Annotated in this window: 49 protein-coding genes and 5 pseudogenes (1 of these 54 only partly in view); 29 read left to right on the plus strand and 25 right to left on the minus strand. The window is 59.8% G+C overall.

Annotated features, from left to right (window positions below):
• Positions 1 to 724 carry the 5' portion of a LacI family DNA-binding transcriptional regulator gene (locus GVL52_RS03165; protein WP_160003903.1) on the minus strand. Its footprint begins 359 nt before the window's first position, so 724 of the gene's 1,083 nt are visible here — the first part of the coding sequence; it begins with the start codon at positions 722 to 724; the stop codon falls past the left edge of the window.
• A 312-nt stretch (positions 725 to 1,036) separates the two neighbouring features.
• On the opposite strand from GVL52_RS03165, the gene GVL52_RS03170 reads away from it, so the two are divergent.
• From GVL52_RS03170 to GVL52_RS03210, 9 genes and pseudogenes are all read left to right on the plus strand, one after another.
• Entirely contained in the window at positions 1,037 to 2,029 is a 993-nt protein-coding gene (locus GVL52_RS03170) for a phosphoglycerate dehydrogenase (RefSeq protein WP_160003904.1), read from the plus strand.
• A 4-nt stretch (positions 2,030 to 2,033) separates the two neighbouring features.
• Positions 2,034 to 2,963, plus strand: a complete 930-nt coding sequence (locus GVL52_RS03175; RefSeq protein WP_160003905.1) for a dihydrodipicolinate synthase family protein — start codon at positions 2,034 to 2,036, stop codon at positions 2,961 to 2,963.
• Between the two features lie 42 nt (positions 2,964 to 3,005).
• Complete coding sequence (locus GVL52_RS03180; protein WP_160003906.1) at positions 3,006 to 3,920, plus strand: SMP-30/gluconolactonase/LRE family protein; 915 nt, start codon at positions 3,006 to 3,008, stop codon at positions 3,918 to 3,920.
• Between the two features lie 42 nt (positions 3,921 to 3,962).
• Positions 3,963 to 5,021: an ABC transporter substrate-binding protein gene (locus tag GVL52_RS03185; RefSeq protein ID WP_160003999.1), complete on the plus strand. Its 1,059-nt coding sequence runs from the start codon at positions 3,963 to 3,965 to the stop codon at positions 5,019 to 5,021.
• A gap of 7 nt (positions 5,022 to 5,028) precedes the next feature.
• Positions 5,029 to 6,495, plus strand: a complete 1,467-nt coding sequence (locus GVL52_RS03190; RefSeq protein ID WP_160003907.1) for a sugar ABC transporter ATP-binding protein — start codon at positions 5,029 to 5,031, stop codon at positions 6,493 to 6,495.
• Positions 6,492 to 7,499 (plus strand): ABC transporter permease, encoded by a 1,008-nt coding sequence (locus GVL52_RS03195; RefSeq protein ID WP_160003908.1) that lies wholly within the window; start codon positions 6,492 to 6,494, stop codon positions 7,497 to 7,499. The genes GVL52_RS03190 and GVL52_RS03195 overlap by 4 nt, the downstream gene beginning before the upstream one ends.
• Positions 7,496 to 8,446, plus strand: coding sequence for an ABC transporter permease (locus GVL52_RS03200; RefSeq protein ID WP_160003909.1), 951 nt, complete (start codon positions 7,496 to 7,498; stop codon positions 8,444 to 8,446). Before GVL52_RS03195 ends, GVL52_RS03200 begins: the two co-directional genes overlap by 4 nt.
• A gap of 146 nt (positions 8,447 to 8,592) precedes the next feature.
• Positions 8,593 to 9,115 (plus strand): annotated as a pseudogene (locus GVL52_RS03205) (pyridoxamine 5'-phosphate oxidase family protein).
• A gap of 18 nt (positions 9,116 to 9,133) precedes the next feature.
• Positions 9,134 to 9,361, plus strand: a pseudogene (locus GVL52_RS03210) (GMC oxidoreductase); the annotation flags it as partial.
• A gap of 32 nt (positions 9,362 to 9,393) precedes the next feature.
• Here GVL52_RS03210 and GVL52_RS03215 read toward each other — a convergent pair.
• A complete protein-coding gene (locus GVL52_RS03215; RefSeq protein ID WP_160003910.1) occupies positions 9,394 to 9,810 on the minus strand; it encodes a MarR family winged helix-turn-helix transcriptional regulator in 417 nt (138 codons plus the stop codon).
• Positions 9,811 to 9,964: 154 nt separating this feature from the next.
• On the opposite strand from GVL52_RS03215, the gene GVL52_RS03220 reads away from it, so the two are divergent.
• The 11 genes from GVL52_RS03220 (at position 9,965) to GVL52_RS03270 (ending at position 22,044) form a co-directional block, all read left to right on the plus strand.
• Entirely contained in the window at positions 9,965 to 11,158 is a 1,194-nt protein-coding gene (locus tag GVL52_RS03220) for a substrate-binding domain-containing protein (protein WP_160003911.1), read from the plus strand.
• A 328-nt stretch (positions 11,159 to 11,486) separates the two neighbouring features.
• Positions 11,487 to 12,665: an ABC transporter substrate-binding protein gene (locus GVL52_RS03225; protein ID WP_306440346.1), complete on the plus strand. Its 1,179-nt coding sequence runs from the start codon at positions 11,487 to 11,489 to the stop codon at positions 12,663 to 12,665.
• A 66-nt stretch (positions 12,666 to 12,731) separates the two neighbouring features.
• Positions 12,732 to 13,598 (plus strand): branched-chain amino acid ABC transporter permease, encoded by an 867-nt coding sequence (locus GVL52_RS03230; RefSeq protein WP_160003913.1) that lies wholly within the window; start codon positions 12,732 to 12,734, stop codon positions 13,596 to 13,598.
• On the plus strand, positions 13,595 to 14,626 hold the full coding sequence (locus GVL52_RS03235; RefSeq protein ID WP_160003914.1) for a branched-chain amino acid ABC transporter permease: 1,032 nt from the start codon (positions 13,595 to 13,597) through the stop codon (positions 14,624 to 14,626). The genes GVL52_RS03230 and GVL52_RS03235 overlap by 4 nt, the downstream gene beginning before the upstream one ends.
• Entirely contained in the window at positions 14,623 to 15,342 is a 720-nt protein-coding gene (locus tag GVL52_RS03240) for an ABC transporter ATP-binding protein (protein WP_160003915.1), read from the plus strand. The genes GVL52_RS03235 and GVL52_RS03240 overlap by 4 nt, the downstream gene beginning before the upstream one ends.
• Positions 15,335 to 16,042, plus strand: coding sequence for an ABC transporter ATP-binding protein (locus GVL52_RS03245; protein ID WP_160003916.1), 708 nt, complete (start codon positions 15,335 to 15,337; stop codon positions 16,040 to 16,042). Before GVL52_RS03240 ends, GVL52_RS03245 begins: the two co-directional genes overlap by 8 nt.
• A 29-nt stretch (positions 16,043 to 16,071) precedes the next feature.
• Complete coding sequence (locus GVL52_RS03250) at positions 16,072 to 16,371, plus strand: putative quinol monooxygenase (protein WP_160003917.1); 300 nt, start codon at positions 16,072 to 16,074, stop codon at positions 16,369 to 16,371.
• Positions 16,372 to 16,394: 23 nt separating this feature from the next.
• Positions 16,395 to 17,894, plus strand: a complete 1,500-nt coding sequence (locus tag GVL52_RS03255; RefSeq protein WP_160003918.1) for an aldehyde dehydrogenase family protein — start codon at positions 16,395 to 16,397, stop codon at positions 17,892 to 17,894.
• Between the two features lie 71 nt (positions 17,895 to 17,965).
• Positions 17,966 to 19,219: a Zn-dependent hydrolase gene (locus GVL52_RS03260; RefSeq protein ID WP_160003919.1), complete on the plus strand. Its 1,254-nt coding sequence runs from the start codon at positions 17,966 to 17,968 to the stop codon at positions 19,217 to 19,219.
• Between the two features lie 63 nt (positions 19,220 to 19,282).
• Positions 19,283 to 20,563 (plus strand): 4-aminobutyrate--2-oxoglutarate transaminase, encoded by a 1,281-nt coding sequence (locus GVL52_RS03265; protein WP_160003920.1) that lies wholly within the window; start codon positions 19,283 to 19,285, stop codon positions 20,561 to 20,563.
• A 2-nt stretch (positions 20,564 to 20,565) separates the two neighbouring features.
• On the plus strand, positions 20,566 to 22,044 hold the full coding sequence (locus tag GVL52_RS03270; protein ID WP_160003921.1) for an NAD-dependent succinate-semialdehyde dehydrogenase: 1,479 nt from the start codon (positions 20,566 to 20,568) through the stop codon (positions 22,042 to 22,044).
• A gap of 139 nt (positions 22,045 to 22,183) precedes the next feature.
• Here the strand turns inward: GVL52_RS03270 and gndA are convergent, their stop codons facing one another.
• The 11 genes from gndA to GVL52_RS03325 all read right to left on the minus strand — a co-directional run bounded on the left by gndA (position 22,184) and on the right by GVL52_RS03325 (position 31,597).
• Positions 22,184 to 23,614: an NADP-dependent phosphogluconate dehydrogenase gene (gndA, locus tag GVL52_RS03275; protein WP_160003922.1), complete on the minus strand. Its 1,431-nt coding sequence runs from the start codon at positions 23,612 to 23,614 to the stop codon at positions 22,184 to 22,186.
• A 31-nt stretch (positions 23,615 to 23,645) separates the two neighbouring features.
• Positions 23,646 to 24,677: an L-idonate 5-dehydrogenase gene (locus GVL52_RS03280; RefSeq protein WP_160003923.1), complete on the minus strand. Its 1,032-nt coding sequence runs from the start codon at positions 24,675 to 24,677 to the stop codon at positions 23,646 to 23,648.
• A gap of 10 nt (positions 24,678 to 24,687) precedes the next feature.
• The gene (locus GVL52_RS03285; RefSeq protein ID WP_160003924.1) at positions 24,688 to 25,629 is read right to left on the minus strand and encodes a 2-hydroxyacid dehydrogenase; all 942 of its coding nucleotides are present in this window, start codon (positions 25,627 to 25,629) and stop codon (positions 24,688 to 24,690) included.
• A 10-nt stretch (positions 25,630 to 25,639) separates the two neighbouring features.
• Positions 25,640 to 26,197 carry a gluconokinase gene (locus tag GVL52_RS03290; protein ID WP_244619079.1) on the minus strand — a complete coding sequence of 186 codons (558 nt, stop codon included), beginning with the start codon at positions 26,195 to 26,197 and terminating at the stop codon, positions 25,640 to 25,642.
• Positions 26,166 to 26,933, minus strand: a complete 768-nt coding sequence (locus GVL52_RS03295; protein WP_160003925.1) for an SDR family oxidoreductase — start codon at positions 26,931 to 26,933, stop codon at positions 26,166 to 26,168. The genes GVL52_RS03290 and GVL52_RS03295 overlap by 32 nt, the downstream gene beginning before the upstream one ends.
• 18 nt (positions 26,934 to 26,951) lie before the next feature.
• Positions 26,952 to 27,626: a 4-carboxy-4-hydroxy-2-oxoadipate aldolase/oxaloacetate decarboxylase gene (locus GVL52_RS03300; RefSeq protein WP_160003926.1), complete on the minus strand. Its 675-nt coding sequence runs from the start codon at positions 27,624 to 27,626 to the stop codon at positions 26,952 to 26,954.
• A gap of 211 nt (positions 27,627 to 27,837) precedes the next feature.
• On the minus strand, positions 27,838 to 28,581 hold the full coding sequence (locus GVL52_RS03305; protein WP_160003927.1) for an amino acid ABC transporter ATP-binding protein: 744 nt from the start codon (positions 28,579 to 28,581) through the stop codon (positions 27,838 to 27,840).
• 22 nt (positions 28,582 to 28,603) lie between these two features.
• Complete coding sequence (locus tag GVL52_RS03310) at positions 28,604 to 29,335, minus strand: amino acid ABC transporter ATP-binding protein (protein WP_160003928.1); 732 nt, start codon at positions 29,333 to 29,335, stop codon at positions 28,604 to 28,606.
• The gene (locus tag GVL52_RS03315) at positions 29,332 to 30,012 is read right to left on the minus strand and encodes an amino acid ABC transporter permease (RefSeq protein ID WP_244619080.1); all 681 of its coding nucleotides are present in this window, start codon (positions 30,010 to 30,012) and stop codon (positions 29,332 to 29,334) included. Before GVL52_RS03315 ends, GVL52_RS03310 begins: the two co-directional genes overlap by 4 nt.
• A 29-nt stretch (positions 30,013 to 30,041) precedes the next feature.
• Entirely contained in the window at positions 30,042 to 30,740 is a 699-nt protein-coding gene (locus GVL52_RS03320) for an amino acid ABC transporter permease (RefSeq protein WP_160003930.1), read from the minus strand.
• A gap of 20 nt (positions 30,741 to 30,760) precedes the next feature.
• Positions 30,761 to 31,597, minus strand: a complete 837-nt coding sequence (locus GVL52_RS03325) for a transporter substrate-binding domain-containing protein (RefSeq protein ID WP_160003931.1) — start codon at positions 31,595 to 31,597, stop codon at positions 30,761 to 30,763.
• A gap of 120 nt (positions 31,598 to 31,717) precedes the next feature.
• Here GVL52_RS03325 and GVL52_RS03330 point away from each other — a divergent pair, with 120 nt between their 5' ends.
• The gene (locus GVL52_RS03330; RefSeq protein ID WP_160003932.1) at positions 31,718 to 32,650 is read left to right on the plus strand and encodes a LysR family transcriptional regulator; all 933 of its coding nucleotides are present in this window, start codon (positions 31,718 to 31,720) and stop codon (positions 32,648 to 32,650) included.
• Between the two features lie 99 nt (positions 32,651 to 32,749).
• Here the strand turns inward: GVL52_RS03330 and GVL52_RS31240 are convergent.
• The 3 genes and pseudogenes from GVL52_RS31240 to GVL52_RS03345 all read right to left on the minus strand — a co-directional run.
• Positions 32,750 to 32,842, minus strand: a pseudogene (locus GVL52_RS31240) (ABC transporter); the annotation flags it as partial.
• Positions 32,843 to 32,990: 148 nt separating this feature from the next.
• Positions 32,991 to 33,346: pseudogene (locus GVL52_RS03340) on the minus strand (ATP-binding protein); the annotation flags it as partial.
• Between the two features lie 47 nt (positions 33,347 to 33,393).
• On the minus strand, positions 33,394 to 34,392 hold the full coding sequence (locus GVL52_RS03345) for an IS5 family transposase (RefSeq protein WP_160003933.1): 999 nt from the start codon (positions 34,390 to 34,392) through the stop codon (positions 33,394 to 33,396).
• Positions 34,393 to 34,431: 39 nt separating this feature from the next.
• Between GVL52_RS03345 and GVL52_RS03350 the strand changes: the two genes are divergently transcribed.
• Positions 34,432 to 35,313, plus strand: coding sequence for an MFS transporter (locus tag GVL52_RS03350; protein WP_160003934.1), 882 nt, complete (start codon positions 34,432 to 34,434; stop codon positions 35,311 to 35,313).
• Positions 35,314 to 35,356: 43 nt separating this feature from the next.
• Here GVL52_RS03350 and GVL52_RS03355 read toward each other — a convergent pair whose 3' ends face one another.
• The 8 genes from GVL52_RS03355 to GVL52_RS03390 all read right to left on the minus strand — a co-directional run bounded on the left by GVL52_RS03355 (position 35,357) and on the right by GVL52_RS03390 (position 44,694).
• A complete protein-coding gene (locus GVL52_RS03355; RefSeq protein WP_160003935.1) occupies positions 35,357 to 35,962 on the minus strand; it encodes an alkylhydroperoxidase domain protein in 606 nt (201 codons plus the stop codon).
• A gap of 12 nt (positions 35,963 to 35,974) precedes the next feature.
• Positions 35,975 to 36,607: a CMD domain protein gene (locus GVL52_RS03360; RefSeq protein ID WP_160003936.1), complete on the minus strand. Its 633-nt coding sequence runs from the start codon at positions 36,605 to 36,607 to the stop codon at positions 35,975 to 35,977.
• A gap of 28 nt (positions 36,608 to 36,635) precedes the next feature.
• Positions 36,636 to 37,685 (minus strand): putative FMN-dependent luciferase-like monooxygenase, encoded by a 1,050-nt coding sequence (locus GVL52_RS03365; protein WP_160003937.1) that lies wholly within the window; start codon positions 37,683 to 37,685, stop codon positions 36,636 to 36,638.
• On the minus strand, positions 37,682 to 39,370 hold the full coding sequence (locus GVL52_RS03370; protein WP_160003938.1) for an ABC transporter ATP-binding protein: 1,689 nt from the start codon (positions 39,368 to 39,370) through the stop codon (positions 37,682 to 37,684). The genes GVL52_RS03365 and GVL52_RS03370 overlap by 4 nt, the downstream gene beginning before the upstream one ends.
• Positions 39,367 to 40,284 (minus strand): ABC transporter permease, encoded by a 918-nt coding sequence (locus GVL52_RS03375; RefSeq protein ID WP_160003939.1) that lies wholly within the window; start codon positions 40,282 to 40,284, stop codon positions 39,367 to 39,369. Before GVL52_RS03375 ends, GVL52_RS03370 begins: the two co-directional genes overlap by 4 nt.
• Entirely contained in the window at positions 40,281 to 41,225 is a 945-nt protein-coding gene (locus GVL52_RS03380; RefSeq protein WP_160003940.1) for an ABC transporter permease, read from the minus strand. The genes GVL52_RS03375 and GVL52_RS03380 overlap by 4 nt, the downstream gene beginning before the upstream one ends.
• 56 nt (positions 41,226 to 41,281) lie before the next feature.
• Positions 41,282 to 42,916, minus strand: a complete 1,635-nt coding sequence (locus GVL52_RS03385) for a TIGR04028 family ABC transporter substrate-binding protein (protein ID WP_160003941.1) — start codon at positions 42,914 to 42,916, stop codon at positions 41,282 to 41,284.
• Between the two features lie 572 nt (positions 42,917 to 43,488).
• Positions 43,489 to 44,694 (minus strand): MFS transporter, encoded by a 1,206-nt coding sequence (locus GVL52_RS03390; protein WP_160003942.1) that lies wholly within the window; start codon positions 44,692 to 44,694, stop codon positions 43,489 to 43,491.
• Between the two features lie 108 nt (positions 44,695 to 44,802).
• On the opposite strand from GVL52_RS03390, the gene GVL52_RS03395 reads away from it, so the two are divergent.
• The 4 genes from GVL52_RS03395 to GVL52_RS03410 all read left to right on the plus strand — a co-directional run bounded on the left by GVL52_RS03395 (position 44,803) and on the right by GVL52_RS03410 (position 48,774).
• Entirely contained in the window at positions 44,803 to 45,741 is a 939-nt protein-coding gene (locus tag GVL52_RS03395; protein ID WP_160003943.1) for an AraC family transcriptional regulator, read from the plus strand.
• Positions 45,742 to 45,871: 130 nt separating this feature from the next.
• Complete coding sequence (locus GVL52_RS03400; RefSeq protein ID WP_160003944.1) at positions 45,872 to 46,132, plus strand: enolase C-terminal domain-like protein; 261 nt, start codon at positions 45,872 to 45,874, stop codon at positions 46,130 to 46,132.
• Between the two features lie 368 nt (positions 46,133 to 46,500).
• Positions 46,501 to 47,505: an AAA family ATPase gene (locus GVL52_RS03405; RefSeq protein WP_160003945.1), complete on the plus strand. Its 1,005-nt coding sequence runs from the start codon at positions 46,501 to 46,503 to the stop codon at positions 47,503 to 47,505.
• A 93-nt stretch (positions 47,506 to 47,598) separates the two neighbouring features.
• Positions 47,599 to 48,774 carry a S8 family serine peptidase gene (locus GVL52_RS03410; protein ID WP_160003946.1) on the plus strand — a complete coding sequence of 392 codons (1,176 nt, stop codon included), beginning with the start codon at positions 47,599 to 47,601 and terminating at the stop codon, positions 48,772 to 48,774.
• Here the strand turns inward: GVL52_RS03410 and GVL52_RS03415 are convergent.
• On the minus strand, positions 48,713 to 49,705 hold the full coding sequence (locus GVL52_RS03415) for an IS5 family transposase (protein ID WP_160004002.1): 993 nt from the start codon (positions 49,703 to 49,705) through the stop codon (positions 48,713 to 48,715). The genes GVL52_RS03410 and GVL52_RS03415 overlap by 62 nt on opposite strands.
• 53 nt (positions 49,706 to 49,758) lie before the next feature.
• Here GVL52_RS03415 and GVL52_RS03420 point away from each other — a divergent pair, with 53 nt between their 5' ends.
• From GVL52_RS03420 to GVL52_RS03430, 3 genes and pseudogenes are all read left to right on the plus strand, one after another.
• Complete coding sequence (locus GVL52_RS03420; protein ID WP_210254106.1) at positions 49,759 to 50,457, plus strand: GMC oxidoreductase; 699 nt, start codon at positions 49,759 to 49,761, stop codon at positions 50,455 to 50,457.
• The gene (locus GVL52_RS03425) at positions 50,441 to 50,938 is read left to right on the plus strand and encodes a hypothetical protein (protein WP_160003948.1); all 498 of its coding nucleotides are present in this window, start codon (positions 50,441 to 50,443) and stop codon (positions 50,936 to 50,938) included. The genes GVL52_RS03420 and GVL52_RS03425 overlap by 17 nt, the downstream gene beginning before the upstream one ends.
• 213 nt (positions 50,939 to 51,151) lie before the next feature.
• Positions 51,152 to 51,278: pseudogene (locus GVL52_RS03430) on the plus strand (electron transfer flavoprotein subunit beta/FixA family protein); the annotation flags it as partial.

The raw sequence follows: 51,278 nt of genomic DNA on the forward strand, positions 1-51,278 counted from the left end.
ACGTACCTATACAAAGATCCCCGGTGGCCACCGCCAGATTGGATTTTGCGAGCGCAGAGCGCATCCCATCGAGGCGAGCCTTGACGCGATCGTTGTTCGCCTCAGGCTGGAAGATAGCTGCAAAACGGCGATGGCCAAGTGATAGCAGGTGTTCGACGATCTCCCTGAATGCCGCCCCGTTGTCGAAACCGATCGAGGGATGCGGGGAGCCCTGCCTGTAGGAATAGGTCACAACGTAAGGGACCTTTCGCGACCTCAACGCGTCGAACAGCTCTTGCGGATGATTTTCTCCGACAATCGCCAGGGCCTCCACGCCACGCGCCAGCATTGCCTGAACCTGCTTCAGTCCCTCTGCCGGATCGTAGTTCGAACAACCCAGGAATAGCGTGAAGCCATGTTCGGCAAACACGCTCTGCATGCCGCTGATCTGGTGCGCGAATATTTCGTTGTCGAGCGTTGGGATGATCGCGCCCGCAATATGAGTCCGGCTCGATGCCAGTGCCCTGCCGGCCGCGTTTGGTATCCAGTTCAATGCGTTGGCAGCTTCCATGACGCGGTCGCGCACGGCTTCCGAGACCTTCTCCGGCTCGTTGAACGCGCGTGAGACCGTGGCTGTCGAGACCCCCGCCAGCTCCGCGACTTCGTCGAGCTTGACACGGCCACTGCCACCGCGTGCACGCCGAAGCGTGGCCGATTTCAGGCGGGTTTTGTCGGGGTTTTCCATGACACGAATCTCTCCAGCATCTTTCTTATGGGCGGCCAAGTTTCGAAAGAAAAGACAAATCTGACGCTTGACAGCTTAACACGCATCCGGCATGTAAGCGCTTACAACCTCTTGGAGGAGAGAAAGATGATTGGCTGTCCAAAATCGCGACGGAGCAGACTTGCTCATATTGGCTGGCTGAAATCTGCCACCGCGTTCTCTCCAGGCCGGCCTTCGCTCCAATCGTGTCACTTAGCCTGGAGCTCGATCCGGACACCCTCCGTCTGCCGATAACTCAACCGCAACATTTCCCGAAACCAGCAAGAACGCGATATGACAAAAGCACGGAAAATCCTCGTCAACACTGAGCAGTTCAAGAACGGCGACGCGCTGTTCGAACCGCTTATCGCCGCCGGCTACGAAGTAGAGGTAAACGAGACCTTCCGGCTGCCAAGCGAAGCGGAACTGATCGAGAAGTTGAGGGATGGAGTCGTTGCGACCATCGCCGGCGGCGAGCCTTACACTGCCCATGTCCTGGAAACGGCGCCCGACCTGAAGATCATTGCGCGTTGGGGTGTCGGCTACGATAAGGTTGACGTGGCGGCAGCCACGAAGGCCGGCATTCCCGTTGCCATGGCGTTCGGTGCCAACCACGAGAGCGTAGCGGAGTATGCTCACGCGATGGCGCTTTCGCTTGCCTGCCGGATCGGCCCGCGAGACGCAATCGTCAAGAGTGGCAAGTGGGTCTTCGACGGCTTTCATCCCGGCCTGTGGGGACGGACTGCCGGCATCGTCGGCCTTGGCCGCATCGGCGGCGCAATGGCACGCCGTTGCGTTGGCGGCGGTATGAAAGTGGTCGTCTACGATCCTTTCGCTACCGATGAGCAACTACAGTCTCTTGGCGCGACGCGCATTGTTCTCGAAGAACTTTTCGCGGTCGCCGACTTGATTTCCGTCCACGCTCCCTCGACGCCGGAGACCCGCCATCTGGTCAATGCAGAGCGTCTGGCGCTGGTCAAGCCTACTGCTATCCTGGTGAATACCTCGCGTGGACCGCTGATTGACGAGACGGCACTGGTCGCCGCGTTGGCGGAGAACCGCATTGGCGGTGTCGGCTTGGATGTGTTTGAGGTCGAACCGTTGCCGGAGAGTTCAAGGCTGCGCAGCTTCGACAACGTGCTGCTGTCGCCTCATGTCTCCGGCATGGACCGCATGGCCGAGCGCCTCGTTACCGAGCGCTGCGTCAGCAATATCCTCGAATTCCTCGGCGGGCGCTCGAAAGCGATTGCCCCATACGTCGTCAATCCCCAGGTACTGGCAGGCTGAATCCATGATCAAGAAGATCGAAGGCATTATCCCCGTGATGATCACGCCGTTCACGAAGAGCGGTGTGATCGACTACCCCGGCGTCGAGAAGCTGGTGGAATGGTATATCGCCAACGGCTCAGATGCCCTGTTTGCCGTTTGCCAGTCCAGCGAGATGCAGTTTTTGAGCCTTGAGGAGCGTGTTGCGCTGGCTGCCTTCGTCCATAAGGCCGCAGCTGGCCGCGTGCCCGTGATCGCCTCCGGCCATGTCAGCGAAACGCTGGAAGACCAACTTGCGGAACTCACGGCAATTGCGGCCACCGGCGTCGACGGCATGGTGCTCGTCACCAACAGGCTGGACGCTAGCCAGCAGGGCGGCACGAAATTCATCGACGACTTGAAATGGCTGCTCGACCGCCTGCCAGATGACCTGACGCTCGGCCTTTACGAGTGCCCCGCACCTTACCGCCGCCTGCTGACCGACGACGAGCTGATGTTCTGCGCAAGCAGCGGCCGGTTCGCCATCCTGAAGGATGTGTCCTGCGATCTCGAAACAGTAACGCGCCGCGTCGAGATGACGAAGGATACGCCGCTTGCCATTGTCAACGCCAATGCCGCGATCGCCTATGACGCGATGAAGGCCGGCTCGCGTGGCTTCACTGGTGTCTTCACCAATTTCCACCCCGATCTCTACAAGTGGATGCAGACGAAAAGCGCGACCAACCCTACGCTTGCAGACGAACTTTCGGTCTACCTCGCTCTGTCGGCGATGGCCGAGCCCATGGGCTATCCGAAGCTGGCGAAGCTCTATCACGAGCGCCTCGGTACGTTTTCCTGCATCGACAGCCGCGTGATCACCTTTGACATCCGGGAGAAATTCTGGGCGCTTGATGCGCTGATGGACAAGATTGTCGAAGGCACAGCGCACTATCGTCAGCGCATCGCCAAAGGCTGATATCGGCTAAAACCGCCGCGATCAGCTGGGAGGAGGATTGATATGAACGATAGCGATTTCGAAGTGCTCGACGCCAGGGCCGGTGACTGCTTCTTGAGCAATGTCTACCGGCTCGAGCGGATCGCGACCGGCATGCGCTGGGCCGAAGGTCCGGTCTGGTTTGCCGATAGGCGTTGCCTGATGTGGAGCGACGTGCCCTCCGACCGCATGCATTACTGGACTGAGGACGGCAATATCGGCATCTTCCGCGAGCCCTCGAACCATTCGAACGGCAATACGCGGGATGTCCAGGGCAGGCTTGTAACCTGCGAGCACGCAACACGCCGCGTCACGCGGACCGAACACAGCGGCAGCGTCACCGTTCTTGCCGACCGGTTCGAAGGCAAGCGACTGAATTCGCCTAACGATGTCGTGGTCAAGAGCGATGGCTCCATCTGGTTCACAGATCCCGACTACGGGATCATGACCGACTACGAAGGCGGCCGGGCGGAAAGCGAGATCGGCGCCTGCAACATCTATCGGGTCGACGATGACAGCGGCAAAATCTCCTGCGTCGCGTCCTGCCATATGCGCCCCAATGGGCTGGCCTTCTCGGCGGACGAAAGCCGGCTGTTCGTCGCCGACAGCGGAGGCTCGCATAATCCGGAAGGGCCGCGGAAGATCTTGGTACACACCGTTGAGAACGGGAAGACACTCGGGCAGCCGAGGCTGTTTGCCGATCTCGGCAGCAATGTCCCGGACGGTTTCCGTCTCGACGATCATGGCAATCTCTGGACCAGCGCCGGTAAGGCTGTCGAGGTCTACGCACCTGATGGAACGCTGATCGGCCGCATCAGGACGGCGGAGAACGTTTCCAACCTGACTTTTGGCGGGCGCCAGCGCAACCGTCTCTTCATTACCGCAACGACGTCGATCTACGCCGTCTACACCGCGGCAAGGGGCATCCAGATACCCTGAACTTTCTGGAATTTAAGAGGAGGAAAACCTATGAACAAACAGATGAAACTCGCAGCCCTGCTTCTGGCTGGCACCGCGTTCGTATCGGCAGCCCACGCCGCCGACGGCAAGGCCACCGGTGACACATCCGGCAAGGTGATTGCCCTGGCCAACAACTATGCCGGCAACAGCTGGCGCCAGGCGATGCTGAAGGACTGGGATACCGTCGCAAAGCAGGCTGTCGAGCAAAAGCTGGTCAAGGAGGCGCCAAGCTTCACGACATCGGAAAACTCGGTCACTGAACAGGCACAGCAAATCCAGAACCTGATCCTTCAGGGCGTCGATGCTATCGTGCTCGATGCGGCCTCGCCGACAGCGCTGAACGGCGCGATCAAGCAGGCCTGCGATGCGGGCATCGTCGTCGTCTCCTTCGACCAGATTGTCACCGAGGATTGCGCCTATCGCATCGCCACCGATAACAAGTCCATGGGCGTGACCGAAGTTGAGTATCTTGCGAAGCGCTTGAACGGCAAGGGCAACCTCCTTGAAGTCCGTGGCCTTGCGGGCGGTGCCATCGACGCCGACATTCATGCCGGCGCGCAAGAGACCATCAAGAAGTACCCGAACATGAAGATCGTCGGTGAAGCCCGCGGTGACTGGACGCAGACGGTTGCTCAGAAAGAAGTCTCTGGCGTTCTGCCGACACTGCCGCAAATCGACGGCGTCATCACCCAGGGCGGCGATGGCTTCGGTACGGCACAGGCCTTCACGACGGCCGGTCGCGAGCTGCCGATCATCATCATGGGCAATCGTTTTGACGAAGTGACTTATTGGCAGAAGCAGCGCGACGCCAAAGGCTTCGAGACGATGTCGATCTCCAGCGCCCCGGGCATGGTACAGATGGCATTCTGGGTCGCCCAGCAGGCTCTCGCCGGCAAGGCCATCCCGAAGCAGATCACCATTCCCCTGCTCGAACTGCACCAGAAGGACCTGGATTACTGGGTCAAGCACACACCGGAAGGCGGCGTGACCACCGCATCCTACCCGCTCAACTGGACAGTCCAGGCGGTCGATGCACTGAATGCCGGCAAGACATTGCCTGACGTTCCTCTGGTAGATTGAGACTGACATGGCCGACCTGAACGCACCCCTCCCCATCATCGCAATGGCTGGAATCGCCCGTAGCTTTGGCTCCATCCAAGCGCTGCGCGGCGTCGACCTGGTGATTTCCCCGGGCGAGGTCGTGGGTCTGGTCGGCCATAACGGCGCCGGTAAATCGACGCTGATGAACATCCTGTCAGGTGTCCTAAGCTTCGATCAGGGCACCTACAGCATAGGATCTTTAAAGCAGGGTTCTCCGGGCGCAGCGTTGCCCGGAGATTGCGGCATTGGCTGCGTGTCGCAGGAACTGCTGCTTGCACCCAATCTCAACGTCGCGGAGAACGCCCGCATCCTCCACCGCGGGCTGACCGGCTTCAGCTGGCGTCGCCGCGCCGGCGACCTGATGATGAAAAGCCTCGACGCCATCTTCCCTGGCCATGGGATCCGGCCGGAAGACGTGCTCGGCGACCTCGCGATCGGCAAGCGGCAGATGGTCGAGATTGCCCGCGCATTTGCGGGAAGCGACCTTAAGCTGATGATCCTCGACGAGCCGACGTCATCCCTTGACGGGCAGGCCTCCGAACAGCTGCTTTCCTATGTGGAGACGCGCCGTTTGCAGGGCCTCTCGGTCATTCTCATCTCCCATCTGCTCGGCGAAATTCTTGCTGTCGCGAACCGCGTTGTCGTGATGCGGGACGGGCAGGTGGTGAAAGACAGCCCGGCGGCCGGACTGACACGGGCTGATCTTGTGGAAGCCATGGGCCACGTCGGCGATGCCGCGGGCGCACACCAGGATGGGCCGACACGCACCACGATTGCGCCGACCGGCAGCGACTGCATCCGGTATCTGAACCGCCGCGGCGACGCGCTGCCCATTTCGGTCAAGCCGGGCGAGGTCATCGGGCTGGCGGGTCTCGCAGGTCGCGGCCAGACGGAATTCCTGCATGCGCTCGTGGATGGACAGGGCGTAGTCGCCGAGCGCGGCGTGAAGAAATCCGCGGTCGCCTTTGTCGCCGGTGACCGGCGCGCTGACGGCGTCTTCCCCGCCTGGTCGGTCCAGCAGAACCTGACGATCCGTGCCATGGGATCGCTGAAGCGCTTCGGATTCCTCAACGCCAGGCTGGAACGCGCGCTGACGCAGCGCTGGAAGGAAAAGATCGAAGTCCGCACCTCCAGCCTCGACACCGATATCGTCACCCTGTCCGGCGGTAACCAGCAAAAGGTGCTTTTTGCCCGCGCGCTTGCATCGGACGCACAAATCATCCTGATGGACGACCCCATGCGCGGCGTCGATGTCGGCACCAAGATGGAAGTCTACCGGCTTATCCGGCAGGAGGCCGAAGGCGGCCGGTGCTTCATCTGGTACACGACAGAATTCGAGGAACTGAATTATTGCGATCGCGTCTATGTCTTTCGCGACGGCGTTGCAGCGGCAGAGTTCCGCGGTGACGACATCCATGAAAAGAACATTGTGGGAGCCTCGTTCGCCGCATGACCGTACTGACCTCCACCACCATCGCAGCTCCAGCACCGACCAGAATTTCGCGCCGTGGCGTAAACGTCGTCGTTGCCCTGCGCCAGCTGCTTCCCGCCGTGATTTTTCTGGCCGTGCTGGGGATCGTCATTTCGCTCAATCCGCGGGTGGCAAGCTATGCCGGCTTTACGCTCATGCTCAGCCTTGCGGTTCCGATTCTTCTGGCGACGCTGGCGCAGATGTTCGTGGTCACCATCGGTGATATCGACCTGTCGATCGGGCCGTTCGTCAGCCTGGTTGCCTGCATCGGAGCGACAATGCTGACCAGCAGCCCGCTTTACGCGGTTGGCCTGCTACTTCTTGCCATCCTCGCCTACGCCGCGGCTGGCGCGTTGATCGAACTCAGACGGCTGCCCTCCATCGTGGTGACACTTGGCCTGTCCTTTGTATGGTCGGGTTTCGCAGTTCTCCTATTGCCGACGCCCGGCGGGGTGGCGCCAGACTGGCTGCGGGCGCTGATGAGCTACCGCCCGCCCTTCGTTCCGCTGCCGTTCGTCATCGCCGCCGTTGCCGGGCTCTTGCTGCACTGGTTCCTCATGCGCTCCTCGGTCGGGGTCGTCCTGCGCGGCGCCGGTGGCTCGCAGCTGGCATTGCGCCGTGCTCGTTGGTCGATCCTCGGGCTTCGCTGCGCGCTTTACTCGCTTTCCGGGCTGTTCGGCGTCTTTGCCGGCCTCGCCCTGCTTGGACTTGCAACATCGGCCGATGCCAACATGGCAAGCCGCTACACTCTGCTCTCCATCGCTGGCGTCATCCTTGGCGGTGGTGAGTTCACGGGTGGACGCATTTCGCCGATCGGCGCAGTTTTCGGGGCCCTGACACTCGGACTGACAAGCACGATGCTGACCTTTATGCGGATCTCGCCCGATTGGCAGATCGGAGCGCAGGGCCTGATACTCGTTGCCGTGCTCGCGCTGCGCGTCAGCATCAACGCTATTGGCAAGAACTGGGAAAAGAGCAAGAAATGAACGCCACGCTCAATCGTCTCTCTGGCTTCCCGTGGATCTGGTCGTTTCTGGCAGCCCTGCTCGTCTGGGCCATTGCCGTGTTTGCGGCTAACGGCCTCGGCGCCGGCGCGATGATCACGGCTGCCCTGACATTCTCTGTTTTCTCGGTCTTTGTCGGCATTGGCCAGATGTTCGTCATGGCCAGCGGTCCCGGCAATGTGGACCTATCGATCCCGTCGATCGTGGCGTTTGGTGGCCTGGTCGCGATGAAGATCATGGCCGGCGACAATGCGATGATCCTTCCCGGCATGCTGGCGGCATTTGCCTGCGGCATCGGCTTTGGCATCGCCAATGCGCTGCTGATACGGATATTGCGGGTCCCACCGATCATCGCAACGCTATCGATGAGCCTGATCATCCAGTCGATCGCGATTGCCTATGGCCGCGGCCTGCTGATTGCCCCGCCGCCGCTGCTTGCCAGCATGACGGCAACACGTATTGCCGGCGTTCCGCTGATGGCGGTCGCTGGCGTCGTTCTCGCAATATTGATGGCTATCGTTCTCCACCGCACGGTCTACGGCCGCTCCGTGCTGGCCGTCGGCCAGAACGAAGGTGCAGCCAGGCTTGCCGGCGTGAACGTCTGGGGCACTCGCTATGTCACCTATGCTCTCAGCGGATTGATGGCAGCGCTGTGCGGCGTGCTGCTCTCCAGCATTTCAGGCGGCGCGTCGCTGGACATGGGCAATGAATATCTCCTTACCTCGATTGCGCTCGTGGTCATCGGCGGCACGAGTGTATCGGGTGGGCGGGCGAACCTCACGGGCATATGGGGAGCCGCGCTGTTCCTCTACCTGCTCGTGTCGATGCTGAACTCCCTCGGGGTCGGCACCGGCTGGCGCCTGGTGATGAACGGCGTCATCATCATCGCGGTCATCGCTGCCGCCGGTGGAGAAGACGGTCGGGCCTGAAGCCCGTTTGCTTCTTGTTGTGTCAGACTTTGAACGGAATCGAACCGGCGGCACCACTCATAGGTCGGCAGCTAAACGCTTGAATTTCCGGCAAATCCATGACTACCTGCCGCTAACTGCATGATAGCATTGGGGGCGCATCAGCCGTGGCAAAGCAATTCGAACGCATCGACGCGCGGCTAAGGGACTTCATTGGCCGGCAACACATTTTCTTCACGGCCTCGGCCACGAGCAGCTCTCGGGTGAATGTTTCACCTCGCGAGACTGGCTGCCTCCGAGTGGTCGGTTCCAACTCACTTGTCTACCTGGACAGGACTGGGAGCGGGAACGAGACCGCCGCTCATTTGCGCGCAGACGACCGACTGACAATAATGTTTTGCGCAGTCGAAGGACCTCCGATGATCCTTCGCCTTTACGGCCGAGGACGGGCGATACATCGTCGAGGGATCAGAACCGTTGGGATCGCGTCAGATCATCTGGCTGGACATCGATCTGGTGCAGACCTCATGCGGCTTTGGCGTACCTTTGTTTGACTACAAAGCTGAGAGGGCAAGTCTCGACTAATGGACACAGGCAAAAGGCCCAAGCGATCTCGAGAACTATCGTCGGGAGAAGAACACATACAGCATGGACGGCCTTCCGACAGGCATGTTCGACGAACCTTCGTAACATCTGCGACCGTCGCAAACCCGCCCGTTTGACCGAAACACAACGTCTCATCAGTGCGGGACTGTGAAGATTGGATGCGACCCCGCCTCGTCTCCCCTCAACCCATTTGGGCAAGCGTTCGATCACCCCAATCTCTATGTCACCGATGCGAGCAGTCTTGTCACATCTGCCGCAGTAAACCCTTCGCTGACCGTTGCGGCGATGTCACTTCGCGCAGCTATTCATCTGGTCAAAGCCCATCGGTGAAATGGGGTATCGCTTCCATGTGAGTGGAGCATTCAAACGATCTGCTTGATGAAGCTTTCCAACATCGTTTTTAGACGCTGAGCGTCCTCATTGCCGTAATTGTCTTCTACTTTAGCCTCGTGTTCTTCGACGCGCTTGTTTTGGGACGCAAGCATTGATGCGCCCTTGTCGGACAAAAACATCCGCACCTTACGGCGATCCGCAGGATCGGGCACGCGATAGACGAGCGCATCCTGAACCATACGGTCTACGAGTTTGGTCAATGTGGGCAGATTGAGCGCCAGCTCGTCGGCAAGCTTGCCCATAGGCAACCCACCGGACTCGGACAGAACCTTCATCAATCGCCATTGGTCCAGAGACACGCCCTCGGCCGTGAGCTGTCGGCTCAAATGGCGATTGGCCTGGGCAAGCAGGTGCGACAGATGTTCGTTCAACGAGCGTTCAGCCATGATTCTTTAAAGAGCAATTGTTTAATCGGAAACTATATATATAGTGCTTCTGTCGCGCCGCATAGGGCGAGACCAACGAAAACAAAAAATTCACAATCCGCCGTTGCGGATAGTGCTGTCTGGGGTGGAGCGGAGAACGAAAAGGGAGAATGCCGTGACGCTCGATTTCGCGCTGGCCAATGGCGAAGACAGGCTTTGGCTGCGGAGCCCTCCCCAACGACGACCTGCCGCCTTCTCGCGTCATGCATTGATTTCGCAGCGCGTCGGTGGATCCAGTTTCCCAACCCCACGTAGACAGGATCCTATACGAATCGGACTTCTGGTTCCGTTTCAAGGTGCAGATGCTATTTGGGGACCGTCCTGCCAATACAGCGCCGTTCTTGCCGCTGCCGAGCTCAATGAAAAAGGCGGCATTCTCGGCAGACCGATTGAACTCTTGGCTGCGGATGCCGGAGGAAGCCCCCAGGCGGTAGTCAAGCGCGCACGTGATCTGGTGGACAATCAGGGAGCACACGCTTTGGTCGGCGTGCATCTCTCGTCCGTACGCGTGGAACTTTCACAGGCCCTCGCAGGATGTGTGCCCTACGTCTTCGCACCGCTGTTCGAGGGGAGCGCGGAGAATGAACAGGTTTTCAGTATCGGCGAAGTTCCGGAACGCCAGTTCTCTGGCCCTGTAATCCATTTCATGGACCACCGCCGAGCCAAGCGCTGGTTTTTAATCGGCAACGACTATGTGTGGCCACGTGCCTCGCACAACTGGGTTCGAGATTTCGTTTCCCGCCGCGGCGGCGAGGTAGTTGGTGAGGAGTATGTTGGGCTTGGCCAGGATACGTCGCATCTGCTTGACCTAATCGAAGAGGCAAATCCTGATATCGTATTTCTCTCGCTTGTCGGGTCCGAATGCGTCCCATTCAACCGGATGTTTGCGGAACGCGGGCTGTCGAGTCGCATCCTGCGGTTATCTGGCGCCATCGAGGAGAACACACTCCTGGCGATCGGCGAAGAGAATACTGAGAATTTGTTTTGCGCCGCAGGGTATTTTAGCGCGTTGCAGACGCCCGAAAATCGAATTTTCCTACAGCGCTATCGAGATGCGTTCGGTGTCACAGCCCCGGTGCAGGGTGTTCTCAGTGAGGCCTGCTACGAGGGGCTGCGCTTCTTTGGCGCGCTCGCAGCGAAGGCGCAATCATTGAAGCTCGACGCTTTGTCGAACGCCTTTGAAGGCTTGAGTTTCGAGAGCCCACGCGGGATAACCACTGTCCGGAACGGCGTCGCTTCCGGCCCGACCTATCTTGCCCGCGCAGAGGGGGCGGAATTCGAAGTCGTGCGCACTTTCGACGCCTTTTGAAACCTGCTCGTTCCTGAAGGTCGCAGGGTCATTCCATTCAAAGAGCCAAACGGATTCTTCTATCATATTGTTTTATTGCTGTTTTTTGTGAGATTTCTGCAATCCCACGACAAAAAGCTGTCGTTTTTACAAAATTACTTGAAAAAGAAAATATTGAATATATAAACATATTGACCGCACAAAATTCAAATCAAACCCCTTCGGCTGCAGCGCTGGAGGGAGCCTGCAGACGCCGTCTGCTGGACAGGATTCGTGCGTCCATTGAAACCAGAATAAAAAGGGTGAGCATATGAAAATCAATCGACGCCTTTTTCTCGGCGGCACCGCGATGGCGCTCACGGCACCATGGGTCAATCGCGCCTTTGCTGCTGACGACATCACGATCGCGAGCATTTACGACCTGTCCGGCGGGCTCGAAATTTACGGTCAGCCGATCGACGCCTGCCTCGATCTCGCAGTATCCGAGCTTAACGACGCAGGCGGCCTCCTCGGCCGCAAGATCAAAGTCCAGAAGTACGATCCGCAGTCCAATATCCAGCTCTACACACAGTTTGCTACGGAGGCTGCGACGAGCCTTCAGGCTTCGGCCGTCTTCGGCGGCATCACCAGTGCATCCCGTGAAGCCATCCGCCCGCTTCTGGGTCGCTATCAGACCCTCTACTTCTACTCGCCGCTCTACGAAGGCGGCGTCTGCGATCGCAACACCTTCCTTACTGGCTCCACGCCGTCCCAGACGATCGGCCAGCTGATGCCATACGCCGTGAAGAATTTTGGCAAGAAGGTCTATGTTCTTGCTGCAGACTACAACTATGGCCAGATTTCCGCGAAATGGGTTCGTGACTACACCGGGAAGGCTGGTGGCGAAGTGATTGCGGCCGAATTCTTCCCGCTCGATGTGACCGATTTCAGTGCTGCCATCCAGAAGATCCAGCGTGAGAAGCCGGATGTCATCTACACGCTGCTCGTCGGAGGCAACCACATGTCCTTCTTCCGTCAATGGGCCGCGGCAGGGATGGCAGGAAAGATTCCGATCGTCTCGACTTCGTTCGGTGGTGGCAACGAACATATCGTGCTGACGCCTGCCGAATCCGATGGTGTCATGGCGGCGTTCGGATACTTCCAAGAGATCAAGTCTCCGGCCAATGACGCCTTCGTGAAACGATATCACCAAAAGTTTGGCGACAACGCTCCCTACGTCACAGAACATGCGTCTGCCACGTACAACGCGGTTCATCACTGGGCCAACGGCGTAAAGAAGGCAAACTCTCTCGATCGGATGGCTGTTATCGAGGCCATCGAGAGTGGTTCCACTGTGGCAGGTCCAGGCGGCCCCTCCACCATTGATCCGAAGACCCATCATTGTGCTACGGACGTTCATATCGGCCGGGTCAAAAACCACAGCTTCGAGATCCTGGAAAGCTACCCGAACCAGCCGCCCGCGGATACCGCAGCCGTCTGCGACCTCGTCGCGAACCCCAACGACAATCAGCAATACGTCATCCAATAACGGCTGACCCATTGCCTCCCGGAGTGTGGCAAGCCGCGCTCCGGGAGCTTGTACGGGACAATCTCAGTGGACTATTTTCTTGTTGTGCTGTTCCAGATTGTTGGAACGGTCGGCAATCTTGCGCTCATCAGCGTGGGACTGGCCGTCATCTTCGGCATGATGCGAGTGATCAACCTCGCCCATGGCGAATTTATTATGCTCGGCGGCTTCGCTGCCATTTTCAGCGTCCAGGCAGGCGTGAACATCTGGATCGCAATGCTTGTCGTCGCCCCACTGAGCGTGGCGATGCTCGGCATCGTGGTGGAGCGGCTCATCATGCGCCGCCTGTATGGCCGAATGGTCGACACCATGCTGGCGAGTTGGGGTCTCAGCCTACTGCTTATCGGTCTTGCCACGACCTTTTTCGGCAATCGGGTCGTCGGGATCGCCGCGCCCGTCGGCAGCTTCCGCATTGGCGCCTATAGTCTCGGCGCCTACGACTTCGTGCTGACTGGGGTAGCCCTCGTCGTGTTCGCCGGAGGCTATGCACTCTTGCGCTTTACCCAGGCAGGGCTGATCGCGCGTGCGACCATGCAGAACCGCGAGATGGCCTCCTCGCTCGGGATCGAACCGTCTCGGGTCTACGCCATCACCTTTGCGGTCGGCGCAGGTCTGAGCGGTCTTGCGGGTGGTCTTCTTGCACCGATCTCGGGAGTCCTTCCTACCATGGGCGTCGCCTATGTCGCTAAGGCCTTCATCACCGTCATCACAGGGGGCGCTAGCGTTATCGTCGGCACGGCACTCAGCTCGGCGCTGCTGGGTAGCATCAACACCGTCTCCACCTTCCTGACCACCCCTGTCATCGGAGATGTCGCGTTGCTGCTCGCCGCTACTGTCTTCCTTCGACTCCTGCCGACCGGGATCACCGGACGAATCCTCAAGGGGGCACCATGACCATTTCGGCCCTATATCGATCGAGCAGCGCGCATGTCGCCCTCGCCGCAATCGCCACGCTGACTGCCGTCGTCGTTCTGCCGAATGCAGCACCGCTCTACACGTTGATCAACGTTACGCTTTACATGTCGATGGGTGTCTTTGCGCTCAGTCTCGCTCTGCTATGGGGCTATGGCGGCATCCTCTGCTTCGGCCAGTCAGCGTTTTTCGGCCTTGGCGCCTATGCCTATGCCATTGCGGCGATCAACTTCGGCGATACGACGCTGGCTGTCGCCTTCGCTATCCTGGTGCCCGCTGTTTTTGCAGCTGGCCTTGGCTATTTTCTGTTCTACGGCCGACTGAGCGATGTCTACCTCGGAGTGATCACGCTGACGGTCACCCTCATCCTGTTCAAGCTGATCAATAGCACGGGCGGAGACGCATGGCGGATCGGCGCGGCGCGGCTGGGGGGCTTCAATGGCATCCCCGCCACGCCGCTGATGACTATTCCCTTTACAAAGACGTTCCTGTCCCCCTCACAGATGTTCATCTTTGCCTCGGTCGCCCTGTTCTCGACCTATGCCCTTTGCAAGGGGCTCATTGTTACTCGCTTCGGACGAGCGGTCATCGCCGTCAAAGAGAACGAGATGCGGGCGGAGTTGCTGGGATACAACGCCAAGCGGCTCAAGCTTGCCGTGTTTGTCATCTCTGCCGGAGTCGCCGGGTTGGCAGGCCTACTCTTTGCGAATTCCGTCTTCGTCAGCCCGACAATGTTCAGCCTCTCGATGGCCGCACAGGTTCTGATCTGGGTGGTGGTCGGCGGACTGGGCACGCTGTTCGGCCCGGTCGCCGCCTGCTTCGCCTTGCAGATGGCTACGACGGCGCTCGGCAAACTCGGCCTCGTTGATCCCAACATCGTGCTGGGACTGGTGCTGATCATTTTTGTCGTCTTCGTACCGGGCGGTATCCAGCCCGCCATTGCAGGGCTTCTTTGCAAACTGAGGGACCTTACCTCAAAAAGGCAATCCGTCCGGGAGGTAACGCGATGAGCGACTATCTCCTCGAAGCTGAAAACGTCGCGATGCATTTCGGCGGTGTGAAAGCACTGGATGGCGTTGATTTCCGACTGAAGAAAGGCGAATTGCGCTGCCTCCTCGGTCCGAACGGCGCTGGAAAGACCACGTTCTTCCGCTGCCTCACGGGAACGCACAAGCCCACCCGCGGGCGTATCCTTTTCAAGGGAGCGGATATCGCTGGGAAAGAACGGCACGACATCGCTCGCGCAGGCATGGGGGTGAAAACCCAGGTTCCGAGCCTCTTCGATGGGTTGACGACCCATGAAAATCTCTGGCTCGCGCTGCGTACGGTCAAAAATGCCGCCGAGCGAGAGGCGAAGATTGCTGATGCCATGGAACGTGTTGGCGTCGGCGCGCTGCGCAACGGCGTGCTCGGGCGCATGGCCCACGGTCAGCGTCAGCTCGTGGAACTCGCCATGGTCGTGGCGAGCGACCCTGATCTAGTCCTGCTCGACGAGCCTGCCGCCGGAATGACCGACGGCGAAGTCGAACGGCTTGCGTCCATAATTCGCGACCTCAACCAGACCCACACCGTCGTTGTCGTGGAACACGACATGCACTTCATCCGCATGATCGCCGACCAGGTCACGGTGTTCCATCAGGGCCGTATTCTTGCCGAGGGTCACGTTGAACAGATCCTCACGGACCAGACAGTTCGGGACGTTTACCTGGGGAAGAAACATGCCTGATCTTATGATCGTCAAGAACATTCAGTCCGGCTACGGGCGCATCCCGATCCTGTTCGGCATCGATCTGTCGATCGCAGAAGGCGAGTTCGTCGGCATTCTCGGCCACAACGGCATGGGAAAATCGACGCTGTTGCGGACGCTGATGGGCCATATCCCCGCAACAGCTGGCACGATCACTTTCGCCGGAACGGACGTGACAAGAGCTTCGCCTGCAGCACGATCACGGTCTGGGATCGGTTACGTGCCGCAAGGCAGACAGATCTTTCCGGCACTCTCAGTGATCGACAATCTGCGCGTCGCAGCGTCACGCGCGGGCAGAAAACAGACAGCGATTCTCGAGCAAGTGATTGAGGAATTTCCTCGCCTGAAGCCGATCCTTTCACGCGCTGGAGGCGTCCTTTCTGGAGGCGAGCAGCAGATACTGGCGCTGGCGCGCTGCCTTTGCGCCGAGCCGCAATTGGTTCTGCTCGACGAACCCACTGAGGGTATTCAGCCTTCCATCATCGAGGAAATGAAGGACACGCTGAAAGCTCTCGCCCGCTCGCGCAACCTATCGATCCTGCTTGTGGAGCAGAACCTCGAATTCATCAGCGATCTCGCCACCCGTGTCCTCGTCATCAAGCGTGGACAGCTCTCCGGAGAGATCGATCCCGCCAAACTGCACGATGCCGACCTGGCTGGCGACATTCTGCCAGCCTGATCCCTCCAACATAACTCAACGAGGCAACCATGATCACGATCACCGCCATCATTCGCGTACGCAAGGGTTACGAGCAGACCATTGCCCAGGCCCTGCTCGAGGTCGCCGAGCACGTCCGCGCCAACGAGCCTGACACGATCGGCTTCCACATTTCTCAGGATGCTGAAGATCCTTGCCTATTCGCCACCTACGAGCGCTTCACCGATCGCGCCGCCATGGACCTGCATAACAGCTCAAGCGTAGTCGCCCGCTTCTTTGGTATCGCCAAGCCGATCCTGGATGGCGACGTAACGCTGATCACCGCCGACGAAATTTCCGCAAAGGCGTAAACGCCGAAAGCAAGAGGACGATCATGAACGCACCTGTCACCCTCAAGCGCCTTGGCGCCGATGCAGCCCGTTTCGTGGCCAAGGAGAAAAAGCTCTTCATCGATGGCGAATGGGTCCCAGCGGCCGAAAACGGCACGATCGACGTAATCGACCCCGCGACCGGGCTGGTTTTTGATCGAGTTCCTGACGGGACCGGAAGCGATATCGATAAGGCGGTAGCGGCCGCTCGCCGCGCCTTTGACGACGGACCGTGGGCCACCATGACGCCCGCTGATCGTGGCAAGCTCGTGTGGAGGCTCGGTGATCTCGTCGAAACGCATGCTGACGAGCTCGCCGAACTGGAGGCTCTCGATAACGGAAAGCCCGTGACCGATGCGCGAAACGGCGATGTCACCTTTTCCTACGAGCTTCTGCGATACATGGCAGGCTGGAGCACCAAGATCTGCGGCCAAACCATCCCGCTGTCTGCAGGCGCTCCTTTCCATGCCTACACGCTACGCGAACCGATCGGCGTCTGCGGCCAGATCGTGCCCTGGAACTTCTCATTCATGATGGCTATCTGGAAAGTTGCGCCAGCGCTTGCCGCCGGGTGCACTATTGTCCTGAAGCCTGCAGAGCAAACTCCGCTTACCGCCCTGCGTCTGGCCGAGCTTGTCGAGGAAGCAGGCTTCCCGGCGGGCGTGTTCAACGTCGTCACCGGATACGGCGAGACAGCGGGTGCCGCCCTTGCCGCTCATCCCGACGTCGATAAGGTGGCCTTCACCGGATCCACCGAAGTCGGCAAAAAGATCCTCGACGCCGCGAAGGGGAACCTCAAGAAAGTCTCGCTGGAGCTTGGCGGGAAGTCGCCGATGATCGTCTTCGCAGATGCCGACCCGGCCGTTGCCATCCCTGCTATCGCCTATGGCATCTTCTACAACATGGGTCAGACCTGCACAGCGGGCACCCGTCTCTACGTCCATAAGGATATTGCCGATACCATCCTGACTGGCCTGAAGGCGTTCGCCGAGGGCATGTCCATCGGGGTCGGACTGGATCCGAAAACGCAGATCGGCCCGCTAGTCTCCCAGGAGCAGTTCGATCGTGTTAGCGCCTATGTGAAAGCGGGCCTTGCCGACGGCGCGAAGCTCTTTTGCGGCGGAAATCGTGCCGGGTCAGAAGGCTATTTCCTCGAGCCCACCATCCTGACCGAAACCACCGCTGAAATGTCGGTGGTGAGGGAAGAGATCTTTGGCCCGGTGCTTGTCGTGGCGACCTTTGACGACGACGGTTTCGAAGCCATCGTGAAGGAAGCCAACAACTCCATCTACGGTCTTGCAGGCAGCGTCTTCACGCGTGATGTGAGCCGAGCTCACAAGGTCGCGAAGAAGCTGAAAGCGGGCACCATTGGTGTGAACACTCATCATGTGATCGACCCTGCCTTGCCCTTCGGTGGATTCAACCAGTCGGGTTGGGGTCGCGAACAGGGATACGAGGCAATCCTGCTCTACACGGAAGTGAAGTCCGTCGGAATCGCCCTCTGAACTTGGTGGACCGTGGCTGCTCATCGCGGCCACGGATTACCCTGCGAGGGACGCTGGAAAGAACAATACCCATGCAAAACCTTATGATCGATGGCGATCGGCTCTGGCAGACGATCATGGAGACGGCTGCCTTGGGCGCCACTGCTGACGGTGGCGTGCGCCGCCTTACTCTCGGTGCAGAAGACAAACAGGTCCGTGACTGGTTTCGTGATGAATGCGAGGCAGTCGGGTGCACCGTGGAGGTTGACGAAGTCGGCAACATGTTCGCACGACGTCCCGGGCGATCTGCTGACGCGTTGCCAATCGCCATCGGCAGTCATCTCGATACGCAGCCAACGGGCGGAAAATTCGACGGCATCCTTGGTGTGCTGGCAGGCCTGGAGGTATTTCGAACACTGCACGCCGCTGGATATGAGACCGAGATGCCGCTCATGCTCGTCAACTGGACGAACGAAGAAGGCGCCCGTTTCGCTCCTGCTATGCTTGGCTCCGGTGTCCATGCGGGTGTGTTCGATAAAGCCTTCGCAGATAGCCGCACCGATGCTGACGGTGTCTCCTTCGCAGAGGCCATCGAGGATATCGGATACCGCGGAACCACGCCGATCGGACAGATCCGTTTCGCGGCTATGTTCGAACTCCATATTGAACAGGGGCCCGTGCTTGAACGAGAGAACGCCGATATCGGCATCGTCACCGGGGTGCAGGCCATGCGCTGGTACGATCTGGCAATCCGCGGCCGTGAGGCGCATGCCGGATCCACACCCATGGACATGCGCTGCGACGCGCTTGCCGATGCCGCCAGCATCATTCTTGAGACGCAGACCGCGGCGCGCTCCCTTGGGGCCATGGCGACGACAGGGCAGCTCTCGATTATCTCACCCTCGCGCAATGTCATCCCCGGCCATGTGACCCTCAGTCTCGATCTGCGCCATGAAAGCGATGAGGAACTGGATCGATTGGAAGCTGCTGTTTCTCACCTCATCGCAAAACTATGCGGGGAACGGGCACACTTGGAGGTCGTCTGGAACAGCCCAGCTGTACATTTCGATCCGCGCTGTATCCAGGCTGTTCGGGACGGCGCAGCAAAATCACACGCGGCAACAAGGGAGATCGTGTCGGGCGCAGGGCATGATTCAGTCTATGTTTCCGGCGTCGCTCCGACCGCGATGATCTTCGTGCCATGCAAAGATGGCCTGAGCCATAACCCGGCAGAGAGTACCGAAGAGGATCAGTGCTCGATAGGAGCGCAGGTGCTCCTTGAGACAATAATCGCCTACCAATCAAGCATGGTGTCCGGAGACCAGACGTTCCAGCGTCAAAGCTAGGAACTGCATTCGCGACGCAACTGATAAGCGTCTTCGACTGTCTCGCCTACGAAGGAATACAATATGACAAACATCGAACTTTCAAATCGCCGCTCGGACGCCATCTCGCGCGGCGTGGGTGTGACTACGCAGGTTTACGCCGAGCGTGCCGAGAACGCTGAAATCTGGGATGTCGAAGGTCGCCGCTATATCGATTTCGCTGCGGGGATCGCGGTGGTCAATACCGGGCACCGCCACCCAAAAGTGATCGCTGCAGTCAAGGACCAGCTCGATCGCTTCACGCACACCTGCCATCAGGTCGTTCCGTACGAGAATTACGTTCGTCTTGCAGAGCGCTTGAACAACGCCGTTCCAGGCAACTTCAAGAAGAAGACTATCTTCGTGACGACGGGCGCCGAAGCTGTCGAAAATGCCATCAAGATCGCGCGAGCAGCGACCAACCGTTCGGCGATCATTGCTTTCAGTGGTGGCTTCCATGGCCGCACCTTCATGGGCATGTCGTTGACCGGAAAGGTCGTGCCTTACAAAGTCGGATTCGGTGCGATGCTGCCCGATGTCTATCACGCACCATTCCCGGTCGAGCTGCATGGCTATTCGGTTGAGGATTCGCTGGCAGTGCTCGACAAGCTATTCAAGGCCGACGTCGATCCGAACCGCGTCGCGGCTTTCATCGTTGAACCTGTGCAGGGCGAAGGGGGCTTCTACGAGGTGCCGAAGGCCTTCATGCTCAAGCTTCGTGAGATCGCCGACCAGCACGGCATCTTGCTGGTTGCTGATGAAGTCCAGACTGGTTTTGCGCGTACCGGAAAACTTTTCGCGATGGAACACTATAGCGTTGTGGCCGATATCACCACGATGGCCAAGGGGCTCGGCGGTGGCTTCCCGATCGCCGCCGTGACGGGCCGTGCGGATCTTATGGACTCCCCCGGCCCAGGCGGCCTCGGTGGCACGTACGGCGGCAACCCGATCGGCGTGGCGGCGAGCAATGCCGTCCTCGACGTTATCGAGGAAGAAGGCCTCAGCGAGCGAGCGGCGGCGCTAGGCGCCCGGCTGAAGCAGCGCCTGCAGTCGCTTACCGATGCCGTACCGCAGATCGCCTCTGTTCGGGGCCCTGGCTTCATGAATGCCGTCGAGTTCAACATTCCGGGGAGCAAGACGCCAAATGCGCAATTCACCAACAAAGTGCGCGAGAAAGCGCTGGAAAAGGGTCTGATCCTTCTCACATGCGGCGTCTACGGCAATGTCATCCGCTTCCTGGCACCTCTCACCATTCAGGATGAGATCTTCGCTGAAGCGCTCGACATTCTGGAATACACACTGCGCGAATGCGCAAAGGAGGCTTGAACATGGCCATCGGCAACGGTCTGCTCATCAAATTGAAGGATCCGTCGCTCGTCACGGACAAGGCCCTGATTGCGGGCGAATGGCTGGCGGCCGCCGATAGCGGCAAGACGTTCGATGTCACCAATCCGTCAACAGGAGAGGTCATCGCGACCTTGCCGGATATGGGTCGCGCAGAGACGGCGCGGGCTGTGGATGCGGCCTATAAGGCGCAAAAGGTTTGGGCGAAAAAAACGGGCAAGGAGCGTGCCGTTGTCCTTCGCAATCTATACGATCTAATCATCGCAAATGCCGACGATCTGGCTACCATCCTGACCATGGAGATGGGCAAGCCGTTCCCGGAGGCGCGTGGCGAGATCGTTTATGGCGCCTCGTATGTCGAGTGGTTTGGCGAAGAGGCCAAGCGAATCTACGGCGACACAATACCGGGCCATCAACCCGACAAGCGGATTATCGTGCTGAAGCAGCCTGTCGGCGTGGTCGCGGCGATCACGCCTTGGAATTTCCCAAACGCCATGCTCGCGCGAAAGTTCTCACCTGCTGTCGCGGCCGGCTGCGCCATGGTCTCCAAACCCGCAGCGGAAACACCTCTTTCGGCTCTGTCGCTTGCCGTGCTCGCAGAACGGGCTGGACTGCCCGCAGGAATATTCAATGTGATCACATCCACGGACTCGTCCTCCGTGGGTAAGGAGTTCACGGAGAATGAGAAAGTACGAAAACTTACATTCACAGGCTCGACTGGCGTCGGCAAGATCCTGATGCGCCAGGGCGCCGATCAGATCATGAAGCTCGGGCTCGAACTTGGCGGCAATGCACCGTTCATCGTGTTCGACGACGCTGATCTCGATGCGGCTGTCGAAGGCGCGATGATCTCGAAATACCGCAACAATGGCCAAACCTGCGTCTGCGCCAACCGTCTCTATGTCCAGTCCGGCATCTATGACGCATTCGCAAGGAGGCTAGCGGCGAAGGTTAGCGCAATGAAGGTTGGTGACGGTTTCGAGCAGGGCGTAAATGCCGGACCATTGATCACGCGGGAAGCGGTGACAAAAGTCGAGGAACACATTGCCGATGCCGTTTCCAAGGGTGCAGAGGTCGCCGTCGGCGGCGAACCAGATGCCAAGGGCGGCCTGTTCTTCCAGCCAACGATCCTAACTGGCGTAACCGCCGACATGAAGATTGCGCGGGAAGAGACCTTCGGTCCAGTCGCGCCGCTCTTCAAGTTCGACACAGAGGAAGAGGTAATCGAACTCGCGAACGCCACGGAGTTCGGCCTTGCGTCGTATTTCTATGCCAAGGATCTCTCCAAGGTCGTGCGTGTAGCAGAGGCGCTCGAATATGGGATGGTGGGCATCAACACGGGCCTAATATCGACGGAAGCAGCGCCGTTTGGCGGCATCAAGCAATCCGGCCAGGGCCGTGAGGGGTCGAAGTACGGAATCGAGGACTACCTGGAGATAAAGTATCTCTGCCTTTCGGTGTGATGAATTATGCCCAGTTGCTATCACTTGCCTCAAAGTCCTCTTAGGAAGCACTCCTGCGCGTTCTCGGGAACATCTGATAGGAGACAATGCAGTTCTTCGCTTTGAGCAACTCGAGCTTACGACACGTTAACATGCAACCTCAGAACGTCGAAGCACCGCTGCCCCATGGGCCGTGGTGGAAGTCCTTGCCGTCGAGGCGATCGAAGCCGTGGGCGCCGAAGAAGTCGCGCTGCGCCTGGATCAGGTTGGCGGTGCCGCGGCCCTGGCGGTAGGCGTCGAAATAGGTCAGCGCCGAGGTGAGTGCGGGAACCGGCAGGCCGGCTGCGAGCGCCGCACCGACGACGCGGCGCAGTGCCGGCAGCGATTCCTTGACCATGTCGGAGAAGGCAGGCGTGACGATCAGGTTGGCCGCATCCGGTGCCTTGGTGAAGGCGGAGGTGATCTCGTCGAGGAACTGCGAGCGGATGATGCAGCCATCGCGCCAGATCTTGGCAATCGTTGGCATCGGCAGCGACCACTTGAACTCGCGCGAGGCTTCGGCCATCACCGCAAAGCCCTGCGCATAGGCGCCTATCTTGGCGGCGAACAGGGCCAGTTCCAGATCCTTGTTCAACTCGGGACCATTGGCGATGGAGAACTTGTACTCGGGCTTGCCGAAGATCTTCTCAGCGGCTTCGCGCTCGGTCTTCATCGACGACAGGCTGCGGGCGGCGACGGCTGCTTCGATTGCGGTTGCCGGAATGCCCATGTTCTGCGCTTCGATCGCAGACCACTTGCCGGTGCCCTTCTGTCCGGCCTTGTCGAGGATCATGTCGACCATCGCGCCGCCGGAGATCGGGTCGGTCGCAGCCAGGACCTTTTCGGAGATCTCGATCAGGTAGGAGTTCAGGCGACCCTTGTTCCAATCGCCGAAGATGCCGCTGACGTCCTTGGCGCTCTTGCCGAGACCGTCACGCAGGATACCGTAGATTTCGGCGATCATCTGCATGTCGGCATATTCGATGCCGTTGTGGATGGTCTTGACGAAGTGGCCGGCACCGTCATTGCCGAGCCACGCGACGCAAGGATCACCCTTGTACTTGGCAGCAATCGAGGTCAGCACCTTTTCGACACGCTTGTAACTGTCTTCGGTGCCGCCGACCATGATCGAAGGACCATGGCGCGCACCTTCTTCGCCGCCCGACACGCCCATGCCGATGAAGGTCAGGTCGGTGTCCTTGAGGCGGTCGAAGCGAGCAATCGTATCGCGGAAATTGGCGTTGCCGGCATCGATCATGATGTCACCCTTGGACAGGTGCGGGCGCAGCAATTCCATCTGCTGATCGACAGGCTCGCCGGCCTTGATCATGATGATGATCGGGCGCGGCGGGCGGATCGCCTCGACGAATTCCTCGATCGTCTTGCACGGAATGATCTGCTTCTTCAGATCGCCGGCGCTCTCGTAGAATTCGTCCGTCTTGTCGGGCGTGCGGTTGAACACCGCAATCTTGTTGCCCTCTTCCGCGATGTTGAGCGCGAGGTTGGAACCCATGACCGCAAGGCCGATCAGCCCGATTTCTGCCTTTTCCATATTGCCTCCGTATCTCTTTAAGCTCGAACGATCAGAACGCGAGCTGGACCTTCATCGACTTCGCGCGATCGCCAGCGCTTTCGAAAGCGGCGACCGCATCTTCGATAGGATATGTGCCGGTCAAGAGCGGCTTCAGATCGACCCGTCGCTGATTGATGAGATCGACGGCAAGGCCGAACTCCTTGTGAAAGCGGAAGGTGCCCTTCATCTCAATTTCCTTGGCGACCACCATGTTTTGCGGGATCGAGACATCACCGCCGAGGCCGAGCTGCACAAGCACCGAGCGCGGCTTCAGCACCTCAAGCCCGGAGCGCACTGCCTGACCGTTGCCCGACGCTTCGAACTGAACGTCGAAGTAACCCTTGTTGGACGAATAGGCAGATAGCTGCTCCGGCGTTTCGGCAACGTTGATGACGCGGTCCGCGCCGATCTCGAGCGCCTTCTTCAGGACAGTTTCCATCACGTCGGTCGCAACGACCTCGCGCGCGCCATGAGCGCGTGCGGCGATGATCGCCAGCGCGCCGATCGGACCACAACCCGTCACGAGGACACGCTTGCCAAGCAGAGCGCCTGCCCGGTTGACGCCGTGAAGCGTCACGGCGAAGGGCTCAGCCATCGCTGCCTCATTGATCGAAACGCCATCGGCGACCTTGTGGCACTGCCAGGCCTCAGCGACCAACCGTTGGCGGAAGGCGCCCTGGATATGCGGCATCGGCATCGCCGAACCATAGAACCGCATGTTGAGGCAATGGTTCTGTTCCCCAAGCAGGCAGTATTCGCATTCATTACACGGACGGCTTGGCGATACAGCGACACGATCCCCGACGGCAAGATGCGATACGCCCTGCCCGAGCGCCTTGATCGTTCCGGCCACCTCGTGCCCAAGGATCATCGGCTCGCGAACCCGCACCGTGCCGAAGCCGCCATGATTGTAGTAGTGCAGGTCGGAGCCGCAGATGCCGCCAGCCTCAATTGCGACATCAACCTGTCCAGGTCCGGGCGTCTCGGCCTCCCGCTCCTCGACGCGCAGGTCCTTGGCGGCATGAATGACGACTGCTTTCATGGTCCTCTCCTCACACAACCGGCGTCGGCAACGGCTGACCGGCAAAATGCGCCGCGAGATTGTCGCGTACAAGCTGTCCCATCGCCTTGCGGGTCTCGACGGTGCCGGATCCGTGATGCGGCTGCAGGACGACGTTGTCGAGTGTCAGGAACAGCTCATCGATGTCAGGCTCGTTATAGAAAACGTCAAGACCAGCCGCCTTGATGGTGCGCTTCTGCAAAGCCTCGATCAGCGCCGCCTCGTCGACGGTCGATCCACGCGAGACGTTGACCAGGATACCATCAGGCCCGAGCGCCTTCAGAATCTCGGCGTTGATGATGTTTTTCGTTGCATCGCCGCCAGGAACAATGACGACAAGGAACTCCGCCCAGCTTGCCAGGGCAATCAGGTCCGCCTCGTGAACGTAGCTGAGCTGCGGCTGTGGATTGCGGGAGAAGTAGCGGATCTCGCAATCGAAACCGGCAGCGCGACGCGCAATCGCCTGGCCGATGCGACCCATGCCGACCACGCCGACCCGCTTGCCGCTGACGCGGGTGACGAGCGGCATCGCCGCCTTGCCCCACTGGCCGGAACGGACGATGGCATCACCGCGCGGGATCAACCGCGCTGCCGACAAAAGCAGGCCGATTGCCAGATCGGCGACATCGTCCGACAGCACATCGGGGGTGTTGGTGACGCGGATACCATTGTCACGCGCATGCGCCAGATTGACGGCGTCGGTACCGACGCCGTAGACGGAAACCACCTCCAGCCTGGGGAGGCTCGTCATTAGCTCCGCCGATGCGCCGAGCTCGCCGCGCGTTGCGATGGCGCGGACGTTGCCGCCGATCTCCTTGATGAAGGCATCCCGATCAGCTGCCTCGTAGAGCTTGTGCACCACGTAGTTGGTCTCAAGGTCGATCATGTCCCATTCGGGATAGGCGCCTGCGAGCAGGATTTCGGGCCTGGACATCTTTCCTCCGTCAGATTTTTGTTTCGTCGCGCCGGTATGTGATCGTGGCGGCGTGCGATATGGCGATCGAGGCAATTCGCTCGATCGGCTGATCAATTTCGATGGTGACGACATCGCGCTCGTCCACCGGCAGTTCCAGCGTCTGCAGCTGGCTGTCGAGCAGCGAGAGAGGCATGTAGTGTCCCTTGCGGCCTGACAGGCGCGTCGCCAACGTCGAGCGTGACCCCTGCAGAAAAACGAAGGTCACTTCTCCGGCCGCCTGCGCTCGCAGAAGATCGCGATAGGAACGCTTGAGCGCCGAGCAGGAGATCACAACCTCCTTGCTGACCTTCAACTCGTCGCCGAGAATTTCCAGCCAGGGCCAGCGGTCGCCATCGTCGAGAGCGATGCCAGCTCTCATCTTTTCGACATTCGCCTCCGGATGCCGGCTATCGCCTTCGATGAAGCTGTAGCCGAGTTGCGATGCGAGCAGCTTGCCGACCGACGTTTTTCCGCATCCCGACACCCCCATGACGACAAGGGCGCCGAGCTTCGGCCTAGAGACAAGTTGTGATGCCGCCATCGACATAGAGCGTGTGTCCATTCACAAAGGAAGATGCCTTGCTGGATAAGAAGACGGCAGCGCCGACGAGCTCGTCGACATCGCCCCAGCGGGCGGCGGGCGTGCGCTTTTCCAGCCACGAGGAAAACTCGGCATTATCGACGAGCGCCTGATTGAGCGGAGTCTTGAAGTATCCTGGCGCAATCGCGTTAACCTGGAGACCATATTTCGCCCAGTCGGCACACATGCCGCGCGTCAGGTTCTTCACCGCGCCTTTCGTCGCCGTATAAGGCGCGATCCCGGGACGGGCGAGTTCACTCTGAACGGAGGCGATGTTGATGATCTTGCCGGCGCCGCGCTTGATCATGTGGCGCGCGACGGCCTGACCGACATAGAACACGCTGGAGATGTTCGTCTTCAGCAGCTGCTCCCAGCGGTCGGCCGGAAAGTCCTCGAGCGGCGTGCGGAACTGCATGCCGGCATTGTTGACGAGGACGTCGACCGGCCCGATCTCGCGCTCGATCCTGCCAACGCCCTCTTCGACGGCCTTGGCGTCGGTGACGTCGAAATCGGCCGACACGACGTGATGACCGGCAGCGCCGAGATCTCTTGCCGCAGCGGCGAGCTTTTCAGGATCGCGCCCGTTCAGCACGATACCGGCACCATGCTCGGCGAGTCCTCTCGCCAGGGCCAACCCTATGCCCTGCGACGAACCGGTTACAAGGACCCTCTTTCCGGAGAGATCGAAGAGTGGATAGGTCATTGCCTGCTCCAGATCGGCTCAGGCCTCGACGACCAGGCCCTTTGCCTTCAGCACGGCTTCGAGATTGGATACTTCCACCACCGACTTGCCGGCCTTGTAAGCCGCAATGTAGCCTGCTTCCGCATCCTCGCGCGCCTGCGACAGCCTTGCAACCTCGAGCGCCTCATTCTTCCTGACAACCACGAGGCCGTCCGCGTCGCCGACAATGATATCGCCCGGATTGATGATTTCGTCTCCGATGGTGATCGGTTCGTTGGTCGCTCCGAGCGTTTCCTTCACGGTGCCCTTGATGCAAACGCTCAGAGAAAACACCGGGAAGCCAAGTTCGCGCAGCTGAACGGTGTCGCGAACGCCGGTGTCGGTGACGAGGCCGCCGATACCCTTGGCGAGGCACGCGTTTGCCAGTACGTCTCCGAAGGAGCCGGCCTCTTCGTATTCGCCGGCGGAAACGACGATGATGTCACCCGGCTGCGCATAGTTGATCGCGACCTGAAGCATGATGTTGTCGCGCGGCGCGCACTTGACGGTGAATGCCGGTCCGCACAGCTTCATGCCGTGATCGACCGGCTTGATGCGGGACGAAAGTGCGCCCTTGCGGCCCTGCGCCTCGTGGATCGTGGCAGGCGAGAACTTGGCGACAGCAGCGATCGCTTCCTTGGATGGGCGGTCGATCTTCTGGTTCAGCTTGATCATCGTTTTCCTCCTTGGCGGGTGGATGATTGTCGTCCCCCGATGTTGCGAGCGTTTTACCAACGCACGGATCCATCGCACAAATATATGTTCTCGATTTCAGCTATAACTTATCGGTATACACAGAGATGGACGTGGCAGCCCCGCTCGACAGCAGCGCATCCGATGGTGTGAGCCAGGGAAGGCAGCCTTGATAAGGGCCATTGGCCAGCTGCTAGTGCAGGATCTGGCTGAGGAACAGCTTGGTGCGCTCGTGCCGCGGGTTGTCGAAGAACTCGGCCGGCGAGTTCTGCTCGACGATCTGGCCCTGGTCCATGAAGATCACCCGGTTGGCAACCTGGCGAGCGAAGCCCATTTCATGGGTCACGCACAGCATCGTCATGCCTTCTTCGGCAAGACCGACCATCGTGTCGAGCACTTCCTTGATCATCTCAGGGTCGAGCGCCGAGGTCGGCTCGTCGAACAGCATGATCTTCGGGTTCATGCACAGCGACCGGGCGATCGCCACGCGCTGCTGCTGGCCGCCGGAGAGCTGGCCAGGATACTTGTTGGCCTGCTCGGGGATCTTGACGCGCTTGAGGAAGTGCATGGCGATCTCTTCCGCCTGCTTCTTCGGCATCTTGCGCACCCAGATCGGCGCCAGCGTGCAGTTTTCGAGAATCGTCAGGTGCGGGAAGAGGTTGAAGTGCTGGAACACCATGCCGACTTCGCGGCGCACCTCGTCGATCTTCTTCAGATCGTTGGTGAGCTCGGTGCCGTCGACGAAGATGTGGCCTTTCTGGTGTTCTTCCAGGCGGTTGATGCAGCGGATCATCGTCGACTTGCCGGAGCCCGATGGCCCGGCAATGACGATGCGCTCGCCGGTCATGATCTTCAAGTTGATGACGCGCAGCACGTGGAAATCACCGTACCATTTCTGAAGGTTGACGATATCGACGGCAGGTGTGGTGTCTGACATGGGCGTGATCCGGAAACGGCTGCTAGCGGGTGCGGTTGACTGCGGCGAGAAACGAACGAACCTCGTCCGGCGCGTCGTCGGAGAAGAACGCGGCGGGCTCCCCGTTGAACTTCAGTTCGCCTTTCTTCAGGAACCAGATCCGGTCCGACACTTCACGAGCAAAGCCCATCTCATGGGTCACGCACATCATCGTCATGCCTTCTTCGGAGAGCCTCCTGAGAAGCTTGAGAACTTCGCCGACCATCTCGGGGTCGAGCGCTGATGTCGGCTCGTCGAGGACGAGGACGCCCGGCGTTAGCACAAGCGACCGCGCGATGGCGACGCGCTGCGACTGGCCGCCGGATATGTCGGCCGGAAGCGACTTGGCGCGTTCGGCCAGCCCGACACGCGTGAGCATCTCCATCGCTGCCGGCTCGGCCTGCTTGCGCGACTGCCCGCGAATGCGCTGCAGCGGCAGCATGACGTTTTCGAGCACGGTCAGGTGCGGGAAGAGGTTGAACTGCTGGAAGACGAAACCGATGCCGGTCCTGAGCGTGTTGACATCGACGCCGGCGGCATGAATGTCAGCGCCATCGATGGTGATCGTGCCTTCCTGGATCGGCTCGAGCCGATTGACGGTCCGCGCCAGCGTCGATTTGCCGGAGCCCGAAGGCCCGCACAACACGACGGTGCTGCCTTTCGGCACCGTTGCCGATATCGACGTCAGCACCCGAAGCGCGCCGAACCACTTGGACACATTGCTGAACGCGATCATGCCAGCGCCTCCACGACCACGCGGCCCGTTCGCTTGTTGGCGATGCGGCGCTCGAGCCAGTTCGTCGCCTGCGACAGGCAGAAGCACAGGATGAAGTAGGTCGCGGCCAGAATGCCGAAGATCTGCAGCGGCTTGGTCACCTCGTTCGAATTCACCTGCAGCATCACGTAGGACAGCTCGGAGACTGCGATGATCGAGCCGAGCGAGCTCTCCTTGATGATCGTCGTCAGCTGGTTGATGATGCCGGGGATCACATTGAAGAGCGCCTGCGGGAGAATGACTCTGAACGTCGTCGGCACATAGCCGAGACCCAGCGCCTTCGCGGCCTCCAACTGCCCTTTCGGCAACCCCTTGATCCCGGCTGCGACGATCTCGCCGAGGTAGGCGGTCTGGTAGATCACGATGGCGACGACAAGCGTCACCGTCGCATCGATCGGAAAGCCGATCAGCATCGGCAGCGCGAAATAGGCCCAGAAGATCAGCATCAGCAACGGGATCGCCCGCACGGAATGGACGAAGCCGGCGGCGAGCTTCTGAAGCCAGACCACGTCTCCGGTGCGCGCCAGCGCCACGAGAACGCTGCAGGGAAATGTCGCGAACAGGCTGACGAAGGAGATGATCAGCGTCAGCGCCAGACCACCGAGCTTGCCATGCGGATATTCGCCGATGAGCAGCATCAATCCATATTCTTGCAGAATTTCCAACATTACTTGACCCGCAACTGGAAGCGCTTTTCGAGCAGGGACGAGACCGACATGATCGCGAAGGAAATCGCCATGTAGATTACCGTGGCCACCCCGTAGGCTTCGAAGATCCGGAAGGATTGCTCCTCCACATACCGCGCCTGATAGGAGAGTTCAGCGACACCGATGGCTGCACCAAGGCTGGTCGCCTTGAACAGGATCAGTGTCTGGCCGAGCAATGCCGGCAAGGCGAGCCGCCAGGCCTGCGGCAGGATCACCCACCGCATAGCCCCGAGATAGGTCAGGCCGATCGACCTTGCCGCCTCCATCTGCGCCGGATGAATCGAACGCAACCCGCTGCGGAAATCTTCCGACATGTAGGCGGCCTTGTTTAGGGCCAGAGCGACGATCGCGTAACCCATCTCCGCGCCGATATCGTTGAGGAAATCATTGATGCTGTCCGGCAGGATGACGGCAAAGCCGAAATACCAAACGAAGAGCTGGATCAGGATCGGCACATTGCGATGGTACTCGACAAAGGCCGCGACCAGAAAGTTGGCCGGCTTGAATTCGGTTGCCCGAACGATGGTCAGGACGATCGCTAGGACCAGTCCGAAAACCCAGGAGACAACGAAAAGGATCAGCGTTGTCTCCAGGCCCTGCAGGATCATGTCGAGATACTGGCCCTGCAGGACCTTGCCGAAGTCGAGTTGGTAACCCATGCAATGAGGTCCTGGTCAGATCAGTTGGTAAACCAGGTTTCCTGCGGCTTACCGAATTCAAACTTGCGCGTCGACTTCAGGTCCGAGTCCTTCCCGAGCCACTTGTCGTAGAGCTTCTGTCCCTCGCCCGAGGTTTCAAGCTGCGCCAGGAAGTCGTTCGCGGCCTTGACCAGTTCGGGCGATCCCTTGCGGAACGCGAAGCCCGACGGCATGGACAGGAGCGGCTCCTCCAGGAAGCGCAGCGCCTTGATGCCGTCGCCGGCATTGCGCTCGACGGCCTTGCCTTCGGAGTAGCGATAAACGGTCGCCTTTACCTTGCCCTGCTGGAGGGCGAGGAACGATGCAGCGCTCGTTTCGAATGACAGGACGCGGGCGTCGGGTAGCCGCTTTTCGGTCAACGGGATAAGGACGGAGCCCTTGACGAGACCGATGCGCTGACCCGAGAGGTCATCGACCTTCTTGATGTCGGACTGATCGAGAACCACGAAGTTGAAGTCTTCAGCGATATATGCGCCGCTGAAGTCCACCTGCTCGGCGCGCTCCTTGCTGTAGCTGAGCAGCGAGGCGAGTACATCGACGCGGCCCTGAACCAGTTCGGCCATGCGCGTCTGCGGCGAAACCGCGACAAGCTCGGCAGTGACGCCGATCGACTGGGCAAACTGCCGGCAAATGTCGATTTCATAGCCGGCCGGCTCGCGCGACTTGGGATCCTGAAAACCGAGCGGCGGTGAGTTCGTCAGAACGCCGCAGGTGATCTTCCCCGCCTTTTTCACATCGTCCAACTGGTTGGCGGAAACGGAATGGGTCAGCGCTGCAATTCCGATAACGGAAGCGGCAAGCAGTCTCGCAAAGCTCATGATGTCCTCCTACAGAGCGTCCTCTCGCTGGCTACTCGTTTATGCCGCTTGCGCTATTCTCACAAATATATATTGGAGATGGCGGCTATAGATATTCGTTATGGAGGCATAGCAGAGAGCGTGGCACTCGATCTCCTGAAGCTGCGATATTTCTCCAAGATTGCAGAGTTTGGTTCGTTCACGCGCGCGGCACATGAGCTGGGCGTCGCCCAACCTGCGCTCAGCCTACATATGCGCTCGCTCGAGGAGCAGCTTTCCGTGCAGCTGCTGACGCGCACACCGCGTGGCGTGGTGGTGACGGAAGCCGGCACGACGCTTCTGACGCACACGCAGGCGATCCTCAAGGCTCTAGATCAGGCGGAAGCGGCAACCAAGGAGCAGGCGAAAAACCCAACCGGCGACGTGTCCCTCGGCGTTCTTGCATCGATAGCCCCCTTGATCGCCGTCCCCATTCTGAAGATCTGCGAGGCACGCTTCCCGAAGATCCGGCTGAAGATCAGCGAAGGGGACAGCCAGACCTTGCGTGCGTCCATCGAGACGAAGGCACATGATCTCGCCGTCAATCTCGGCGAGGTCGCCCGTCCGACCGCGTTTCCGCTGTTCGACGAGATGCTCTACGCCGTCGGCCCGGCTGGACATTTCAGCCAGGGCGGCTCCCCCATTTCGATCAGCCAGGCACTCGAACTTCCGCTCATTCTCCCGACCCGCCGCCACGGCATCCGTATCCTGCTTGAACGCGAGGCGCTCATCCTTGCACAGGCGATCAACCTCGTTCGGGAAATCGAAGGTCTGTCGAGCACCAAGGCCGCCATCCGCGCCGGGTTCGGATTTACCGTACTCGGGCGCGGGGCGATCTTCGAAGATTCCGTGAAGGGCGATCTGTCGGCGCTGCCACTTGCCGGCAAGGGCTATACGCGTCGCCTGGTTCTCGACAGCCCGGTCGATCATCCCCAGACAAAGGCCGTCATCGAGGTCCGGAACATCCTGCTTGAGGTCGTGCGCGAGCTCGGCGAACAAGGAAACTGGTCCTGCATTCAAGCCGAGCAGAAATGATATCGCTGTTCAGTCCGGTAAACGCCGATACGGCAGGGAGTACCTGCCGTATCGCAATCGTAAATCAAGCCGAACGTTATATGGACAGAGCCGCGTCGCTCAGGGGATCGGATCGAACTTCAGTTCGGAGAGCGGAACGACCTTGTCGGTGCGCGTCATCTTGTACTCGGTGCTCGGCCCGAGCCTTTGCTCGCGCGCTCAGGAATTCGACATATCGTTGCCGAGGCTCCTCGCTTTCAAACCAGATCAGATCCATGTCTGTTGATTTCCACTGAGAAGTGACCCGGCATTTCCACCGAGATTTGACCCGCCTTTTATGTATGTTTCGGGTCTGGTGTCGGGTCAAGTTCCTGTTTTTCTCCTTTTTGGTTTTCGGGTCGTGGGCTGAGCTGTTCTTGAACCGGAAGCTATCGTTTCCGGTTCAAGGATGTGGCAGTGATGCGTGAGGCGGTCGAGCAGAGCGGTCGTCATCTTGGCATCGCCGAAGACGCTGGCCCATTCGCTGAAGCTGAGGTTGGTGGTGATGATTACGCTGGTGCGCTCGTAGAGTTTACTCAGCAGATGGAACAGCAGTGCGCCGCCAGATGCGCTGAACGGCAGGTAGCCCAGCTCATCGAGAATGACGAGATCGGAATGGGCAAGCCGACCGGCGATCTGTCCTGAGCGACCCTGGGCTTTCTCCAGTTCGAGGGCGTTGGTGCGGGGATCAGCAAATGTGCGGAAGTCGGTCTTTGATGGGCCGATTATTTGGCTGCTCCCGTCGATGCTTGGCAACGAACGGATTTCGGGCGTCCGCAGGCGAGCATTCGGTTAAGGATGGCGACGCCGATCGCAGCTTCAGTCTGCTGCGCGCGGAATGAACGAGCACGGAGCCGCGGACCGATGACGCCCTTGTATCGACCCATCGCGGTTTCAACCAAAGCTCGTTTGCCATAGCCGGTAGATGCCTGCCATTTCAGCCGACCATCTGCCTGCATGGCGGCAATGTGGTCGTCTCTCTGACAGGACGCTTGGGCGGTGGGCCGTTCAACGGCGTTCGAGCGCGGCGGAATGACGATCTTGGCGCTTGGGCTGTGAAGCAGGACAGCGTCATAGGTGGGAGTGCCGTCATAGGCGCCATCGGCAGTGAGCTGGCCGATCTCATCATCGATCTGATCCAGTAAAGGCTCCAGCTGCGAGGCATCGCCGGTGTCCTGATCTGTCAGGCTATGTGCAATGATCTCGCCACTGTCGGCATCAACAGCCAGATGCAGCTTTCGCCAGCCACGGCGGGACTTTACGCTATGCTTCTCCTCGAGCCATTGGCCCGCGCCATAGATCTTCAACCCGGTACTGTCGACCAGAACGTGAATGGGGCCGCCCGCCACATGCTGCCGGTCGTTGCTTCTGGCCGATGGCTTCCAGGTTCTGGCCCTTCGGCTCAGCGTGGTGTAATCCGGCACAGCCAAATCCAATCCCATCATGTCAAGCACCGAACTTACAAGCCCTTCGCTCTGGCGCAAACGCAATCCGAATACCATGCCCAGCATCAGAGCAGTTTCGATCGCAAGATCCGAATAGAGAGGCTGGCCACCACGCGTCTTGCGACGTGGGGCTGCCCAACCTGCCAACGCTTGCGGCGTTATCCAAAGGGTTAAACTGCCACGGCGGCGAAGGCCCGCCTCATACTCCGCCCAGTTCGTCACCCTGAACTTCATTTTACCGATGTGATGACGGCGGGCGGCGTTATGCTTATGCGGCATGCTGGATCAATCTTGCTATTTTCGATCGTAGCCCCATAGTTGGAAAACGTTCAAATTGATCCCCGCACCAACGCCCTGGCTTTGTCGTTCTCGCTGCTGGCACGGCCGTTCACCGAACTCTTCCCGGCGCTGGCAGGCGGCACCTTCAAGGGCGGTCCCGATACGCTTGGCCTGTTGATGGCGGCGCAGGGTGCGGGCGCGCTGTTCGGTGCCGGCTGGATGCTCCGGAAGCGGGCGACGGGAGCGCTGGTGAGGGTCACCTTTGCCGCCGCCCTCGGCATCGCCATTTCGCTCATCGCCTTTTCAGCGACCGGCACGTCCGGTCTCGCGCTGCCTTTGATCGCTCTCGCCGGGTTGTTTCACGTCATCTGCAATATCGGCATGCAAACCATGGCGCAGACAATGAGCGAACCGGCCATGCGCGGCCGCGTGCTGGCGCTCTACAATCTCGTTTTCCGCGCCGCCCCGGCACTGGGTGCATTCCTGATTGGCTTTGCCGGCCATTGGTTCGACCTACAGGTTTTGGCCTTGCCGCCGGCGCCTTGCTGCTCGGCATCATCGCGTTCATGCCATCGGTCAGGCGCGTCTACTTTGCTGAGCACTGATCCGATAATCGATAGTGCCACCACATTGCGCCCTCAGTTGCAGTGGCACCAGATGGTACAATGGGTTGCGGCTTCAGATACACCAGAAGATCACTTCCGTTCGCCGTCCCGGAACCTGCCCATTATCCAGGAAGCATGGATGATGCGCCTCTCGACAGATCGAAATTCCGGTCGTGCAAAAAGTTGGAGAACCAAGCGAATGGTTGGCCACGACCGACGTTCCCGCCTCCCTCGCAGAAGTCGTCCCGCTCGCACCTCCACCACAGGTTATTGTCGCCAGCACTCTGGCGCCAGCGACAAATGGTCGATGCGATAGTCTGCACAAGGCACTCCATACATCCACTGTCGACTTGAGGTTATCACTCGGCCGGGGTTGGCTCTCCAAGCGAGAGCATCAGCCTGTTTGCCCAATTGAAAAACGCCGTCCCATGGATGACATCAGAAATTTCCAGGTCGTCGAGACCATTTTGCCGCAGCCGCTCTATCTCGCTCTTGCCGAACTCAAGCGGCGTTTTGGTCAGGGCAACAGCGGCCTCGACGACAGCATTCCAGCGCGGTTCGCCCAGGTCTGCTCTGGTGCCCTCATCCAACAAGCGCTGAACGTCGTCTCTCCGTTTGGAATGATGCGAGGCGAAGCGCGAATGCACCGAGGCGCAGAATATACAACCGTTGGTGCGGGATGCAGCCGTCGCGGAAAGCTCACGCTCGGCGCGCGGAAGTCCCGCCGTGGTGTTGTAGAAGATATCCTTGTCTGTCCTGGTGCGCGCTTCTAGGATTTCCGGATCGCGCGCTAGCAGCATGAAATAGGGTGATTTCGAACGAGATGCATCGACAAGCCCCACCCAATGCCGCTCGGTCAGATCTTCTTCGACGAGTGGCTGTAGCCATGGAGTCCAGCCGATTTCAGCCTGGGTGAACACATCAGGACGGTTTTCGATGACGGGATGGATGACGGTATCGGTCATGATGGATTCTCCTTATTCCGCTGCCGTCGCGACGATCGAGCCTTGACCGGCTTGATCGAGCGCGGCAAGCGCTGCAATGACACGGACCTGAAACGAGAGGAAAGCGACGATCTGCGACAGAGTGACGGTCCCGGTGGCGTTCCATCCGGCATCGAGAAGTTTCTGCAGAGCGGCCGGACTGGATTCGCGCGGTCGGTAGACCAGAAGGTGGCTGTGCTCAAGCGCAGCGGACAGTTTTGCCCCCAACGCCACCCGCCCGAACTCCGAGACTTCAAACACTGGTCCCGGTCGATCCTCGACCGTCAGTGGTCCCTGCGGATAGTGGCCATAAGGACCATCCGTCCGGCCACGCGCGACCTCTGCCTTGACAGTCGCTAGCAACGAGGCGGCGCCGCCGACTTCGCCAATACCGGCAGCATAGAATTCGCTCGCAGCACTCGCACCATGCAACGCGGTCACGAAAACAGCGATTGCCAGGCGTTCGGCCCGCGTGATGTCCCCTTCGACAGTGGGCTCGAACAGGGCCAGATAGCTCTTCTGCGCATTGGCACGGGTTTCCGGTCGTTGAGCTCTAATGCGGTCCACGAAGGATCCCGCGCGGATACCGGCGAGAAGGTCGATGACATCAGGGACGGGGGCGGTCATGGCAGGTTCCTTTGGTTGTAGGGACAAATCAGGCGGTCGCAGCGAGGTGACGTTCTTGACGCAGGGGTGCGTCGTGAGACCAGCCAAGCGCCGGGGCCACAACGGTTGCGGTAAGCTCGAGCGATCGCAGGATGTGTTCGTGCGGCGGATCGACGGAATGGACCTGGAAGACCAGGTCGGTGACGCGGGCGAGCGCCGTATCGGCCCTCAATGATGCGATGACATCCTCCGGCGTTCCAACATGGACGTCGAAGGAGCGGATCAGATCGGCCGTAGTGGTTGCATCGATCTTGTGGCCGCTGGCGACGAAACGCTCGACGTTACGCCGCAGCCCCTCCTCCGCCAGTTCCAGCGCGATCTTCCTGTCATCGGCGACGAACAGACTTCGCGATCCCAGTATGCGCGGCTTGCGCCCCTCCGGTAGCGCGGACAGATAGTGATCGATGATCGGGTTTTGCAGATCCCAGAGCGCCGCATCGGGCGTCTCCGGCGCGCGCGGCTGCGTTCGAGACAGCATAAGACCATCGCCGTCGCGCCCGGCACGCTCGCCGCCGCCGACAGAGAAAGTTGCCTGCCAGACACGATCGAGCAAATCCGGCGCCGTCGGATAAAGCCGGTTGCCGCCGGCAAGCTCGCGCCCGGCCCAGGCGTCGCGTACCGTCGACAGGCTACGGGCATAGACAGCGCTACGCTCGCTGCTCTCCAGCCCGAAGGGCAGAAAAGATGACGGCGTGCCGCCAGTGCCGAAGCCGACTTCCAGCCGGCCATCGGAAAGCAGATCGAGCACGACCGTATCTTCGGCAACGCGGACGGCGCTTTCCATTGGCAGGGTGATGACGCCGGTGCCGAGGCGGATTCGCGTCGTCCTCGCAGCAACATCTGCAAGAAAGACCAGCGGTGCCGGTAGGCCGCCCTCATCGGCATGGAAATGATGCTGGGCCACCCAGGCGCTTTCGAAGCCGAACCGCTCGGCATGAATGATCTGCTCGGTCACCAGCCTGTAGCGGGTCGCGGCATCGGCCTGGTCAAGAAGGCGGCTGAAGAAACCCAGCCTCTTTGGTTGAACGGGTTGGGTCATAAGGTCGTTCCTGCAGGTGTCAAAGAGAGGCGCGGATAGGTCTTGCCCGGGATGGCGTCGATGAGGTCACGGGTGTAGGTGCTCTGCGGCTGGCCGAAAACCGCCTCGACCGACCCGCTATCGACGAGCTTGCCGGCATTGAGAACCGAGACGGTGTCGGAGATCTGCCGGACCACGGCGAGGTCGTGCGACACGAAGACATAGGTCAGGCCCAGTTCGCGCTGCAGTCTGTCAAGCAGCGCAAGGATTTGCGCCTGCACGGTGACGTCGAGCGCCGACACTGCCTCGTCGAGAACAAGGATCTGCGGATCGAGGACGAGAGCACGGGCGATTGCGACGCGCTGGCGCTGGCCACCGGAGAGCGCGTGCGGCCGACGCTGCAGCACATCGAGCGGCAAGCCGACCGTCTCGATGCTGGCGGCAACCTTCTCGACACGCCGCGCCCGTGGCATCGGATCGAAATTCAGCAACGGCTCCTCGACGATACGCGAAATAGTCTGGCGCGGATCGAGCGAACTGAACGGGTTCTGGTAGACCAACTGGATCTTCTTGCGGAAGAGCCGCAGGGTTTCGCCACGCAATGACGACAGATCCAGACCATCGACGACCACCCTCCCCGATGTCGGCTTCTGGAACGCAGACAGCGTGCGGATCGTGGTCGTCTTGCCGGAACCGGATTCGCCGACGATGGCATGGGTGGTACCGCGCGGCACCCGGAACGAAATGTCGTCGACGGCGCGAAAGCTGTTGCCGCGGCCGCCGATCCCGAAGTCCTGCACCAGGTTTTCGACGATGATGATATCATCTGCCCGTGCCTCTGGTGCGTGCGCGGCTGCATGGACACGCTGTTGTCCGGCGTTGAGCGAAGGGGCATCGGCGAGCAGGCGGCGGGTGTAGGCGCTTTGCGGGTTTTTGAGCACCTCGGCGGTTCGACCCTGTTCCTGGATACGACCATGCTGCAGGACAATCAGCCTGTCGGCGCGATCGGCAGCGACCCCGAGGTCATGAGTGACGAGCAGCACGGCCGTCCCATAGGCGCGGCGAAGTTCATCGATCAGGTCGAGGATACGTTTCTGCACGGTCACGTCGAGTGCGCTGGTCGGCTCGTCGGCAATGATCAGCGCCGGTTTCAGGGCGATGGCGATGGCGATCAGCACCCGTTGCTTCATGCCGCCCGAGAGTTCGTGCGGATATTGGGTCGAGCGCAGCCGCGGCTGGTCTAGCCCGACGCGCTCCAGAAGTTCGATCGCCTGCGCGTAGGCGACAGGTCCGGATGCCTTGCCATGGATGGCGAGGATCTCGGCAACCTGCTTGCCGATCGTCTTAACGGGATTGAGGGAGTTGCCGGGGTCCTGCGGCACGAGGCTAACGACCGCTCCGCGGATGCCGTCCAACCGCCGCTGTGGCCAACCGGCAACGTCCTTTCCACTCAGGCTGATCTGTCCTGCCTCGAGTTGTCCGCCATCGGGCAGAAGGCCGATGATGGCCTGCGCCGTCGAGCTTTTACCGGAGCCGGATTCGCCGACAAGCGCAACTGCCTCACCAGCAGCAATAGTGAAGTCGATGCCGTGAACGGCGGTTCTGCGACCATTGCGATCGCCGTAGGAAATGGTGAGGCCGGACACCTGAAGAACGGGCAGCGACGACGCGGCTCCGTGTGGTCGCCCCAGCGATATGACTGTCATCTCTGCACCTTTCCGATGGCCTGGCTGACGCGATTGACCGACAGCACCACGAGCACCACCACGATGCCGGGCGCGGCAGTCAGCCACCATGCCGTTGCGATATAGTTGCGCCCCTCAGCGATCAGCAGGCCCCATTCCGGCGTGGGTGGCGGGGCGCCGTAGCCAAGGAAACTGAGCGTGGAGAGCTGCAGTATGGCCGAACCCGCCTGCAGCGCCGTGAAAGCGATGACGGAGGTCAGGGAGTTCGGCAGAACGTGGCGCCACAGCACGTGCAGGAACGTGCCACCGCTGCCGAAGGCGGCCTCGACGTAATCGCTACGGCGCACCGTCACGACCTCGGAGCGGACAAGCCGGGCAAAGCTGGCAATCGAGGTCACCCCGACCGCGATGGCGGCGTTCACCGTGCCGAAGCCGAGCAGGATGATGATGCTGAGCGACAGCAGCAATGCGGGGATGGACAACAGGACATCAACCAGGCGCATGATCGCCTCATCGACCCAGCCCCCGAGCGAACCGGAAAGCACGCCGAGCGCTGTTCCCAGGACGAGACCGATGGCAACGGCAGCGAGTGCTCCGGACAGCGAGTGGACGGCTCCATGCACGATGCGTGCGTAGAGATCCCGCCCAAGCGCATCGGTGCCGAGCAGGTGTAGCGCGCTCGGCGCTTTCAGTTGCTGGCCAGGCAGACCTTGCACGGGATCATATGTGCTGAACAGGCCAGGCGCCAATGCGGACAACATAACCACAATCAGGACGACCACGGCAATGATGAGACCGGGCCGGATCAGGGTCCTCCGCCGCGTGGCATCGGGCGCAATTGTCGACGCATCGGCTGGCGCCGCTATGGGCATCTGGTCGGGAATACCGGTGCTGTCGAGATTGAAATGCCGTTCACCGGCGTCGAAGCTGGTCATCGCGCTGTACCCAATTGTGTTCGAAGTCGGGGATCGAGAACGGGATAGAGCAAATCCACGGCGAGATTGATGGCAACGAATGCCGTTGCCGAGATCACCACGATCGCCTGCAGGACGGCGACATCCTGGAAATTGACCGCCTGCTCGGCCAGGCTGCCGATGCCGTTGAGGCCGAACACCGTCTCGGTGACCACCGCCCCTGCCAGCAGTTCGCCGAACAGGACACCGGCCACGGTCAGCACCGGCAGGAAGGCATTCTTGGCGACGTGGCGCCACAGCACCCAGCTGTAGGAGGCGCCTTTGGCGCGGGCCACGGCGACGAATGGCCATGTCGAAACGTCGTCGATATTGCGCAGCAGAATCTGCGTCATGGGCGCCGAAATCGGGATCGCGATCGTCAGAATCGGCAGGATCAGGCCTTCCCACGGTCCGGGGTTGATCACCGGTACCAGCCGCAGCCGGAAGGAAAAAATCTGTATCAGCATGATGCCGAGCCAGAATGTCGGCACCGACACGAACAGCGAGGGCAGCGACTGGATGAGCGCACGAAGGCGACCGAAGCCGACCAGGCTGGACAGCACGGCAATGATGGCCGCCAGCAGCGATGCGACGATGAAGGCAAGGCCAGCGAGCCGGATCGTCGGTGGCAGGTTGGTCGTCAATTGCGCACTGACGGCAACACCGGCCTGCAGTGAATAGCCGAAGTCACCCGTCAGAAAATTGCCGAACGTGTGAAGATATTGGGTCAATACAGACCCGTCGGCCGCATAGGCTGTGCGGATCTCGGCGATCTGATCCGGGCTCAGTCCATATTCCGGATTCTGGAACTTGATCAGCACCGCGTCCCCCGGCATCGCCTGCAGCAGGACAAAGGAGATGGTGAAGGCTGCCCAGAGAACCAGCAGGGCCTGACCGATGCGCGAGATGATGTATTTTGCCATTGCCTCAGCCTTTCAGTGCACCCGGCCGGGCTGATCGCCAAGCCGGGTGCAAACCATCAATGTTCTGCCAGCCAGGTGCTGTAGAAGGTCGGCCGCCCAACGGATTCGAAGCCGACGCCTTGCACGTAGGGTGCACCGGCAAAGGCCTGTGGCTCCTCGAAGATCGGAATGGCATAGGCCTGATCCAGCACGTAGGTCTGGACCTCTCCGGCAATCGCCAGCCGCTTGTCGCGGTTCGGCTCCGACGATAGCGCTTCGAGCAAGCCATTCAGCTTGTTGTCGACGAAGGACTTTACCTTGTCGCTCGGCCCGCCCTTCTGGCGCAGCACGTCGCGGTTCTTAGGATAGTATTGGCTCTTGATCACGTCGGGATCGGCGCGGCCGACCATGGCTGGCGAGACCGGTGTCTTGGCGGGATCGAGATCATCCACCGTCTTGCTGCCGGCATCGCCCGCCAGCACGTTGAGGGTAACGCCGAGTTTCGCCCATTGCTGTGCGATCAGCTGCAGCGTTGCCTTGTTCTGCGGCTGCGGTGGAGACTCGTAGGCCGTCAGCACCAGCGGCTGGCCGTCCTTCTCGCGGATGCCGTTGGCAGCCGGCTTCCAGCCCGCCTCATCGAGAAGCTTGGTCGCCTCCGTCGGATCGTAGATGAGCTTCGATGACAGGTCTATATAGCCCTGAGCAGTCGATGCGAGCACCGACTTGGCCTGCGGATAATTTGCAGAGAACAACGTCATGACGATCTCTTGCGCATTCGTGCCGTGCAGCAGCGCCTGTCGCACACGCAGGTCGGCGACCAGGGGGTTGTCGGGACGGAAGACGACACTGTTGTTCACGCCGCGCGTCGGCGCGGCATAGATCTTGTAGCCTTGGCTTTCGACCTGCTCTTCGTCATAAGCCTGAACCTGGCGGATGAAATCGGCCTGCCCCGAGAGCAGTGCGCCGATGCGGACACTGTCCTCGCCGGTGACAATGTATGTGATCCCGTCCAAATAGGCGCGACCCTGATGGTCGAGCTTGGCCGGACCCCAGCTGTAGTCGGCGCGCGCTTTAAGCGATAGCTGCTTGCCCAGCGTCTCACTTTCGACGACGAAGGGACCGGAGCCGATGATCTTGGTCGCATCGCCGAGCTGCTCGAACGGAAGCGCCAGTGTCTGCAACGAAACAAGGCCGGAGCCGATGACTGACGTTCCCTGCAGGAAGCCGGGTGACGGCTTCTTGAAGTAGAATTTGACCGTGAGAGAATCGATGACTTCGCTGCGGTCATAGTTGTTGATGACTTCGGAAACCGGCTGCTTGAGCTTCTTGTTGCCGAGTCCGAACGTATCGAAATTCCTGGCGACTGCATTGGCGTCAAGCGGCGAGCCGTCGGAGAAAGTCACACCTGGTCGAAGCTTGAAGGTGTATTCCGTCGCCTGATCGTTGACCGTCCAGGACTCGGCGATCCACGGCTCGATATCAAGCGTCTTCGGGTTCTGATAGGTCAGTTTGTCGGTGATCTGGTTGAGCACGCCACCATTGGGATAGAAGCCACCCGCCGGCGGATAAAGGTTCGTGTGGGGCTGCTGCTCAAGATAGATCAGCGTGCCGCCCTGGGCTGGCTTTGCCGCGTCCTGCGCCGCTGCTGCATACGCGATCAACGATATTGCGCCGATTAGGACGGCGTTCTTGAATGATCCCTGAACTCTCATCTGTTGCCCTCTACTAGCATGATGAGCTCAGGTTATGCGATAATTCTGTTAGTCCATAGAATTGGTATTCTAATTTTCATCGCTTTCAGGAAATCGTAATGGGATATTCGTGTCCATGTCGGCAAAGACCAGTGCAGTTGATTTGTCACATCAGTCCACCGCTTGTTAAAACTCAGCGGTCCCTATCTCGTCAAATACCCATTGCTGGAAACAATCGGACCGGCGCACGTCGACAGCTGAGCAATGCCTAATTCTTGACGCTTACGGAGCATTCGAAACTCAGTTACGTTGAACAGACTCCCGTTGTTTTGGCTGCTCAAGCGTCGATTTAATGCGCAGGCCGCACATCGCATGATTTTCCCGACTCCCTCTTGTCTAACGGAGCCAACGCCACTCGATAATTCATCATGTGGCGCCTCGTCGCAGCAGTAGACCCACTTTCCTCCTTGGGCACCTCAACGCCGGCTATTGCCCCGGCCCGCTCCTCACGAGCGCACCTTTGCGAATGACCAGGTGGCGATTGCCGTGTAGCGGCCTGCAAGTCCACGACGAATTAACGACACCAATGGGTGTCATTCTGCGACAACGACGCTTGATCTGGCAGCGTAGCCGATGACCGCAACACCGAACAGCGCGGCGATACCGGCGAAGGCAAAGACACCTGACGGTCCCTGCGTTTCGAACAGCAACCCACCAAACACGGCTCCGCTGGAAATCGCCACTTGGAAGGTTGTCAGCATCAACGCGCCAGCGCTTTCTGCTTCGTCGCCAGCAGCTTGTGTAACAAAGCTTTGGACGCTGACCGGCAATGCGCCAAACGCCAGGCCCCAAAGCGCAGTCGCAACAATTGCAATGGCAGGCGACGTGCCGGCAAAGGCCAGGCCGAACGTGGTGGCGGCGATGCCGCCTGCCGCAAGCGCCATGGTAAGCGGTGTGTTGCGCTCGGCGAGCAGGCCACCAGCGATATTGCCGATAAAGCCCCCCATCCCGAATGCCAGCAGGATTGCCGAGATCCCGTCAACGTCGAACCTAGGCACCTCCTCGAGAAAGGGTCGGATGAAGGTGAAGCCCGCAAAATGGCCCGCAACCACGAGCGACACCGTTAACAATCCGCGCCGGATTGCTGGGCGGTGTAGAACGGCTGCCATCGTGCTAAGCCCCGCCGCGCCAGTGGGTGGCATCGCAGGAAGTGTCAGCGCTTGAGCAACGAGCGCGACGACGCCGACGCCTGCAGCAATGGAGAAGGCATACCGCCAGCCGAGCGCCGCACCGACCCAAGCACCAATAGGCGCCGCACAGACGGTAGCCGCCGACACGCCGGTCATGATGATTGCCATCGCTCTTGGCATGCGCCGTTCCGGAACCAGTCGCATAGCCAGCGCCAGCGACATGGCCCAAAAGCCTCCGAGACCGATTCCAAGCAACGCGCGCGATGCCAGAAGCATGAGGATCCCACTTGCTGTTGCTGCGAGCAGGCTAGAGACGATCAGTAAGACCGTCAGCCCGAACAGCACATAGCGCCGGTCGAGGCGCCCTGTGCCTATTACCACCGCAGGACCCGCAATTGCGCCAACGATTGCCGTCATTGTTACTGATTGGCCTGCCGCACCAATGCTGACGCCGAGATCATGCGACATAGGTGTCAGCAGGCTGGCAGGCAAAAACTCAGCGGTGACCAGGCCAAAAACACCCAACGCCAGCGAGACGACGCCCGCCCAGGCAGCCTTGGGTTCCTCCTGATCGGGGTGGAAAACGTTGTTTGTCGGTTGAGAATTCATAAGCCGTCTCCTGATGTGAGATCGGGACTCTAGACACAGACGCTTGGCGTTTCTATGTTGCAAAATCCATATTACTTGACAATTCGTCCAGACGACGAAGGATACTTGATGACTGATCCGTTGACGGAGATGCTGCGGGGCCTACGGCTAGATGGTGTGGAATACGGCCGTTGCCAGCCGTCTGCGCCATGGGCCACCGCTTTTCCAACACAGGAAGAAGCGCAATTCCATTTCCTGGCGACGGGTAGCGCCTTTCTTCGCGCTCCTGACGGAGAGTGGACGGAGATGCATCCGGGCGATGCCGTCCTGCTGCCGCGCGGCGACGGCCACGTCGTGGCAAGTGAACCCGGTCTGACGCCCATACCGGTCGATTGCCTCCCGCGTAAGCCACTCTGCGATGGTATTGTCGATCTGCAATGCCATTGCCCCGACACGACGAACCTTCTGTTTTTTGCCGTCATGCGCTTCAATGTCGACAAACATCATCCCTTACTGAAGCTGATGCCTGATGTGATGCGCACAAGCGATCTGGCTGCAAATGAGCCGGCTATTCCTGCTCTGCTTGATGCAATGGCGCGCGAAGTCGACTTGAACCGGGTCGGCGCCGGTGGAATTCTCGCACGTCTTGCCGACGTGTTGACCGCAACAATCATTCGCACCTGGGTCGAGCATGGTTGCGGCGACGCCACCGGTTGGCTCGCGGCCGTACGCAACCCCGAAGTCGGCCGTGTGCTGGCTGCGATTCATCTCAACCCGGCGCATGACTGGAGCGTTGACGAACTTGCACGCCAGATGGGTGCGTCGCGATCTGGTTTCGCCCAACGCTTTGTCGACGTCGTCGGCGAAACGCCTGCGCGCTACGTCGCCCGGATGCGTATGCACTTGGCTCATCAGTGGCTTCGCGAGGGCCAGCGCGTTTCCGCTGTCGCCCGACGTCTGGGCTATGAATCGGAAGCTTCCTTCAGTCGCGCGTTCAAGCGCGTGATCGGCGCGTCGCCGAGCCACTTCCGCGAACGCGCCAGATCTTCTATCGACCTTCACGCATGATGCTGAACAAACCGGAAAGCACTCATGTAAAAGCGCACGTATGCTTTTGAATTTGGGCTGGCGCGGTCACTCACCGCCCGCGGAGCAGCCTCGCTGAAGCCTACTACGTATAGTGTCACCGCGCAGTCCGATGGGGTTTCTGGCAACGGCCGTCAACATCCACTTCTGCGCCGCTCAGCCAAACTTCAAGATTCTCGAGTACAAGCCTCACTTCCACGCGCCGCCGTGGGCGGTGGATCCCTACGTCCCGGTCCACGGACACAGGGAACTTCGGCCGCATCGGCCGGGCTGGGGTGTCGAGATCGATGAGAAAGCACTTGCCACAGAGGACCACATTCACTGGGAGCAAAAAATTACCCGCAAGCCAGTCGGGTCGCTTGCCTGTCCTTGATCGACCACAACTTCGACTGCGGCATAAAAAGTGCCGCAGTCGAAGTTGCACAAACACCACCGCCTTGAAGAGATTCGAACCTTCGACCCGGTGGCACGTTGAACCAACGGCGCTGATTATAAAGGTAAAAGAGATTCACTTGCACGGCCATCATGTTCCTCATATGTTCTAAAATCGGTTTTTTGATTTGGACTCTGTGTCTTGAGCGCGATGCAGGATTTGCGGTCGCTGCTTCGACGAGCGTGATAGGAGCGAGTAATGAAATATTGTAGCTTTCATTGCACGATCCGGGTGTGGATGACCCCAGCCGCCACCTTATATTGTCGGCCGGTTTGATAGTAGTATGGCTCAACGAAGAGAGAATAACCGTGTCGAACGCCAAGCAAATCCTTGCCATGCTGCGAAGCCGCGCTGAGGGCGACGACGACCTGTTTTTTTCGATCGCTCTCCAGATTGCCGCATCCGAGGCCCGTCAGGGACACAAGACCACGGCTGATGAGATGCGAGCCGAGGTTGACAGAGCCCGGGCCCGCAGATCCCTAGGAGCAAGTGTTGCCATTCCGCTCGGGGCGCCTCGAGGTGACCTCGAAGGACTTCTCGAGCTTCGCGAGCCACGTTTCAAGCTGAAAGACATGGTTCTGGCGCCGGGATTGCTCGACAATCTCGAAGATATGATCCGGCAGCAGAGGAAGCGTGACTGGCTACGGGAACATGGCCGCACGCCTAATCGCCGGGTTCTGTTCGTCGGGCCGCCTGGTTCGGGTAAGACGATGTCCTCGGAAGCGCTGGCCGGCGAGCTCAACCTGCCATATTACGTGATCCGGCTGGAAGGGCTCATCACCCGATATATGGGCGAGACCGCAGCAAAGCTCAGGCTAGTTTTTGACGAAACCGCAAAGCGCCGCGGCGTCTACCTCTTTGATGAATTCGACGCGGTTGGTGCGCATCGAACGTCGAACAACGATGTGGCCGAGATGCGCCGAGTCCTCAACTCATTCCTGCAATTCATGGAAGAGGGCAATTCGACGGACAGCCTCATTGTTTGTTCGACCAATCACCCCTCGCTTCTCGATCGAGCCTTATTGCGTCGATATGATCTGGTCCTCGAGTTTGAAGCGCCGACGGCCGACCAGATCAAGCAAATCATCGTCAACAACCTCAAGCCTATGTCGTCGGCCAGGCTCGGCTGGACGAAAATCGTCAAGGCAGCCGACGGTCTCAGCCAATCCGAAATCGTCCGCGCGGCCGATGATGCAGTCAAGACCGCGATCCTTGACGAACGGAAGACGATTGCAACTGAGGACGTCGTGCAACGTCTTAACCAACGTCGGGAGATGCGCGACGCTTTCCTCGATAAGAAGCGCGTACACTGACCGATGGCAGGCCGATTCACGCTTCCGCACATTGATGTTTCGGCACTCCATACCGCAAGCCCATACACGGGCACAGGTAGCGGTGGTTCGAGCGTGCCGCGCATCCGTGCGGAGCATGGGCGCAAACTCAGCAACGAACTGGATGTCGCGCTTGCCGCAATTACGGAACTCAGGGGTGCAGATCCTAGACTGGAACCTGCCGCAGGCGGATACATCGAAGTTGAGTTGCGGCCCGGCACCAGTGCCGACGTCTTAGAATGGAAGAAGCACGGCATACGCCCAGGGGCGACCAAGGACCGCGATAACTTGCGCACGGTGGCGCTCTATGTTCCGGACAATGCGCGAGAAGCCATTCAGCAGATCCTCGATGACTATCTGTCAGGTCCCCTCTCCCCGAAGGGAAATCCGCCGAACGCCAGCCGCGTGGAGAAAATCGAGGAGATCAGGCGCGCACGCCTGGAAGTCTTCTGGACCGACGACCCTAATGCCCTGCCCGACAACCCTCAGCATCTGATGTGGTGGGCGATCTGGGCGCATCGCGACAATGAAGCGGCCGTTGAAGACGTCTGCCGCCGGCTCTCTCTGCGCGCCGCCTCCGCCGATCGCCGGCTTTATTTCCCGGAAGCCGTCGTTATCCCCGTGCTCGCGCGCCGAGCCGCGATCGAGTTGATGACCTTCGCGACCGGCGTCGTCAGCGAGCTCCGACGCGCGAGCGATAATCCGGTGTTTTTCCTTGAAGACGCCCGAGAAAACCAGAACGAATGGGTCGACGATCTTGCTGGCCGTATCGTCTGGCCGGGAAATGAGGTTCCTGCCGTCTGCGTCATGGATACGGGGGTCAATCGCGGCCACTCGCTGATCGAGCCGGCACTTGCTGCAGCTGACCAGCACGCAATCGACCGCGATTGGGGCGTCGACGATCATCATAGCCATGGCACGGCTATGGCAGGCTTGGCACTGCACGGCGATTTGACGGCCGCACTATCCGATCGGTCCGAGCGACGGCTGAACCATCGGCTGGAATCGGTGAAGCTCCTGCCGCCGCAAAATATGGACCCGAACGAGCCGCACTCCTACGGCGTGATCAGCCAGACCGCCGTGTCGCTGGCAGAAATCGCTGCACCCGAAAGAAGCCGGGTATTCTGTATGGCGGTGGCGTTGGTGCGGGGATCGAAGTTCGTTCAGATTCTGATCTTTGATGCCTTCATTATGCTGTGGTTTCGATCAGACGAACAGATTTCGGGCGGCTGCAGGCAAGCATGCGGTTGAGGATGGCGATGCCCATGGCAAGTTCCGTCTGCTGTGCTGCGAAGGACCGAGCGCGCAGTCGGTGTCCGATGATCGACTTGTACCTTCCTATTGCGGTCTCGACGAGTGAACGCTTGCCGTAGCCGGTCGCAGCTTGCCATTTCATCCGCCCGTCGGTGTTGATCGACGTTATATGCCGGTCGCGCTGCTGGTTGGCGGCTTCTGTATCCGAGCGGTCGACCGCGTTGGAGCGCGGCGGTATAACGATCGTGGCGCCGGCGCTGTGCTTGGTGACGACATCGTAGGTCGACTTGCCGTCATAGGCACCATCGGCGGTAAACCGCTCGATAGGTGCCGCAATCTGTTCGAGCAGCGGTTCCACTTGCGAGGCGTCGCCAGCATCTTTGTCAGTCAGGATGTGAGCGATGATCTCGCCGCTGTCGGCATTCGTTGCCAGATGCAGTTTGCGCCATCCCCGCCGCGACCTGGCGCCGTGCTTTTCCTCCAGCCATTGGCCGGCACCGTAAACTTCAAGGCCGGTACTGTCGATGAGAACGTGGATCGGTCCTTCTGCTGAAACCGAACGGCCTTGCTGCCTGTCAAAAGGCCGTCCTCTCTGTGCCCGTCGGCTCAATGTCGTGTGATCGGGCACGGGAAGATCCAATCCCATCAGCTCAAGCACTGATGCCAAAAAGCCCTCCGTCTGGCGCAACCGCAGGCCGAACACCAGCCCCAACATCAGGCTGGTCTCGATTGCCAGATCGGAATAACGCGCTTGGCCGCCGCGCGTTGTCCGCTTCTGTGCCTTCCATAACGACAAAGCTTCCGGCGTCATCCACAGTGTCAGGCTGCCACGTCGACGAAGCCCCGCTTCGTATTCCGACCAGTTCGTCACCTTAAACTTCACCTTGCCGATGCGATGACGGCGGCCAGAATTGTGCTTATGCGGCATCGTGTGCAGATCAATCACGCTGGTTGCGATCAAACACCCATAGCCGCTAACCGTTGAAATTCGATCCCTGCACCAATGCCGATCTGGAGACATGGCGCGGGCCGCTCGGAGCGGTGATTAGCTCAATGCAGTTCTACGAAACCGACAAGTCGAGAGGTTTTGTACGAGGCTCCAAGATGCATGCTTCCACGGCACCCGGCCTCATTATGAACGGCGTGGATCCCCATCGGGCATTGCCATTCGAAGAGCTTTGGGGAGAAAACTTCCACACAGTCATTCGTGACGCCTGCAGTACCGTGCTCTGGGCGGCGAATATCGAGGACCTCCCGGAGGAGAGCAACCGCGTAACGCTCGATCCGACCCTTTGTGATAGCGATGGAATTCCAGCCCCCAAGATCGAGTATCGCTTCAGCGAAAACACGCTGAAGAACAGGGACTTCACGCTCGATCGGATGGTCGAGGCGCACAAGGCAGCTGGTGCGAAAAAGGTGATCCCAGTCGCGGAAATGCCTGGCGAGCCCGGTCACCTTCTGGGAACTGCGCGGATGGGAAATGATCCCAAGACGTCCGTGGTCAACGCCAATGGCATAGCACACGATGTGCCCAATCTCTTGATTGCGGACGGCAGCATCTTCGTGACCAGCGGCTCCGCAAACCCAACAAGCACCATCTGCGCCTTGGCGCTGAAGATTGCAGAAAACCTCGTTATGACCATCAAAAATGAGGAGGCGGCACATGAGCCAGCCATCTGACGCCAAGCACTCCCCTCTTCGCCTCAGTGCTTCGCTGCCCAAACGTAAACCCAGGAGAGAGTTCACAGAATCAGAGATAGGGGCTCTTGGCGCCGTGGCCGATACTTTGATCCCCGCGAAAGGTTCAAACCTTTCTGGCAGTGCGGTGGCCAATTTTAGGGCGCTTGTCACCAGAGCGGCCACCATTCTCGATTCTCAATTCGAAGAATTGGAGGCTCTGCTCCGAGAGGTTGGGGAAATCCATACCGAAAACCTATGGAACTGGCTGAAGGATTTGGACCGTAGCCGTCCTCGCGATTTCTACCTCATATCGCTGATCGTGACGGCAGCTTACGTCTATTCCGAAGAGATGAAGGAGGCACTCAAATACCCCGTCCCTCATCAGAACCCGGCAGGCATGTTCGAAATAGCAGACGAGCTTTCAAGCGGAATTCTTGACCCCGTCATGGAACGCGGCCCGATCTACGTGTCGGCGAAATAAACGGTTTGATGACAACATGCTTGGAGGACATAAATTGCGAAATCAGACCACGTCACCTCTCTCGCTCGCCATGGCCTTAGCGTCCGGCGCCGTTCCCTCTCGCGTCATTGTCGGCATTATACTGTTCGGATGTGCGATCGGGGCAGCTCTATTGCTGGTATCCAGATTCACTGGGTGAGCGACGAAAAACTAGAATTGCATCGGAAAAAAACAATGAAGATTCTCGTCCCCGTCAAGCGGGTGGTTGACTACAACGTGAAGATCCGCGTCAAGCCGGATGGCACGGGTGTCGAACTCGCCAACATCAAGATGTCGATGAACCCCTTCGACGAAATCTCCG

This window comes from Rhizobium sp. 18055 (assembly GCF_902706285.1).
In the GTDB taxonomy this organism is placed as follows: Bacteria; Pseudomonadota; Alphaproteobacteria; order Rhizobiales; family Rhizobiaceae; genus Rhizobium.

Excerpts from the sequence above, each read along its gene's own strand:
- GVL52_RS03170 (WP_160003904.1), top strand. The coding sequence starts at position 1,037 with ATGACAAAAGCACGGAAAATCCTCGTCAACACTGAGCAGTTCAAGAAC.
- GVL52_RS03175 (WP_160003905.1), top strand. The coding sequence starts at position 2,034 with ATGATCAAGAAGATCGAAGGCATTATCCCCGTGATGATCACGCCGTTC.
- GVL52_RS03180 (WP_160003906.1), top strand. The coding sequence starts at position 3,006 with ATGAACGATAGCGATTTCGAAGTGCTCGACGCCAGGGCCGGTGACTGC.
- GVL52_RS03185 (WP_160003999.1), top strand. The coding sequence starts at position 3,963 with ATGAAACTCGCAGCCCTGCTTCTGGCTGGCACCGCGTTCGTATCGGCA.
- GVL52_RS03190 (WP_160003907.1), top strand. The coding sequence starts at position 5,029 with ATGGCCGACCTGAACGCACCCCTCCCCATCATCGCAATGGCTGGAATC.
- GVL52_RS03195 (WP_160003908.1), top strand. The coding sequence starts at position 6,492 with ATGACCGTACTGACCTCCACCACCATCGCAGCTCCAGCACCGACCAGA.
- GVL52_RS03200 (WP_160003909.1), top strand. The coding sequence starts at position 7,496 with ATGAACGCCACGCTCAATCGTCTCTCTGGCTTCCCGTGGATCTGGTCG.
- GVL52_RS03215 (WP_160003910.1), bottom strand. The coding sequence starts at position 9,810 with ATGGCTGAACGCTCGTTGAACGAACATCTGTCGCACCTGCTTGCCCAG.
- GVL52_RS03225 (WP_306440346.1), top strand. The coding sequence starts at position 11,487 with ATGGCGCTCACGGCACCATGGGTCAATCGCGCCTTTGCTGCTGACGAC.
- GVL52_RS03235 (WP_160003914.1), top strand. The coding sequence starts at position 13,595 with ATGACCATTTCGGCCCTATATCGATCGAGCAGCGCGCATGTCGCCCTC.
- GVL52_RS03240 (WP_160003915.1), top strand. The coding sequence starts at position 14,623 with ATGAGCGACTATCTCCTCGAAGCTGAAAACGTCGCGATGCATTTCGGC.
- GVL52_RS03245 (WP_160003916.1), top strand. The coding sequence starts at position 15,335 with ATGCCTGATCTTATGATCGTCAAGAACATTCAGTCCGGCTACGGGCGC.
- GVL52_RS03250 (WP_160003917.1), top strand. The coding sequence starts at position 16,072 with ATGATCACGATCACCGCCATCATTCGCGTACGCAAGGGTTACGAGCAG.
- GVL52_RS03255 (WP_160003918.1), top strand. The coding sequence starts at position 16,395 with ATGAACGCACCTGTCACCCTCAAGCGCCTTGGCGCCGATGCAGCCCGT.
- GVL52_RS03260 (WP_160003919.1), top strand. The coding sequence starts at position 17,966 with ATGCAAAACCTTATGATCGATGGCGATCGGCTCTGGCAGACGATCATG.
- GVL52_RS03265 (WP_160003920.1), top strand. The coding sequence starts at position 19,283 with ATGACAAACATCGAACTTTCAAATCGCCGCTCGGACGCCATCTCGCGC.
- GVL52_RS03270 (WP_160003921.1), top strand. The coding sequence starts at position 20,566 with ATGGCCATCGGCAACGGTCTGCTCATCAAATTGAAGGATCCGTCGCTC.
- gndA (WP_160003922.1), bottom strand. The coding sequence starts at position 23,614 with ATGGAAAAGGCAGAAATCGGGCTGATCGGCCTTGCGGTCATGGGTTCC.
- GVL52_RS03280 (WP_160003923.1), bottom strand. The coding sequence starts at position 24,677 with ATGAAAGCAGTCGTCATTCATGCCGCCAAGGACCTGCGCGTCGAGGAG.
- GVL52_RS03285 (WP_160003924.1), bottom strand. The coding sequence starts at position 25,629 with ATGTCCAGGCCCGAAATCCTGCTCGCAGGCGCCTATCCCGAATGGGAC.
- GVL52_RS03290 (WP_244619079.1), bottom strand. The coding sequence starts at position 26,197 with ATGTCGATGGCGGCATCACAACTTGTCTCTAGGCCGAAGCTCGGCGCC.
- GVL52_RS03295 (WP_160003925.1), bottom strand. The coding sequence starts at position 26,933 with ATGACCTATCCACTCTTCGATCTCTCCGGAAAGAGGGTCCTTGTAACC.
- GVL52_RS03300 (WP_160003926.1), bottom strand. The coding sequence starts at position 27,626 with ATGATCAAGCTGAACCAGAAGATCGACCGCCCATCCAAGGAAGCGATC.
- GVL52_RS03305 (WP_160003927.1), bottom strand. The coding sequence starts at position 28,581 with ATGTCAGACACCACACCTGCCGTCGATATCGTCAACCTTCAGAAATGG.
- GVL52_RS03310 (WP_160003928.1), bottom strand. The coding sequence starts at position 29,335 with ATGATCGCGTTCAGCAATGTGTCCAAGTGGTTCGGCGCGCTTCGGGTG.
- GVL52_RS03315 (WP_244619080.1), bottom strand. The coding sequence starts at position 30,012 with ATGCTGCTCATCGGCGAATATCCGCATGGCAAGCTCGGTGGTCTGGCG.
- GVL52_RS03320 (WP_160003930.1), bottom strand. The coding sequence starts at position 30,740 with ATGGGTTACCAACTCGACTTCGGCAAGGTCCTGCAGGGCCAGTATCTC.
- GVL52_RS03325 (WP_160003931.1), bottom strand. The coding sequence starts at position 31,597 with ATGAGCTTTGCGAGACTGCTTGCCGCTTCCGTTATCGGAATTGCAGCG.
- GVL52_RS03345 (WP_160003933.1), bottom strand. The coding sequence starts at position 34,392 with ATGCCGCATAAGCATAACGCCGCCCGCCGTCATCACATCGGTAAAATG.
- GVL52_RS03355 (WP_160003935.1), bottom strand. The coding sequence starts at position 35,962 with ATGACCGATACCGTCATCCATCCCGTCATCGAAAACCGTCCTGATGTG.
- GVL52_RS03360 (WP_160003936.1), bottom strand. The coding sequence starts at position 36,607 with ATGACCGCCCCCGTCCCTGATGTCATCGACCTTCTCGCCGGTATCCGC.
- GVL52_RS03365 (WP_160003937.1), bottom strand. The coding sequence starts at position 37,685 with ATGACCCAACCCGTTCAACCAAAGAGGCTGGGTTTCTTCAGCCGCCTT.
- GVL52_RS03370 (WP_160003938.1), bottom strand. The coding sequence starts at position 39,370 with ATGACAGTCATATCGCTGGGGCGACCACACGGAGCCGCGTCGTCGCTG.
- GVL52_RS03375 (WP_160003939.1), bottom strand. The coding sequence starts at position 40,284 with ATGACCAGCTTCGACGCCGGTGAACGGCATTTCAATCTCGACAGCACC.
- GVL52_RS03380 (WP_160003940.1), bottom strand. The coding sequence starts at position 41,225 with ATGGCAAAATACATCATCTCGCGCATCGGTCAGGCCCTGCTGGTTCTC.
- GVL52_RS03385 (WP_160003941.1), bottom strand. The coding sequence starts at position 42,916 with ATGAGAGTTCAGGGATCATTCAAGAACGCCGTCCTAATCGGCGCAATA.
- GVL52_RS03390 (WP_160003942.1), bottom strand. The coding sequence starts at position 44,694 with ATGAATTCTCAACCGACAAACAACGTTTTCCACCCCGATCAGGAGGAA.
- GVL52_RS03395 (WP_160003943.1), top strand. The coding sequence starts at position 44,803 with ATGACTGATCCGTTGACGGAGATGCTGCGGGGCCTACGGCTAGATGGT.
- GVL52_RS03400 (WP_160003944.1), top strand. The coding sequence starts at position 45,872 with ATGGGGTTTCTGGCAACGGCCGTCAACATCCACTTCTGCGCCGCTCAG.
- GVL52_RS03415 (WP_160004002.1), bottom strand. The coding sequence starts at position 49,705 with ATGCCGCATAAGCACAATTCTGGCCGCCGTCATCGCATCGGCAAGGTG.
- GVL52_RS03425 (WP_160003948.1), top strand. The coding sequence starts at position 50,441 with ATGAGCCAGCCATCTGACGCCAAGCACTCCCCTCTTCGCCTCAGTGCT.